Genomic DNA, 57671 nt, shown 5'->3' on the forward strand with positions numbered 1-57671 from the left:
TGAAAAAAACGACAAAAACATGGAAACTTCAAGATACAACAATACGATATGTGAATCAATGACCGATTTCTTACGCGTTGACATACTCAACGTACGCATCGAACTGCTCAACGACATCAAGCGGTGGTTCATCCTCGAGCAGGCAGGTCTCGACAACGACGACAAGGAAGCCAAGCAAATACTCGACTACGTCGTGTCCCTCCAGCTCCTCATCGACGACCTCGGCGACATCCGCCACGCGGTCATCAACAGCAAGAACATCGTTCGTAACAATGAAAAAGGAAAGGAGTAACATCATGTTTACAAAACAAGAGTATGAAATCTGGACAAAGTGGTGCTCACGCCCAGGGCTCAGCGAAGAGGAACGCATGCGCCTCGCTACAGTCGACACCATCCTCACAGCCTATGCCAAGGAGCATCCAAACTATATTGGCGCCGATGCCGACATCAACGAGTGGATATTCATGCCCAAGTCCACCTCAGAAATCATCACCGAGCTGCAACCTGTCATGCAGCTCAATCAGCTCGATGTCGTCGTTTGGCTGCGTGCCAACAATTACGGTCTTGTGCCGGGATCCAGCGCGCAACTGCAATGGGAGATGTGGGAGCGTCGCATCATTGACGACTGACAAACAATATAAAAGCATTTTTTAAGGTAATATTTTTTATCAGGTATGCCGTCCGTGAGGATAGCATGCCTTTTTAGTATGACACGCCAGTCATACTAAAAAAGCGGAGCCGTTAAGCTCCGCCCCCATTGCAAATTAGCTGTCAAACAATAACTATACAATGGCAATCAATTTTCTACCTATTTCGTGAAGTCCATCCACGATTCGCTCGCGCTGTTGTGGTCGTGGTTTCTTCACACCATTGGCGTAATGGCTCAGTTGACGCTGGTTGACACCAGATGCCCGAGAGATGGCGGCAAGGCTTGCGTATCGTTCACAAGAACGTATGAGTGCGGCAGTGTCGAGATGATAGTCAAACTCGTACTCACCATTACGCAACCACTCTGGCACAGCGTCACCGTCGTTTATCATACCCTCGACGTGAAAGCGCAGCGTTTCCGGAATTTCAATCATCAACTCGTCGTATGTCTTTGCGGTAATAGCCACTGCACCAGGTACGTTTTCTCCAAATGTAGCCCCAAAATTTTGCTCACACCATGCTATGTCTACTCTTATTTTCTCCATTGTCGTAAAATTTTTATGTTCTTTTTTTATATTCTAAATGCAGGGAGTGGTTATTTCCACCCTGCCTGCTTCCAGATGCTGTTTAATAAAAATTGATTTAATACTTCATTCTTTTGTCCTCTTACGGTAACTTTACCTTTTTTGTTTGGATGCTTAAATTGTCTGTGGTCACCTTTGGTTGCTATAAGTTCCCAACCGTCTGCTTCTAACATCTTGATGACTTCTTTTACTTTATATCTTTTCATTGATTGTATGTTGTTATTGTTTGACGATACAAAGGTAGTAAAAATAATACTATTAGGCAAAAAATTCAAGCAGCTATTAGTATTATTTTTAATACTTTTAACGGATTGTCGAAAGAATGCGATAAAGGGTATGCCGTCCGTGAGGATAGCATGCCTTTTTTCATAGCAGCATCCTCACAGCTCACCCTTGAAGCGTTTCGCTTCCTCGTGCGCGACGTTGGCATTCTTCAGGTACTTGTTCGTCACGCTGATGTCCGCGTGCCGCGCTTGGTCCCGGGCAATCACGATGCCCTCGGCGTTCGCGAGGTCACGGATGCCGGAGTCCTTCAAGCTGTAAAACTGGTAACTGTCGGGAAAGCGCAGCGCCTGCCGCACCTTGCGCCACTCATGCCTGAACTGGTTGATGTACACCTGTTCCTCACCGGGCACCAACTTCCGCCCGAACAGGTACTCATGTGACGGATGCTCAAACACCTTTTGCTCGATCATCATCCTCAACACCTGATCGTTCAAGGCGACAGACTGCCCCTTGCGGTTCTTCGCCACGTCAGGACGCACGTACACTGTCTGTTTCTCTATACTGATGTCCCCCACCTTGATGTGCCTGAGCTCACCGGGGCGGATAAAGCAATAGTACACCATGAGACAAGCGAGATAGAACGGAGGGTTGTACTTCCCGAGATAATCTTTCAGCCGCACCAGAGCGTCAGCAGGCAGCGCGTCGCGCATCTTCTCCTCCTCACGCAGCATGTGAATCTCCTCCACAGGGTTCTCTTCGATATACTGCCGCTCCTTCATCCACGAGGCGAACGCCGAGAGCCACGCCCGGTAATTGTTGCGAGTGCGCGCGGAGTTGTCCTTGTCCAAGATAAGGTAGTCAAGAAAATCCACGGCAAAAATCTTGTTGAACTGGTAAGCGTAGCGCATGTTCACGTTCGTCTCTTCGAGGTACGCTTCCAACTGTCGCAGCCTACTGACGTAGTCAACGTGCGTCTTCTCCTTCAGCACGCCCTTCCGTGCCGCGTGGTCTATGTACGAGCGGTATCTTTCCAACACAACGGCGAACTCCGTGAAGTGTCTCGTCCGAGTTGCGTCCGTCCACGGGTTCCACCCATGCTTCAGCCTTTCAAAAATATTATGAATCAATATCGCCGCGTAATTTTCTTTCTCGTTCACCCTTTTATACGAATCAAGCATGTACTTTTTCCGCCGCAGATCCCCCACGGCAGGGTCATAGGCGTAAAAGTCCACATACCATTGCTTGCCCTTGTGCAGCCTTGGCAACGTGTAATCAACTAAACATTTCGCGGAAAAAAAAGATTTTTCTAAGATAGACATTTTTTTACATTGTTCGCTCACGCAACCAATGTGACCCGAAACATCGTCCGAATTTCGTCCGAGTTAAAAACCGGAAACGCCCAAAACCCCTTTGTTTACAGGACTTTTAGGCGTAAAAGTTGCGGAGGCAAGACTCGAACATGCGACCTCCAGGTTATGAGCCTGGCGAGCTACCAACTGCTCCACTCCGCGATAATAAGAGAATTGAATGTTTGTTATCCCTTTCTCGTTTGCGATGCAAAGGTACAACATTTATACGATACATCCAAACATATTTAAAAGTTTTTATAAATTAAGTCTATAATGGCCCCATTATTTTGAGAAACAAGCGCGCTGCCCCTTGCCGTTTTTGTCAAAATACTTCCGAGTTTTTTTAACACTTCCAATTTTTTATTCCGGAGGAGAAAATGGCATTGTTCCAACGAGAAAAAGGTGGAGGCAACGCCATTTCATGGCGGCTGCATTGTGACAAGACAGTGATGACGCCACGAACACTGTCCTTTCACAAGCTCTCCACGGCGCAACCGCGTCGCGATTAGGCAGCGGTGGCGAGGCCTTCGCTATCCAATCGCGACCACAATTTTCTCTCTGTTTTGCACCGAGCTGATTGTCAGGCGTTTGCAAAGAGCCCATTTCTCGCTTATTTCCAACCAATATATCTTGTGGCCTAAAATATCGCAACCACACGAGGGTGGTTGTAAAAGAAAATGCTTAGACTGATACTATCATAGACAATGCCTACAGCTATGATGCCATTAGCAACGCACTTGGCGTGAAAGAACAAAGCACCGTTCCCAAAGCACACAGTAAGGCAGCCGGACAGACGAGCCACAGCTACACCCACAACCCACTGTACTGTTTGGCACAGCGCAACAGGAGCCTACGCAACTGCCGACAAGCAAGACAGTATTCTAAATCCTCTTTCTGCGAAAAAAAGTTTATCGCATGCAAAAATTATCGCATGTATAGATAGCGTTTAATAGATCTTTTAGGCGTTTTGGCAAACTCTTCGTCATGCAATTCTATTTCTGCTATACGGCAATAAGCTGGAAGCTGCTCGTTAACTTGTTTTCTGTTCTCCTCCATAATATCCATAATGTTTGCCTTGTCGTACCCAAGTTTCCGCGCTTCCTCAAAATCCGGATAGACCAAACCAACGAGTTTGTTGCCATCTTGAATCACGACGCTCTCGCACACGAGGTTCATCGAGTTGAGCTTGTCCTCTATCTCCTCCGGATATATGTTCTGGCCATTCGACCCAAGCAACATGTTTTTGGAGCGACCTTTTATGAAGACGTTGCCCTCGGCGTCCATAAGTCCGAGATCTCCCGTATGAAACCACCCGTCAGAATCCAAGCACGCATTTGTGGCCTCCTCGTTCTTGTAATATCCGAGCATAACATTAAGCCCCCTTGCCATGATCTCTCCCGGTATATTTTGTGGGTCAGGACTATCTATTTTCACTTGCATGTGAATGACTGCCTTGCCACACGATCCCGGCACAAAATCTTTATAATCAGCGTAGCAGATTATAGGCGCGCACTCCGTGGAGCCATAGCCCACCGTGTACCTGAAGCCTATTTGTTGGAGAAAGTCCTCAATTTCATGGTTGAAAGCGGCGCCACCAATAATGACTTGGTAAAATTTGCCCCCAAAAGCTTTGCTCACTTCTTCGTTTATACGCTCGAATATCTTTTTGTTTAATCCCGGCACCTTTAGCAACAAGCGCATCTTTGGGTCTTGTATCTTCGGGAACACTTTCTTGCGAATGATCTTTTCGATAACCAAGGGTACGGAGATGATGATCTTGGGCTTGACATCCGCAAAAGCCTGCGCAATGACAATGGGGGATGGCACACGAGAGAGGAAGAAGATGTGGCAACCAAATATAAATTCGAAGATAAACTCAAAAGCCAAGCCATACATGTGGGCCATTGGCAGTATGCTAATCACGTTATCGCCCGGCTTAATTACATTGCCAAGCACGTGTTCCGCAAAGTCAAAATTACTCCAAATCGCGCGATAAGGCAACATGACGCCCTTGGAAAACCCCGTGGTCCCGCTGGTATAATTGATAAGCGCCAACTCCTCAGGATTGTCGTCGTGGTAATAGCTCACATGTTCCTTACGGAAATACTTGGGATATTTCTTGCCAAAAAGTTCGTTTAGATGCTCTCGCGCGTATGTGAGTTTGTCCGTGCGAGAAAGCACAAGCGAATAATCCGGCATGTATATGATACCTTCAAGGCGCGGCATCTTGGTGCCATCGATTTCCGTGGCCACGACGTCTCCCACGAAGAGCAATTTAGAATCGGAATGATTTACGATGTGGTGTATCTGATCTGCCGTAAACTCATGAAGTATCGGCACCGCAACCGCGCCATAAGTCAACACAGCCAAAAACGCCGCGGCCCAAGCCGCGCTGTTCCTGCCCGCAAGCGCTATTTTGTCTCCGCGTTTAACGCCGGAGTTCTCAAACATAATGTGTAACTTCTCTATTTTTCGCGCCACGTCATGATATTGAAGAGTGGCTCCTTTATAATCGGTCAAGGCGTCACGCTTCCAATTTTCTATGACGCTGCGTTCAATCAGGGCGTTGAAACTTGGCACTTTGTTCATTGCACAATCATCTTAATTTTGCGCAAAGATACGACGTTAGGTGCACATTGCCAAAAAAAATGTGCGATAAATCGCGTGTTTATCGCACATTTTTATCGCGTATAATTCAAGGCGACGAATATAAAAAGATAGTTTTTACACCATCAATCAATTCTCGTTTGGCATTTAAAGGCTAATTAGCTAAAAGAAGAGGCCAGCGTGTATACGAATGTAAACAACTTCAGTTTTGGGCAAACCTTTATGCCTTAATGAAAACTAACTCCTTCATTTTTTTTGAAAAAAAATGAAGACACCATTGATTTAGAACATGGTTAGACTGGCCGAAACAGCTTCGTCAATCAGCCATAAGCTTGCAATAACGACCTTTCTTTATTTCCACGTTGCCCAAACGTCGTGCCTTGTTTATTTCATACTCAGAATAGCCTCCCTCAAAATAAACCACCTCGCCATCACCTTCGAACGCCAAAATATGTGTGCAGACACGGTCAAGAAACCATCGGTCGTGACTAATGACAACCGCGCAGCCAGCAAACGACTCCAAACCTTCCTCGAGCGCACGCAGCGTGTTCACGTCAATGTCATTGGTAGGCTCGTCGAGCAATAGCACGTTGCCCCCTTGTTTCAATGCCAACGCCAACTGCAACCGATTGCGCTCGCCACCCGAAAGCACGCCACAGAGCTTGTTTTGGTCAGTACCAGAGAAATTGAAGCGGGACAGATAGGCGCGCGAATTGATGTCGCGCGCGCCCATTCCAAGCAACTCGTTGCCCTGGGATATAACATCGTAGACCGACTTGTTGGGATCAATATCTTTGTGTTGTTGGTCCACATAGGCCAATTTCACGGTTTCGCCTATTTCGAAAGTGCCATCGTCCGGTTTCTCGAGTCTCATAATCAGCCGAAAAAGAGTAGTCTTGCCCGCTCCGTTAGGGCCAATCACGCCAACGATGCCATTAGGCGGCAACGCAAAATTAAGGTCGCGGAACAGCACCTTGTCTCCGAAAGCCTTCTTCACGTGTTGAGCCTCTATCACTTTGTTGCCCAACCGGGGGCCGTTAGGTATATATATTTCGAGTTTCTCCTCACGTTCTTTTTGCTCCTCATTGAGCATTTGATCGTACGACTTGAGACGTGCCTTGCCCTTGGCTTGGCGCGCTTTGGGTGCCATTCGCACCCATTCAAGCTCTCGCTCCAATGTTTTACGCCGTTTTGAGGCTGTTTTCTCTTCTTGCTCCAAGCGTTTAGTTTTTTGTTCAAGCCATGTAGAGTAGTTGCCCTTCCAAGGAATGCCCTCACCCCGATCCAGCTCCAAAATCCACTCGCTCACGTCGTCAAGGAAATATCGGTCGTGGGTAACGGCGATGACCGTACCCTCGTATTGTTGCAGATGTTGCTCAAGCCAATCTATACTTTCAGCGTCGAGGTGGTTAGTAGGCTCGTCGAGCAACAGCACGTCTGGTTTTTGCAGCAATAGTCGGCAAAGCGCAACGCGTCGGCGCTCACCACCAGAGAGATGCGTGACAGGCTCGTCCCCCGCCGGGCAACGCAGCGCGGCCATAGCGCGTTCCAATTTCGAATCCATGTTCCACGCGTCTGTAGCGTCTATTATATCTTGCACCTCGGCCTGCCGTTTCATCAGCGCCTCCATCTTGTCCGGGTCGCTGTAATATTGCTCCTCACCAAATTTTCGGTTTATTTCATCATATTCGGCAAGAGCGTCATAAACTTTTTGCATGCCCTCCATAATATTCTCCTTTACGGTTTTGGTTTCGTTGAGTGGTGGATCTTGCGGCAGGTAACCTACACTGTAGCCGGGACTCCACACCACTTCACCCATTGTGGGCCGTTCTATGCCCGCGATAATCTTCATCAACGTAGACTTACCAGACCCATTGAGACCTATGATGCCTATCTTAGCGCCATAAAAGAACGATAGATAAATATCTTTTAAAACTTGTTTTTGGTTTTGGGGAATAATCTTTGAAACCCCAACCATTGAGAAAATTACTTTTTTTTCGTCTGTTGCTGCCATTTTATTTTACATTTCTTTTATACTGCCATCCAAACAATAAAATAATACTTAACGTAAGTTCGGCGAATTATAAGTGTCTGTTAATTTAGTGGTTAGCGATATTTATTATAACTTTTAGGTATTGAAATACAAATGATTAAAAACAAAAATCACTATGATCACCGAGGACAAAGTTACTGAAATATTTTGTATGGCTGACGATTTCCTGAAGTTTTTTGACGTGATGATTGAAAATATATGAACAAACCTACTGACATAAGAGAATATTGACGAAGTTCCACTGTCTCAAATGGCACAAGTCATGCTAATCATACTTTTTCTATGTTGATACCCAAATAATGGGATAATTTATTAGCTCTTCCGGAATTAAAAAGCAATGTCTTACTTTTGGAGCCTAAGGTGACAACGTCATTCCTTGTCTAAAAATCTAACAAGCTTGAAGGGTCTATACTCTCAAAGATGGAAGTGCCGTAGCCAATTCTTTATACCATATAAATAAGGGCTTGCGAACTTCTGTTTTATAAATTGGCTGCGCAAAAGTTCTTTCTTTGGGATCTTTCCCTGTAACTATCTGTTATATAAAAAGAAGTACCTATCACGCCAAATATCGGGCAGGCCAACTTCTTAACGCTCGCCATTTTTGCCATAAAGAAAAGTATTGTCGGAGGCCTTCACGCAGCACGGAAATATTTGGACCCTACTTACATTTCGCTATGTTTTCTTGGCATTGTGGAGTTATCTTTGTACATTTGCAGTATAACTAAGTTCAAGGGAAATACATTTCTCTATCTTTTTTAGAGTGATAACTATGGAAGGAATATTTAGAGAAGAAATAGAAATACAACGAGTCGACAAGTTTTTTTGCGCAGAGATGGGGCGTCAAATACATCGCTACATCAAAGCGATGCATGGTTCTCTTTCCATGTTGGAGAAGTTTGAGAACCGTATAAGCCAACTTGACATTCCGGCTCGCGAAGACGCCATGGCAAAATATATCGATCTCAATCGTAAAGTTGTCAAAGATTTGGATTGGCGTATGCTCTTGGCAAGGGCTTTCGCGAATTTTTGCGATTCGTACCCATATTTTTGCGACATGTTACGCCACGAAGAAACAATGCGATTTTACGAGGATAGAATGAAAGGTAAATACCTGCAATTTCATAAAGTCTTTGAGCAAAACGGCAAATATGGCATCAAAGACCATCAAGGCAAAATATTGATTTCTCCACAATACGATTTTCTACGCACGCCATATGTCTACGTGGACGACTTGCGAACCATGCCCATTATCGCGGAAAAGGATGGCAAGATGGGATTGGTGCTCTCGGATTACAACGACACGGTTGTCGCGCCATTTGAATATGATGACATTTCTTTGAGAGACGAGGAACCATGGTTTGAATTGCATCGAGATGGTAAAATAACATTTTGGCCCTTTGAATAAAAAAGATGTTGAAATCCTTTTCGATTTTAAGAAAGAAATTGCTTTTCTTACTATGCTTTTTCTTGCTGTGGCTATTGGTGTTCATCTCGCAAAAAATTGTATTTCTACTTGTCTACGATAGAGGATTTTCGAATGTGTTGCCGGTGACATGGCATGGGTTGCCACTTGACATTTCCGTGGCGGCCTATCTCTCCACCGTACCCGCTTTGTTGTTGCTGCTGAGTGGGCTTCCGTTGCGTATCTTCCATACGGAACGTGGCGCTCGACGTTTCTTGCAAATCCACCGATGCTGGGTTGTAATCTGCGCCATCATCGTCTCGTTGGCTTTCACGGCAAACTGCGCGCTCTATAAATATTGGGGCTTCCCATTGGACGCGACACCTGTTTTTTTTGTCACCTCCTCTCCCACAGACGCAATTGCCAGCGTGGAGTGGTGGCAAGCGCTGTTAGGATTGTTTAGCGCGCTATGCGTGTTTCTTTTGACATGCTGGCTGTTCAGGTTTTTGCGAAAATCATTCGGACTTGCGATTTTCAAGCATGTGGGCATGTGGGCATCGACAATCATGTTGTTGTTTGTAGCGGCTTTGTTCTTGCCCATTCGTGGAGGCATCTCCGTTTCGTCCATGAACACTGGCAGAGTGTATTTCTCGGATAACCAAACGCTAAACCATGCAGCGGTCAACCCACTTTTCTCCCTGATGGAAAGTTTGGCGCATCAAAAAGATTTTGCCAACATGTACCGTTTCATGGACAATGGCACGGCTCGCAAATTGGCGTCAACGCTGACACGACCGTCAAGCCGCGCGCCCAAAAACATGCTTGCCACGAAACGGCCTGACATTTATTTGGTCATTCTCGAGAGTTTCTCTGATACAATAATGAAAATAAAAGGTGTTACGCCAAACCTAAATAAGCTGAAAGAAGAAGGGGTGTATTTCTCTCGTTTCTATGCCAATAGCTTTAGAACAGATCGCGGATTAGTCTCTATTCTCTTAGGCTACCCATCGCCATCCACGGTAAGTTTGATGAAGTTCCCCAACAAAACCGCGGCTATCCCTTCCTTGTCTGCGCATTTAAAGAAAGCTGGCTGGTCTTTGAGATACTATTATGGCGGAGACGCGGATTTTACCAACATGCGGTCTTTCTTGGTAAACCAAGGCTTCAATGACATTGTGGAAGACGTAAATTTCCCGGTTACTGACCGAATGAGCAAATGGGGAGTTCCTGACCACTTGCTTTTCAGGCGAGCGCAAGCGGACATGCGCGAAGAGCGATCTGCCAAGCCAACATTCCGCGTCATACAGACATCCAGTTCCCACGAGCCATTTGACGTGCCCGGTCATCGACTCAAAGACAAGGCTTTGAATGCTTTCCACTACACAGATAGTTGTTTGGGCGCATTTGTCAAGCACCTTAAATCAACAAGCAGATGGAACAACTCCTTGGTAATATTGGTACCCGACCACTTGGGGGCTTGGCCATACGACATAGACAATTTTGCCTCATGGCGATACCACATACCCATGATCTGGACAGGTGGCGCCATTTCGAGCCGTACGACAGTAAACACCTACGCGTCCCAACAGGACATAGCCGCCACATTGCTGTCCCAACTTGGCTTGTCACATCGCGACTTGAGGTTCAGCAAGGATATATTCAACGAATCGACACCCCATTTCGCTTACTTTATGATTAACGATGGATTTGGGTTTATCAATGATGACAACGAGCTTATTTACGACCACCATCGCGACAAGGCCGTTGTTGACATTGGAAAAAGAAGAGGCCGAAACCTATCCTTAGGCAAAGCCTATACGCAGATACTTTTTGACGATATTGCATCAAGATAATGACAGTTCAAGCACTTTCCATATTTCAAACGCTCATAGATTGGGATACATCCATCACATTGCTAATCAATGGCATACACTCGCATTACTGGGACAACTTCATGATGTTGTACTCCGGTAAATTTGTGTGGATACCCTTTTATTTGTCGCTTATGATCGCCATGTTTCGGAATTTTCGTTGGAAACCTTGCGCAATATGCTTGGCCGCGATGGTCTTGCTTCTGTTCATGAACGACCAAACGAGCTCCTCCGTATTACGCCATGCCATAGGGCGCATGCGCCCCGCCAACTTGGACAACCCCATATCGTCCATGATACATATCGTCGGTGGATACAGAGGGGGCTACTATGGCTTTCCCTCCGCCCACGCGGCCAATTGCTGGGGATTAGTCTTTTTTCTCGCATTTATTTTTCGAAATCGATTGCTCAATGTGACAATGATAGTTTGGGCCATTCTCATGTGCTACTCACGCATTTACCTTGGTGTACATTATTTGGGCGACACATTGGCTGGTATGTCCCTGGGATTTATCAATGCCACCATTATTTTCGCAATTCTAAGAAAATATAATAAAGACACGACACAGACTTTCGTAAACCATCAACGCAAAAATCTTTTCATGCGGTTGCCATCAATCGTATATTTGTTTACGCTGACAATATTCGCGTTGGTGTCTACATTTATTAATATCGCTTCTTTATAACAAACCTCATGGCAAACAATGATCTAATCGCGATCAGCCCTCTCTAACTCTATGCGCATCAAATACATTGGAGCATAGAGGAGCTCCTCTCTGATAGCGAACGATCTCTGGCGCTTTTGGACTGTTCCTCGCATGGCTTTTCCGGTCACATCTGGTATTTTCAGTATCTTTTTTGTCTCGACGACAAACAGTGACACCCCACAAAAAAGATTATCCCACGATCGTGAAGCGAGCGAATTTAAGCAGGAGTTGCTTTCTGCCAACGCTCTCAAAGTCTACAGTCGCCTTGGTATTTTCTCCATTGCCCTCCACATTGACAATAACGCCACGGCCGAAACGTTGGTGCTCTATCACTTGCCCCTCCTTGAGACTGTCCAAATTGGCATGGTGCGGCATTGCGATGTTTTCTGGCGTGGTGGCGCCAGCATGCGCCTTAACTCCATTGGCCATAGCCTTGGACACACGATTCCAACTGCCCGTCTGCTTTAATTTCTCTTGGAAAGATGGTGAGAATGGGTTAACGGCTCGCTCGGGGCGACGAGGAGACGTTAGCTTAGGCATGGGGTCGGCCATGAACTGATTGGCCACAGGGTGAGAGTTTTGCATCCTGGCGTTGCGCTGGTAACATGTCGTGGACCGCCCATAAGAATGTCGACCGAACAAGTTGGATTTGCTATCGTCATTCCATAACGGCCGAGCGCTATCTTGAAAGTCACCCGTCAATCGGCCGCCTTCCGTCCTGCTCGCCGTGAATTTGGTGTCTATGTCTTCCAGAAAACGACTTGGGTTGACAAAACTGTTCATCTTGCCATATTGCCATCGCGTGTGCGCCCATGTGAGATAGCAACGCTTCTTGGCGCGAGTAATGGCCACATATAGCAAGCGGCGCTCCTCCTCCAGTTCCTTGAGATTGCCCGTAGACATCACGCTGGGAAAAATGTTTTCCTCCATCCCAACGACAAACACGGTTTGAAACTCCAGTCCCTTGGCAGCGTGTACGGTCATCATGGTGAGCTTGTCTTCGGAATTGTCATCATTGTCCATATCGGTCATCAACGAGACGGTGGAGAGATAGTCCGCCAATCCCACTTGGTCAGCATGGTCATCCTCCTGTTGTGACGCCACGAACTCTGCCATCCCGGACAGCAACGCGTCAAGGTTTTGACGCCGGCTGTCGCCCTCCGCGGTGGGATCGGTGGCCAGGTCGGCCTTGATGCCCGATCGCTCCACTATCTCGTTTCCCAACGAGAGAGCGTCCATCGTCTTGTTTTTTTCTATGAATTCATTGATAAGGGATTGGAAATGAAATAGTTTTCCCAAAGTTCCCTTATTGACACTTAGGCCATTTGGCTCTGGATGGCAAATTACTTCCCATAGACTTACGCCATTTTTTTGTGCCGCGGCAACAATTTTTTGCAACGTAGTGTCACCTATCCCGCGTGTAGGATAATTGATTATCCTACGAAAAGCCTCCTCGTCACTCGGATTGACAACAAGCCGAAAATAAGCCAATAAGTCTTTCACCTCTTTGCGTTGGTAAAAGCTTAGCCCTCCATAAATGCGGTAATGGTTGCCCATGCCCACTTCGGGCTTGCGCATTTCCTCCTCGAATAGCCGACTTTGAGCGTTGGTGCGATACAAAATGGCAAAATCTCGCCACGCGCATCGCTCCTCGGCCTTAATGCGTTTGATCTCTTGGCATACGATAGCAGCCTCGCGTTTGTCGGATATAGTCTCCCAAACGGTTATCTTATTGCCCTCCTCGTTTTTGCTATAAACATCTTTGGGAATTTGCCGCTCATTGTGCTTCATCAGCGAGTTAGCAGCCGACACAATCATCTGCGTGGAACGATAGTTGCGCTCCAGCTTAAAAATTTTAGCTCCTTGATATATGGTTTTAAAATTCAATATATTGTCTATCTTGGCCCCACGAAAAGCATAGATGCTCTGGTAGTCATCGCCCACCACACATACGCGCCCGTTGTCCTTGGTCAACAAGGTCACAATTTGTTGTTGTACGAAATTAGTATCTTGGTATTCATCCACCAAAACATATTGGAACCTCTCTGCGTATTTTTTTTGTAGAGTTGGATTTCCTTTGAGCATTTGGTGGGTCAGGGTTAGCAAATCGTCAAAATCCATGGCGTTGGCCTGTCGCAAACGTTGCTGATAGGTGGCATAGATCTTGAATGTTTCCGGTATATTGCGCTGCCTGTCACGCATTAGCAGATCTCCATCGTCTGCGTATTGTGTGGGCAGGCACAGCCGGTTCTTGGCCATTGATATGGCAGAATGGACAGCCACGGGTTTGTATGTCTTGTCGTCAAGACCCATGGTCTTGACAATGTTTTTGATCAGTGAGCGCGAGTCTTGCTCATCGTATATGGTAAAATCAGAAGTGTAGCCTATGGATTGAGCTTCCGCGCGTAGTATGCGAGCGAATATGGAATGAAATGTTCCCATCTGCAAATAGCGCGCTCGCTCGTCGCCTACCAATTGGCCTATGCGCGATTTCATCTCCTTGGCGGCTTTGTTGGTAAAGGTAAGCGCCAACAAATTCCATGGCTTGATGTCGTAATGAGCCAAGAGCCATGCTATCTTATAAGTGAGAACGCGGGTTTTCCCAGAACCAGCCCCCGCTATGACCAATTGTGGTCCATCGCAATAGGTGACAGCCTCGCGCTGGCTTTCATTGAGCTGGGTGAGAAGTTCTTGTTCTGTAAGCATCGTATATTATATTTCAAATTATGGTGTGGCATGCGCTTGGAGGCACAATAATTATATGGATGCCATGTTTAATCCAAAGGCCGGTCTGCTTAAACATGGAGTGTTATATCCTTTTTACAAACTTTTTATGTTGTGACCCTATCGGTATGTGCCCCCAACGGCAGTGTGAGGATCATAGTCTTCTCCCTCCTTTGGAAAAGAAGGTATGTATCTCATGTTGGCCTTGATTTGGCGTTGTCGAAGGCGCATGTATCCACTGGGGTTCTTAGACGAGAAACGACGCGGATTGGGCAGCGTGGCCGCAATAAGCGCACAGTCGTCGCGAGATAGGTCGCGGGCGGATTTTCCAAAATTGTATCGCGCGCAGGCCGACAGGCCGTAGATGCCATCGCCCATCTCGATGGAGTTGAGATAAACCTCCATGATACGTTGCTTGCTCCAAAAAAGTTCTATCAGCGCAGTGAAATAGACCTCGAAGCCCTTTCTCACCCACGACCTTCCAGGCCATAAAAAAACATTCTTGGCTGTTTGTTGAGAGATGGTGCTGGCACCGTATTTGTGGGTCGTTGAGCTCGAAAGATTGCGCTTGGCGGCTTTGCCTATGGCATCAAGATCAAAGCCATGATGCAGCAAGAACCGCGAATCCTCACTCGCCATTACGGCCACTGGCATATGGGGCGACATCTCATCCAAGGGAATCCAGCGGTGACGCATGGTGAGATTGCCGTTTTGGAAACAACGTATCACCATCAGTGGTGTGACATACACGGGTATGAAACGTATGGCCACCACCGCAAATATCGTAGAAGCGAAAAACAAGCTCAGTGCCCAACGTATGGTTTTCGTCAATATTCTCATGCCAAAGGGGGAGGCGAGCCATGGCGCACGCATCCCCAACAAACAGTATTATTATGAAAAGATTTAGTTAAGCCTACCAGATTTGGCGGCGTCGACCATCTCCTTGGAGGCATATAGATAGACCTCCACCCGACGGTTAACATGCGAAACGCGTTTGTTCTCTATCTCGTCTTGGCTTCCTCGGCCCTCAACGTTTTTAAATTGCGAGCGGCTTACTCCACACGCGTTGAGATAATCGGCCACGCCCTGCGCGCGTTTTTGGCTCAATGGCACATTGATGGCATCGTTGCCAGAACGGTCTGTATATCCATAGATAGCAACATGGCAATATGTGTTTTTCTTCAACACCTTGGAGAATTTAGCCAACTGGTTCTTGCTGGCGTTGTTTAACGAAGCCCGATTTAGATCAAAAAGAATGTCAGAGTCGAACGTCACCTTAACGGCTTTCAGACCATTGGCGTCGGTCACTTTCTCCACTTTGGCGTTTTCCACCTGCGACGCCGTCTCGGCGGCCACCTTGTCCATGTGTCTTCCGATAATAGCGCCTGTGCCCGCTCCCACGGCTCCACCTATAGCGGCTCCCACGGCGGTATTGCCTGCTATCTTGCCTATAATACCACCGAGCAGCGCTCCGCCTCCAGCTCCGATAAGAGAGCCCGTCCCCTGTTTGGTTGAGCAGCTGAAAATGGTGAGCATACATAAACCCATTGTTGCGATTTTAATTTTTTTCATAATCAATTTTATTTAAAATGTCTTTATGCAAAGTTAGTCCTTTTTTTAATAGGAAACCTTATAATAAGTTTTTTTTTAGTAACTTTGCGACAAATTTAGATCTTAAAAAGATTATTATTATGGGAATTAGCCTACTTTATGACAGGGAAATCCCCAAAAAAGAATTTTACAAATAAGACAAAACACAATAATGGCAAAAGAATTAAAAGACTTAACCAAGCGGGCTGACAATTATAGTCAGTGGTATAACGACTTGGTGATGAAGGCGGATCTCGCCGAGACATCGCCTGTTCGTGGATGTATGATTATCAAGCCATACGGCTATGCGATATGGGAAAAGATGCAAGCAGCTCTTGACGCGATGTTCAAGGCCACAGGTGTGCAAAATGCTTATTTCCCCTTGCTCATCCCCAAAAGCTTCTTCGCCAAAGAAGCCGAGCATGTGGCAGGCTTCGCCAAGGAGAGCGCGGTGGTTACTCACTATCGCCTCAAGGCCACTGAGGATGGAAAAGGCATCACCGTGGATCCGGAGGCGAAGCTCGAGGAGGAGCTGATTATCCGCCCTACGTCGGAAACGATGATATGGAACACATACAAAAATTGGATAAAATCATATCGCGACCTTCCTATCCTCTGCAATCAATGGTGCAACGTTATGCGTTGGGAAATGCGGACAAGGCCTTTTTTGCGCACGTCAGAATTTTTGTGGCAAGAAGGGCATACAGCTCACGCCACGTCTGAAGAGGCGCAAGAAGAAGCACAAAAGATGCTGGGCGTTTACGCCGATTTCGCGGAAAATTGGATGGCAGTGCCTGTGGTACAAGGAGTCAAGAGCGAAACGGAACGATTTGCGGGAGCATTGGACACCTATACCATCGAAGCCATGATGCAGGATGGAAAGGCTTTGCAAAGTGGTACGAGTCATTTCCTCGGACAAAATTTCGCCAAGAGTTTTGACGTCACTTTCTTGAACAAAGAAAACAAGCCCGAGTATGTATGGGCCACAAGTTGGGGAGTTTCAACCCGTTTGATGGGTGCGCTGATTATGGTTCACTCTGATGACAACGGCCTGGTGCTGCCACCAAAGTTGGCTCCAATACAAGTTGTCATTATCCCGATCAGCAAAAACGCGGAGCAACTTGAGGCTATTTCGGCAAAGATTAACCCATTGGTGGAGGAACTGACAAGAATGGGCGTTAGCGTTAAATACGACGATTCCGCCAACAAGCGTCCTGGCTTTAAATTTGCCGACTATGAGCTGAAGGGTGTGCCCGTAAGGCTTGTAATTGGCGCCCGAGACCTCGAGAATGGCACAGTCGAGGTAATGCGACGCGACACCTTGGAAAAAGAAGTCTTGCCTTTTGACGGTGTCGCAAAACATGTACAGGACTTACTTGTTGATATTCAAAAGTCAATATTTGATAAAGCTCGTAAATATCGCGACAGCCACATCTATGAATGTGATAACTACGAGGAATTCAAAGAGCGCATCAAAGACGGAGGCTTCTTCTTGTGCCATTGGGATGGAACACCCGAGACGGAGGCAAAAATCAAGGAAGACACGCAAGCCACCATCCGGTGCGTGCCCTTTGGCTACGAGCAGACAGAAGGCGTGGACATGGTTAGCGGGAAACCCGCTAAATGTCGTGTCATCATCGCGCGCTCATATTGAGAACACGGATGGCCTAACTCTTTGAGATCTCGGCGTATGTCACATGACAAACAGTCCACAATAACATTTCGATTATTGTGGACTGTTTGCAAATACCACAACAGCCAACACGATAACACGCCACATATACGGCATACGCTCGCCTGCTGTTGCACAACCTTTCCCATATTAACCGAAAAGAAAAAAGACTATCAGACGCAAGAGATATGGCAAGATTACGTTTAACTTTAATCTTAATCATATCATGCCGCATGCCAGCAATGCCCGCGGAACATTCGATAAGCGACATCATGCGTCATGTCTTTCAGTACGCTTCTTCCATCGACAGCGCCGCCATCAGGCAAGACACAACGTATGCCTATACCCGCTTCAAACTGAATGTAGAGCGAAAAAATCCCACTCTCATGCTGGTACCAAGCGTGTATGCCATTGCATATAGTGGCGAAAGGGAATACATTGGCGAGACATACAGTCGTGTTGTGTTGCAAGAAAACGGAGATTACAGCTCCAAACCGCTTCTTCGAACAACGACGATACCCCATCGGCGAAGCGCCATGACGATCCTTGCCAAGTATCTAACACCTGCCATTTACAACGAAACGATCATCGATGGCAACATCATATCACCATTCAACTGGAAGAATAGACATTTCTACCATTACGCCATCGAGCAAATCAATGGCTGCGAAGCGCGTGTCATTTTCAAACCAAAACGCAAGAACACACAACTCGTCGCTGGCGAAGCCTCTGTCGATATCACGTCAGGGCGGGTCATGGAATGTGACATCCGCGGCGAATTTGACATGATATCTTTTAAGCTCAACATGCAAATGGGCAAATCGGGGTATCACTCCCTGGCACCTCAAAAATGCGCCTTGAGTACGCGTTTCTGCTTTATAGGCAACAAAGTGACAGCCAATTTCCTCGCTTATTACAACCTTCCTCGAATGATACAAGATAACGTTGGCAATGAAAACGATTTCCAAAAGATGTGCCTTGTACGCCCAGACACGCTGACAAAAGACGACATTGCGCTGTACGAACGCATGTTTACACAACAGCGTCAACGCGACTCCATAGCAGCTGTAAAAAACGCACAGCCCAAGAAAAAAGATTGGGCAAAAATCATTTTGTGGGACATGATTGGCGACAATGTGCTCAACCAAATAAAGACAAACTTCGGAATCAACAACCAAGGGCACATTCGTCTGGACCCCGTGCTCAATCCTTTGTATATGGGTTACGACCATCGACGCGGCTTTACCTATAAAACAGACATACGCATAAGCTATCAATTCACGCCCAACAGTGAGTTTTCAGCACGTATGATGGCTGGATACGCATTTAAGATGCAACAGTTTTATTATCGGTTACCTGTTTATTATTTTTTTAACAAACGAAGAAACGGCTTCCTCAAGTTAGAGATTGGCAATGGAAATCACATTAGCCATCAGTCTGTCAAACGAAGTGTCGAGCGACAATACCCTGATACCACGGGGCTAAACCTGCCCAACTTTGATTTGCTGAACGAATTTAAGCAGACCGACGTTCGGCTTGTATACAATAACGAAATATCTGAAAAATTTGGCCTACAAATAGGTGTTCTCTATCAAAAACGAGTAGCTGTTAACCGAAAGGCTTTCGAGTTGTTGGGCAGACAATGGCGTTATCGGTCTTTGGCACCGCTCATACAGCTGCAATATCGTCCGTGGGGATGGAGGGGGCCCATATTCACGGCCGATTATGACAGGAGCATTAAGCGTTTGTTCAAGTCGAACACCGCTTACGAGCGTTATGAGTTCAACGCCGAATACATCTATCGAATTCATAAATTAAAGTCGATACAAATGCGGTTTGGCACTGGCTTTTACACTTGGAAAAATGATGACGCTTACTTCCTGAACTATGAGAATTTTCAAGAGAACAACATTCCGGGGGGATGGAACGATGACTGGAGCGGACATTTTGAGTTGCTTCGGAGTGAGACTTACAACACTTCTGAATATTATATCCGATCCAACGTGACCTACGAAAGCCCCATGCTGCTCTTGAGTTGGCTACCTTGGATAGGGCGGTTTATGGAGATGGAGCGCGTTTATACGTCCGTGTTGGACGTAAAAAACATACATCCGTACATGGAGTTTGGATATGGATTTACCACCCGTTTGTTCTCGTGCGGCGTATTTGTAAGCAATGGTAAAGGCAACACGACGTTTGGGTGCAAGTTCGGCTTTGAACTTTTCAGGCATTGGTGAATACGCCTTGGAAATAATTCCGCGACGCCTTGACGCGTTTATTTTGTGATATAGATCATTTAAAGTTTTACACTTTTCTTTTTTACCTTGCTCTCATTCGACATCCTGTCAAGCGAGGTCACCACATAGGTGTATTTGGTTTTCCCATTGTCATAAGGCAATTTAATAAATGTCTGGCTTGTTATTGCCACTATCTTAGACACATCTTCTATATTAATCTTTTCACCTGCGTCATATTTATAAACCACATATTTTGTAGCGACATCATTCCATTTTTTTCCCCTTGGCACTTGCCAGAACAAAAAATAACCATCACTGGTCCACAATGCCTTTAGCTTGCGCGGCTTCTTGGGAGCTTTGTCATCTATAAACTCCATACGAGGTTGCAGGGCAGGATATTTCCAATAATAATTGCGCAAGACCGATCCGTAATTGCCAATATTGTCCACCACGGCTTTGGCGTACCACAAAACCACTCCGTTCACATGGTGCGTTTGTTGGTGCAATCTATATTTCGCGGGCAGTTGGTGACTGGTGGGCATTAAAGGGTCAGCGTATTTGGTCGTGCGCTCAACATCTTCCCCAATAAAAAGCGGCCGGTTGGACGCATGCTTATCCCACCATTTTATCAACGTGGCATAGTCTGCCGCAGGATGTCCGATTTGCCAATATATCTGTGGCGCGCAGTAATCCACCCACCCGTTGTTCACCCATAGCAGCACATCTGCGTACAAGTCGTCATAGTCTTGCAGGCCATTGGTCTCGGAGCCATTCACCGGGTCTGTTTTTTTATTGCGGTAAATACCAAAGGGAGACACGCCAAACTTAACCCACGGCTTACGTTTATGGATTGTTTCGGACAGTTGTTTCACAAACAGGTTGACATTGTTTCTTCGCCAATCGCCAATGGTGGCAAAACCTCCACGGTCGGCCATGTAATATTGTTGGTCTGGTATGGACTGCCCCGGAGCTGGGTAGGGATAAAAATAATCATCAATATGGAGCCCGTCAATGTCATAACGGCTCACAATGTCGTCAACCACCATGCAGATATAATCACGATTCTCTTTGAGCGCGGGGTTTAAAATGTATTGATTATCGTATGTGAAATAGCAGTTTGGGCGCAACTTTGTGACATGGTTCACAGCCAATTGGTTAGTGCCCTTAGTCTTGGCGCGATAAGGATTTATCCATGCGTGCAGCTCCATTCCACGCTTGTGGCACTCGTTTACCATCCATTCCAATGGGTCCCAATACGGTTGTGGGGCACGGCCTTGCACTCCCGTTAGAAACCGACTCCATGGTTCTATCTTGCTGGCATAAAGCGCGTCACACTCCGGTCGCACTTGGAAGATGATGGCGTTCACGCCGTCTTTTTGCAACTCGTCAAGTTGATAAGCCAGCGTTTGTTGCATCGCTGCCGTTGACATACCTTGAAATTGCCCGTTCACGGCTTGTATCCAAGCTCCCCTGAACTGGCGTTTCTGCGCATGGCACACCAATAATGTCATCATCAGGATGATGAGAACGAATTGTCGTTTCGTCATTTGTATATCGGTTAATAAAAATAATTATAGACAAAGTTACAAAAAAATAGGACACGTCTCACGACTTATCCTATTAAAAAAATATTTTATTTTAATCCAAAATATATAAATATGGATTTCGGAGCATATGTTTATCACCCAGTATCACATACTGATAGCTTGGTCTAAAACTTATATCCTAACGTTAGCAACAGTTGATGGCGCTTGTTGTTTACGCTCACACCGTCAACGATATTGCTTTGGCTCTCTTTGGATTTCTCCGCGTAATAACTCATGAATGGGTAGAAAGTGCCATCTGTTTGTGAGTATTGGTAGGCCAAATCAACGTAAAATTTCTTCACGGCATACCCCATTCCACACGTGAATCGGTTGGTGCTGCCCCAGTTAGTGTAGTCTGTCGATGTGGCATAAGCACTTCCCGGCGAAGATATACTGCCGTCACGAAAGCCATTTTTGTCAAACATGGGGCTCAAATAGTTATAACCCAATCTGATTGCCACATTAACTGTTGGCTTATATTCGGCACCCAATTTTATGGTACTAACACCCTTTAGCGTTGCTTTCGTGTGGTCATTCATGCCATTGTCACTAATCGTACTCTCGTAATACCTGCCATCCCAATAGTCATAGTAGCCACCATCATTCACACGGTTGTCCATGGTGCCATAATCAGCGTATTCGTATGTAGCGCCAAGGGCCACTTGCTGGCCAATGGTATGTCCAAAGCTCACGCCAAATTTCCACGGTGTGTACACTTTAAAATCATATTCAGCCTGCTGGCCTTTATCCACGCTTCGCTTATCCTGCCTCATCGTAATATCGTTGGCGCCTCTCAATTTCAGGTCATACCACGTAGGGGTGTGGATATAAGCGCCTATTCGGAAAGGTGAGGTTTCCACCGGACGGAATATGGCGCCAGCCTTGATGTCAAAGCCATTACCATCTATTTGTAAATCCTCCCATGTGCCAACACCAGCATTATGTTCTAAATTCTCCCTATAAAAACTATTGCTTCGATAGTTCACGTCTCGCAAACCGAACGTCACACCAAGATACAATTGGTTGCTGACATTGCCACTAAGGCAGAAACTGTATTCGCCAATGTATCCCTTTTGATACTGTCCAAACAGGTAAGCCGTGCCGTTGAGGTAATCCATCCCCACCTGTTTGCCTTTATCATCAAGTACCGGTGACATCAAACTTTTATAGTTAGCGTCCACCCCATTCCAGTTATAGTTATCCGCGAAAGGGTATTTTACAGCCGACAGTTTGTTCTGCGACGCATTCCTCAAGGCACCCCCGGCAGTAAGTATTTGGTCGAAATTGCAACTCTTGTGGTAGTTGAAAGCCACATTCAAGTATTTATATCGTCCAGATCTCATCGAATAAACCAATCCCACTTGGTCAAAGCTCGCATTGGTTTTATTACCTTTGATATCTATTCCAAGCCTACCGTATGCTGGAGACGTCGTGGCATCTTGTTGGGCAACCATGCCACCAGATATTGCGAATTGGCTTGACCGAAACAGTCCCAAGCCCGCAGGATTGGTACTAATGGTTGAAATGTCCGCGCCCAAAGCTTCCATGGCTCCACCCATACCAACATAACGAGCGGTTCCGTTAAGGTCTTTGTCCACCAATTTCGTGTCTTGATAGGTTTCTTGGGCAGCCAAGGGGATTGATAACAAGGCCAAAGCTGCTAACCCAATATATTTCGTTTTCATCGTTTTCAGTATATATTTTAATGTATTGTTATTATCATCTTCCCCTGCCAAAGTGTCCGCCGCCAGTACTTGGGGCATGTCCGCCGCCAAAACCGCCGCCGCCAAAGCTACCGCCGCCAAAGCTACCGCCTGACGTACCACCAAAACCACGCGAACCACTGCCGTATGATGGTGTTACACTCCTGCTTTGATCGAATGACCGATTGTTTCTACTGTCCATAGTATTGGGCCACGTCGAGTTTGTACTTCTACCAAAAGAGCGATTTCGCGCACTCCGATTGGTATAGGTGCTTGTGCTTGCGCCATTTTTATAACTATATCCTCTACCAAATCTTCCGTAGCCAGTGGCAGGGCCTCTATTTTCAAAACTCCATGTACGGTCGCCCGTCAAGCCACTCGGATTACCCTCTCTCACACGAGCGTAACCACCTCCATACCATCCCCAGGGCCGTCCATACCAATTCGTGTAATACGGGCTATACCATCCAGCATATCCATAATGCCAAGGATCGTACCAACCACCGTAATAGCCCATGTACCAAGGATCGTACCAACCACCATATCCATAGTACCACGGGTCGTACCATCGGTTGTGCCATCCGTAACGCCACGCCCCGTAACCATACAGCCAAGGGTCATAAAAATCGTCCCAGCGGCTCATCCTCCGAGTGTAAAAATAATCGTCGTCGAACTGTGGCTCGGCAGAACGGACATACATTGTATCCGCGTATGACATGTCAGGGCAGATACCCTTGCCATTTCGCGTCACGACAATGTCATTGCCCAACGAGTCGACTCCTATCTTCTGATAGTAACTACGAAACTTGCCCGCGCGATTATACTCGTCAACACCGCAGTCGGCGCCGCGGTAATAAGCCGGTTTGTCGTTAGAGGAGGTTGTCTCAACAGATTTAGGCATACGTTCAGGCACGAAGTATAGATCGTCACTTTGAGCCATGCCTTGTGAGGAAAACACTCCTGCAAAGACTAAAAGCATCATCAACTTTTTCATATTCTCACTCCTTGCATTATATATATTACATTGTTTTCACTGATGGGTCTTCCTTGCCAACCCATTTTAACGCTACAAACATACCGTTTATTTATCTACAAATATACGGAAAAACCCTAAACCGTGGTAGGTTTTTCCCTATTTTGTTTAATTTTGCAATATAATTTAAGATTTAGCATGGAGTATATAGTCGCGGAGTTTACCATCAATTGCGAGCCAGCTCTTTTAGAAGTGGCGCGCGACCTTTTAGCCGACATCTCGGCCGAAGCAGGCTTCGAAGCCTTTGAGAGCACGGACCGGGGACTGAATGGTTACGTTCAAAAAACGGCGTTAAAACAGTCATTGTTAGATGCTAACATTGCCGATTTCCCACTCGAGCACACAACAGTCACCTACCAATTACATAGTGTCGAGAGCAAAAATTGGAACGAGCAATGGGAAAAAGCGGGCTTTGAGCCTATTAACATTGACGACAAGGTTGTGATATACGACACGCGGCGAGAGTCGCCCCGCGTTCCCAACGGCGCGGTTCCCATATCCATCTTGCCCCACCAAACGTTTGGCACGGGCACCCACCAAACCACGCGCATGATGATACGCTCGCTTCTTGGCATCCCCGTCCAAGGCAAACGAGTGGTCGACTGTGGCTGTGGCACAGGCATTCTTGGTATCACGGCCTCAAAACTTGGCGCGGCAGAAGTGGTCGGTTATGATGTTGACGAGTGGTGCGTGAGCAACGCGACGCACAACGCCAAAGAGAACAGCGTAGGCAATATGACCGTGCTTCATGGCGACAGCAAAGTGCTTGACGGCATCGACAAGCCGTTTCATGTGGTCATGGCTAACATCAACCGCAACATATTGTTGCAGGATATGCCTACGTTTAACAAGATAATGACCCCCGACGCCCAACTCATTCTCAGCGGCTTTTATCAAGAAGACGCCAAAATCATCTTGGAAAAAGCGGCGCGACTAAAATTGCGCGAAGCGCGCAGGCTGACTGAGGACGATTGGTGCTGCCTCACGTTAACACACTGACCGGCGTCCCACAATGCTTGTCGCGCCTGCGAACACTGACGCGCAAATACCAAGGCCACCATCCTGGGCACATCATGGAAAAGTGGCTGTCGCCCCGCGCGTTTAGCGTTTCTTCAGTTGCAACTTGGGTATTTTTATTTTCTCACCCTCTTTAAATTCCGTGCGGCCATTATTTACCGCCTCCACGTAACATTCCATTCCCGGGCCAAGGTTCGCGGTGCTGATGCCGCGCAAGGTTTGTCCCTTACGCACAGTCAGCGTTCGGTCAACGCCCACGATTTTGTATGCGCCCGTTCTCACGCGCGCGTCCTTGTCATAGTTAGAGACGTTGGAGACTTGCACTTGACGCTTTGGCTTTTCGTCTGGCTGGGCAGGCGATTTCTTTTTTTCGGCTTGAGCCACGTTCGCGTCATTTGATAACTGTTTTTTTTTATTAGCGTTTGAGGACGTTTTTTCCAAGTTGTCTTTTTGCTTCGTTGTCGCGACAGGGGTTGCCAACTCTTTTTGAGACTCCGACAGCACCGCCGCCGTTTTCATGCTGTCAGCCGTTTCCTGCTTTTTTAAACGCTCAAGAGCCACGGCTCGTGAAGCCGTGTCGCCATAATAGGTATCAACCGGAATATTCTCCTCTGCTTCAAGATGTTGTATTCGATTTTCACGCTTGGCCAATTGTGAACTCAAATAAGCAATGGCGCCTACGCAAACAGCCAACAAAACGACTCCCGCGACAACCAACAATTTTACGAACTTGCGCTGACGCCCCATCGCCTCTTGCAGCTCTGTCGCTCGCTTTTTTACCAACTCAAGCTCTACGCTATCTGTTTTTACCGCCTCTTCTACCTCTACGGGTGCATCCGTCTTTACCGATGGGCTCATTTTGTCAGGTTCTGTTGGCCGCGCTCCATCCTGCATGTCCGCACTCTCCATCTCGCCTTTCGCTGTTGTCACGGCCTGCCTCCGGCCGTCTTCCCACACGACGTCTTGGTTCAAAAAAGTTGGTCGCTCGCCCGACTGTTCGACAATTTCATCGTCATGCCCGTTTTCCGACGGCAAGTTTTCTTCTTCGGCAAAAGAGTTTCCAGCATCGTCTTTCGTAGGTTCAAGCGCGGAAAGGTCGCTCGCCGGGTATCGCGCGGTTTCGCTCTCCGTCACGTCGGGGCTTGTCTCGTCAAGCGTGGCTCCCCGATCTTCGTCGACAACCTCCTCGCCCTCATACGCGCTCGCGCTCTCTGTCTTGCCATCCTCCTCTTTGTCAGGGGCGTTTCCGGCGGTCATCGCCGTGTTTGGCGTCTCGTCTCCAGATGGCTCCTCCGTTTGTTTGGCAACTCCAGTTTTCGCCACGTCTTTTTCATCGCTTTCTTCGCTGTCATCCTGTTCTGTCATGCTTTCGGCAAATTTCTCGTCTATCTCGTCAAAATTCACCCCATCATTCACCATCACCGTCTCAAATTGAGCGAATGGGCGGTTCACCTGATCGCGCATGGAAGTGTCCGCGGTGAAGTTTATTTTGTCACGCCCCTCTATGACGATGGGTTCTCCCGTGTTCACGTCCACGCTCTTGCGAGCGGCCACAGCCGTAACTTTAAACGTGCCAAGCCCTCTCACTTTCACCTGTCTATCGTATTTAAGCCCATCGTTTATGGAATCAAAAAAACAGTTGACAAACGTTTCCGCGGCGCCTCTGTCAAGCTTAAACTTCGCGGCGAGCGTCTTGGCCAGGTCTCTATTGTATAACTTGCTCATGCTCTACACGTTTATTATGAGTTTTTTAAAGTTTCCTTTAGCAATGCGGCCGGTTTGAAATTGAGCACCAACTTGGGTGGCACAAGCATGCGTTGCTGCGTCGCCGGGTTGGTGACGATACGTTCCAAGCGTTTTTTTACCTCGAAGGTTCCAAAGTTGGTGACCTGCACGCTGTCTCCATTTTCAAAGTGCTCTCCCATCTCCTCCACCAAGGCCGTTACCATTTTTTGCGTGTCGGCCTGCGTATATCCAGCCCGTTGAGCCAAGTCCGCAACAAATTCCTTGTTATTCATACCTCTCCGTATAAGTCAAATTCCTCACTGTCGGTTATTCTCACATCATAAAAACATCCGGTTCGCAGCCTTCGACGCCCCACCGGGATAAGCACCTCGGGGTCCACGTCGGGCGAGCAAGTCTCCGTTCGCCCGATGTAATAATTGCCCTCTCGCCGGTCTATAATCACTTTCAGCGTCTTGCCTACTTTCGCGGCTTCTATCTCTTTGCTGATATTCTGCTGCACGCTCATCAACTCATCCACGCGTCGACGCTTTACCTCTTCTGGCACGTCGTCAGCGTAATGGAGAGCCGAGTAGGTACCTTCTTCTTCCGAATAGGCAAAGGCTCCCATGCGCTCAAAGCGCGTGTCGCGAACAAAATCGACCAGCTCTCTAAAATCGGCCTCTGTCTCGCCGGGAAACCCCACCAACAATGTGGTGCGGAGCGTAATGCCGGGTACGGCCTCGCGTATCTTCTTGACCAAGGCCACCGTCTCCGCCTTGGTGACATGCCTGCGCATGCGCGTGAGCATGTTGTCCGAGATGTGCTGCAACGCTATGTCCAAATATTTGCATACATTGGGTTTCTCGCGCATCACGTCCAACAACTCCAGCGGGAACTGGTTTGGGTAGGCGTAGTGCAGTCTAATCCATTTTACGCCCTTGATATCAGCCATGCGGCTCACAAGCTCCGCTATACGGGGCTTGCCGTAAAGGTCCACGCCATAATAGGTAAGCTCTTGCTCGATAATCTGAAACTCCTTGACGCCGTCGGCGACAAGACCCTCCACCTCTCGCAAAATGTCCTCGATGCTTCGCGACACGTGCTTGCCCGTGATCAGCGGTATGGCGCAATAGGCACAGTGGCGGTCGCATCCCTCGGCTATTTTGACGTAAGCGTAATGCTTGGGCGTGGTAATTTTTCGGCTCAGCGCACTCGTTTGACGCCGCTCCATGAACGTGGTGGACTCACTGGCTTGCGCGGTCGACGGCCCAAGGTCTGCCAAAAGGTTTTTGTAATCAAACTTTCCATAAAACTTGTCGACCTCCGGTATGGACGCCTCCAAATCCGATTTGTAACGCTGCGACAGGCATCCCATAACGTACAGTTGCCCCAAGCGGCCCTCTTTTTTGGCCTCCACAAACTCAAGGATGGTGTTCACGCTTTCCTCTTTGGCCGCTTCTATAAAGCCGCAAGTGTTGACAACGGCTATCTCTCCCTGCACACGCTTGGGATCGTGGACGCACTCATAGCCCAAGTTCTCAAACTTGCGCATGAGCGTCTCCGAGTCTACAAGGTTTTTGGAGCAACCCAAAGTAATGAAATCTATTCTGTTTTTCTTCATCCTGTCAGAATAGCGAGTCCACGAATTCCCTGCGATTGAAGAGTTGCAGATCTTCCATTTTCTCTCCCAAGCCTATATATTTCACGGGCACTTTCAATTGGTCTGAAATGCCTATCACCACCCCACCCTTGGCGGTGCCGTCGAGCTTGGTGATAGCCAATGACGTGATTTGCGTCACGGCGGCAAACTGTTTGGCCTGCTCGAAAGCGTTTTGGCCGGTGCTGCCGTCCAAGACGAGCAGCACTTCGTCGGGCGCCGAGGGCTCAACTTTTTTCATCACGTCCTTTATTTTCTTAAGCTCGTTCATCAGCCCCACCTTGTTATGCAGCCTGCCCGCGGTGTCTATGAGCACCACGTCGGCGCCGTTGGCCTTGGCGCTCTGCAGCGTGTCAAACGCCACGCTGGCCGGGTCTGACCCCATCTGCTGCCTCACGACCGGCACCCCCACGCGCTCTCCCCAAATGGATATTTGCTCCACGGCGGCCGCCCTGAAGGTGTCCGCGGCGCCAAGGTACACTTTCTTGCCCGCCGCCTTGAACTGATAGGCCAGCTTTCCTATTGTCGTGGTTTTGCCCACGCCGTTCACGCCCACCACCAACACGACGTATGGGCGATGGTCTGCGGGCAAATCCCAATTGTCATTATCCTCAGACCTGTTCTCGGTGAGTAGCGAGGCTATCTCGTCTTTCAATATGTTGTGAAGCTCTGACGTAGAAACGTATTTGTCTCGAGCCACTCTCGCCTCAATGCGCCCGATAATTTTCAAGGTTGTGTCCACACCAACGTCAGAGGAAATGAGCACCTCCTCGAGATTGTCGAGCACGTCATCGTCCACTTGCGACTTTCCTGCCACGGCCCTCGCCAACTTGTTAAACACGTTCTGTTTGGTCTTTTCCAACCCTTGGTCGAGCGTTTCCTTTTTTTTCTTGTTGAATAATCCGAATAATCCCATGTGACAATTCTATCAGTTTAATATGCAAACTTACGAAAAATTATCGAGTTATCCGATGGTTCTGACAAAAAGTTAACGAGCGCACCAGAATATCCAGCTTTTGGATGAAGCCCTTGTTGGTAAACGGTAACAAACCCACCCCACATCAAAGGGGGTTTTGGAGGCGCGCGCCAAGGCCAGGCCTTTGGCAAGCGACAGCATTCTGACATAGCCTTTGCGCGTAAATGTGGCACAAGGCATACATGTGCAAAAAATTATGACAAAGACCTCTTCGTGCTTCGCTTGTTTGAAAATAACAAATCAAATTCTCAAAACAAAGCCAGCAATTAGAGTTTTTATTAAATGGCTATATATAAGCGTGTTATGCGGATATCTACTCAAAACATATCAAATAGTTTTCTGATGTCGCCGCGTTTGGTATCTTATCGAGCCAGAATTAGCGATTAAACGACACGCCAAAAATGCTTAAACACAATGCGAATAGGTACGAAAGACAATACGAATAGCATTCCATGGGAAAATGAACGATGAAAAAAGAGAAGCGGTCTGACTTATTATTTACAAACTGATGCTAATTTTTCTCTATTTCATCTTTTTTCCATGACAAGTTTTTAGTGAAGTTTTCATGACAATTTCCACGCGGAAACGTCGCGCCACGGATTGCGCCATACTCTCCGTGGGCGCAAGGGCTAAATAGCGAGCTGGCATTTTTGGCCATTCCAACTAAAAAAGCTACCTTTGTCATCATAATATCGCAGCCGCGCAAATCAGCCTCATGACAGATTCAACCAAACCTATCACCATTTACAAAGCCAGTGCCGGCAGTGGCAAAACCTTCACGCTGGCCGTGGAATACATCAAGTTGCTTGTGCTAAACCCACAAAACTACCGCAACATTCTGGCAGTGACCTTTACCAACAAAGCAACCGAGGAAATGAAGACCCGCATATTGGGGCAACTTTACGGCATAGGCAACGCGCTGCCAGACTCCGAGGATTACATGGACTGCATGCGGCAGGCGTTTCCAAAGATGGGAGACACCATGATACGCCAAAGGGCCAAGGAAGCTTTGGATCTTGTGCTGCACAACTACCATTATTTCAAGGTGGAGACCATAGACAGCTTCTTCCAGCGCATATTGCGCAATCTCGCGCGCGAGCTTGGGCTGACGGCTAACCTGACGGTGGCCCTGAACGACAGCGAGGTGGAAGAGCGGGCCGTGGACAATATCATTGAGAACATAAGCGGCGACGACGACCCACTGCTCACGTGGGTCATGGATTTTGTCACGGAAAAAATAGACGACGAAAAAAATTGGAATGTCATTGGACAAATAAAAAACTTCGGCAAGAATATCTTCAAGGATTTTTACAAAGAGCACCAGCGAGAGCTAAGGCGCATCATGGACGACCCGGAGTTTTTCAAGCGATACACCAACAAGCTCAGGGCCATGAGAGCCGAGGCCAACAAAACAATGGGAGCCTTAGCCGCGGAGTATCGGAAAATAGTGGACGAGCGCCTCATCACGGACAAAGACTTCTTCCAAGGCGGCAAAGGCGTGCCCGGTTATTACGCCAAGATAGCCGCAGGCAATTTCACGGACGACAAAATGCCCAACTCGTATGTGGCCAAAGCCATCGAGGACCCCATTTGCTTGGTCAGGAAAGGCACCGAGAACAATCCAACCAGCCAAGTGATAATCAGCGAGATAGGACCGCTCTTGCGCCGAACGGAAGAGGAGCGAGAGCGACAAAGCGTGGTGGTAAGGTCGGTCGATCTTACATTGGGCAACATCAATGAGCTGAGATTGCTCGGAAGGATAGAGAGAGAGGTGAGACGCATCAACGCTGACAATAACAACTATCCGCTTTCCAACACCCAAAAATTGCTCAACGATCTTATAGACAAACAAGACTCTCCGTTCATCTACGAGAAGATAGGCGCGCGGCTACGCTATATCATGATAGACGAGTTTCAAGACACCAGCACCGTGCAATGGAGCAATTTCAAGGTGCTGCTGGACGATTGTCTCGCGCACAACAACGGCTCACTGATAGTTGGCGACGTGAAACAGAGCATTTACAGGTGGCGCAATGGCGACTGGCACCTGCTGCAAAACCTCACGCCGGAAAACGACAGCAGGATAGAGATAAAAACCTTGAGCACCAACTATCGCTCCAAACGAAACATCATACGGTTTAACAATGTCTTTTTTAAAATAGCGTCACGGCTGTCTACCGACGACGCCATAGCCACCCTCGAGCTTGGCGACGCTCCATCGCCCTTGCTGCTCGAGGCCCAAGACATAGCGCGCGCGTATGGCGACGTGGTGCAGCGTGTGTCGGCCAAAGAAGCCCAAATGGACGAGAGCGCCGCCGGGTCTGTGACCATTCGGTTGATACCTGCCAAGGAATACGAGACACAAATGATCATGGAGGTTGGCCACACGCTGGAAGAGTTGCTGTCGGCCGGAATTCGCCCGGGGAAAATAGCCATCCTCGCCAGAAACCGAAAGCATATCAGGATGCTTGCCAATTATTTCCAACAAAACGCCATTGAGCTGAACGGTGGGCCCACGATGGTGCCCATGGTGTCTGACGAGGCGTTCCGACTCAGAGCCTCGCTTGCCGTAAACACCATCGTAAGGGCCATGCGCCTGCTGGCAAACCCAAACGACAAGCTCACCGCCGCCGCGCTCGTGAAAGCCTACCGCAAAATAAAAGGCAATGCCGAGTGCGTGCCAGACAGTGAGATGTTTGCCGGGAAAAACGAGCTTTACGAGCAGCTTCCACAAGAAATGACACGCCGCTGGAACGAGCTCCTGTCCACGCCACTTGTGGATTTGGCTGAGAAACTGTATCATATTTTCAATTTGGAAGAGCTGGAAGGGCAGAGCGCATACGTTTGCGCCTTTTTCGACAAGCTCTCCGACTTCGCGCAAGAATACGTGGCAGGCATAGACGACTTCTTGAAAGAATGGGATGAAAACATAGCAGACAAATCCATTCAGAGCGACGAGGTGGATGGCGTGAGGCTGTTGACCATACACAAAAGCAAGGGATTGGAGTTTGAGAACGTGATTATACCTTTCTGCGACTGGAAGACAGAGATGAGCACCGACGTGCTATGGGTGGCTCCCAAACATGCCCCTTACAACGAGCTGCCGTTGGTGCCCGTGAATTTTTACACCAACAAGCTGATGGGCTCCATATACCGCGAGCAATATCAAAGCGAGCACCTGAAAAACCTTGTGGACAACCTGAACCTGCTCTACGTGGCTTTCACGCGCGCCGGTTGCAATCTCTTCGTGTTTGGGAAAAAAGGCCGAGCGGAATACCCCTCTACCTTGATAGGCAAGGTACTCGAGTTCGAGGGGCCCAACCCACTTGAAAAAAATGACGCCGACAAAGATGGGCCAAGGGTCAAATTGGCCGACATACTTCCGGGGCACACCTTGGAAAACGGCGAGGATGATGTCACTACGTTTCAGTTTGGAACGCTATGCCCCGCGCGAGAGGAAAAGACAAAAGCCACGAGCAACGTTTTTGAGCAGGCCGAGCAAGGGGTTAGAATACCTGTCAGGAACTATGACACCAAGGCCATTTTCAGGCAAAGCAATGACAGCGTTAACTTCGTGACGCCCCAAGACGATTTGGATGAAAACGAGAGAAGACAGTCATATATCCAGACGGGAAACATATTGCACGCGCTACTGGCCTCGATCGTGACTGCCGACGACGTGAGCGAGGCTATAGACAAGTTGGAGTTTGATGGCGTGTTGTACGGCAAGCCCATGACGCGCCAGAAGCTAAAGGCAATGGTTGACGACCGACTGTCCAAGCCGGAAGTGGCTCGATGGTTCACCCCCGAATGGCAAGTTTTAAACGAGCGCGATATCTTGTCATACGACAAAAGCAACGGGAATGTCAAGAAAAACCGTCCAGACCGCGTGATATATAATAAGGAGGAGGTGATCGTGATAGACTTTAAGACAGGCAAGGAGATGAGCATGCACCACGCGCAGGTAAGGGGCTACATGGCCTTGTTGCGCGAGATGGGCTACGACAATGTGTCCGGATATTTGTGGTACATAGAACCCAACCGCACCGTAAGGGTGGAACCGGGCCAAGGTAACGAGGTATAGCGCGACAAGATAACCGCATTGGCCCGGTTGACAAGTTTTTATTTGGGTACGGGCAACATTGAAATGGCATAAGAACTGGATGATGAAATCTTTTTTACAATACGTGGCCAAGGACATACTGGCCAAGCACCCGGAGGGACTGAGCGACATAGCGATCGTGTTTCCCAACAAGCGGGCCTCGCTGTTCATGAACCAAGCGTTATACGATGAGCTGGGAAAACCTCTTTGGAGCCCCGCTTACATCACCATAAGCGACCTTTTTCGTCGTCACTCTGAATGGCAGGTGCCCGACCAAATATCGTTGGTTTTCAAATTGTACAACACATTTTGCGAGGTGATGGGGTCCGACGAGCCATTGGACCATTTCTACTCGTGGGGGCAATTGCTGCTGTCTGATTTTGACGACGTGGACAAAAACATGGCTGACGCCGAGAAAATGTTTATCAATCTTGAGGCGTGGCAAGAATTGAAAGACTTCTCGTTCTTGAGCGAGAAACAGCGGGAGAGCTTGGAAAAATTCTTTGGCAAGGTGCTCGACGAAACGGAAATGCAACGTCGTTTTAATGATATTTGGCGACATTTGGCCGACATTTACCGCGCCTATCGAGAAAAATTGATGGAGGAGGGCTACGCGTACGAAGGCATGCTATACAGGCAAGTCGTGGAGAAAGAGACCATTGATTTTCAGCACAAGCATTATATTTTCGTGGGGTTCAACTTGCTTCAAAAGGTGGAGCAACGTCTCTTCAGCCGGTTAAGGGACGAGGGGCGAGCGGAGTTTTATTGGGATTACGACAGCTACTACGCGGAAAAAAACAACGAGGCAGGAAAATTCGTGACCCAATACATGGAGAAATTCCCCAACGAGCTGTCGCGACAGCGCATTTCTCGCGGGCTGGTCCACGAGGATATATACCACAACATGGACGCCCCGAAAGACATATCATATATCTCGGCGCCCACAGAGAATATCCAAGCGCGCTATGTGGCCGAATGGCTGAGGCAGGGCGACCGCGTCAAGGACGGCGCACGCACGGCAATAGTGCTGGGAGACGAGCGCTTGTTGAAAACCGTCATACACTGCCTGCCAGACGAGGTGGAGAACGTAAACATCACTACCGGCTACCCACTGTCGGTCTCGCCGGTGAGCACGTTGGTGCAGACGCTGATAAACCTACAGCTGAAAGGGACCGTCAAAAACACGGACAAATACCTGTTGAGACATGTCGTCAAAACGCTGAGACACCCCTATGCCAAATACATATCCGCCGACTGCCCCATTCTTGCCACCAAATTGGCAAGCGCGCATACCTACTACCCGAGCAGGAAAGAATTGACAAATGGCTATGACGAGGCAATGGCGGAACTGTTCGCGGAGATGAAGCCAGACGATGGCAGGCTGCCATTGCTGCCATGGATTGCCAACATTCTCAAGCGCGTGGGCATGGGGGCCAAAGACGAAGCCGACCCCTTGACGCAGGAATCGGTTTTCAGAATGTACACGATTGTCAATCGGCTGAACGAGATCATGGTGCCTTGCACCCCGGAAATGGGCATGACCTGTGGGAACATAGACGAAAAAAGCGGCAAGCAAATAGTTTCCACGCTCATACTCCAACGGCTCATCACGCAGGTGATACAAAGCGCCACGATACCATTTCACGGCGAGCCGCTACTTGGAATACAGGTGATGGGCGTGCTCGAGACACGCAACTTGGACTTTGACCATGTGCTGCTGCTGTCGTGCAACGAGGGCAACTTACCCAAAAACGTGAACGACACGTCTTTCATCCCACACTCCATCCGGGCGGGCTACGAGCTCACGACCGTGGAAAACAAGGTGGCTATCTACGCCTACTACTTCTACTCGCTGCTGCAAAGAGCGCGCGACGTGACCTTCACTTACAACAACTCCACGGAAGACGGGCGCCAAAGTGAGATGAGCAGGTTCATGCTCCAGCTCATGGTGGAGGACAAAGGGCGCCACGACATTCACCGCAAGACTCTGAAATCTGGCCAAAGCGCGACACTCGTTCAGCGCAAGGCCATAGACAAAGACGGCGCGACCGGTGCCATCCTCGATGCCATGGAGCGCCTCTCCCCATCAGACCTCAACCGGTATTTGAGATGCCAACTGCAATTTTTCTACTACAATATATGCCAGCTAAGGGAAGAGAGAGAGGATAACGCGGACCAAATCGACAACGTGATGTTTGGCAACCTTTTCCACAGGACAGCCGAATTGATTTACAAAGACTTGTCTGACAACGGCAAAAAAACCTTGACCAAGGATGGCATTTCAAGCCTATTGGCAAACAAACCACGCATGGAACGACACTTGAACCAAGCGTTCAGGGACGAGCTCTTCAAGGTGGACAAGCCAAGTTTCGATCCTGAATACAATGGGCTGCAACGCATAAACAAAAAGGTTGTGAGCTTTTACATAGAGCGACTTTTAACGCTTGACAAGGAGCTATCGCCATTTAACATACTGTCATTGGAGGGCGATTTCTATGACAAAATGACATTTCGCGCGCAAGGATCGGACAGGTGCATAAGACTTGGCGGCAGAATTGACCGCATAGATCAGTTAGAAAAAAACGGCCAAGCCGTCATTCGCGTGGTGGATTACAAAACAGGAACGCCGCTGGGAGCGTTGCCATCATGCGTGGAAGACATCTTCAACCCGGCATACGTAGACTCTAAGCACACGGCCTACTATCTGCAAGCCTTCTTGTACGCGTGCGTCGCGCGCCATGGCAATGAAAGTCAAAAGATTATCAACAAGGGACGACATCCGGTGGCGCCAGCGCTCTTCTTCATACGACAGGCAAGCTCAAGCAACTACGACCCAACCCTGAAATTCAACGTCGGAAACAAAAAATACGAAGTGATAGACGACATTGACGCCAAATACGAAGAGTTCATGGAGAGGCTGAAATTGCTCCTTGGAGAGATTTTTAACACGGATATTCCGTTCACCCCGACCGAGGACGGCAATCGATGCGCCTGCTGCCCATACCGGGATATATGTGGACTGTAAATGCCAACGAACCTAAATCACAACATCATAACATATATACGAGTGGGAAGAAAAATATATTTTTGGCACGGTACTTGCACGTTCATAGGAAAAACAGTACTCATTAAGTAAGAATTAGAGAAAGGACAAACCAAATATGACCAGTCAATTTTCGCCCAAAATATCAGAGATACTTGCTTTTAGCAGAGAAGAGGCAGCGCGCCTGACCAGCGGTTTTGTTGGGCCGGAACACCTTTTGCTGGGTATGCTCAGAGAAAAGGAAGGCCCAGTGACTGATCTTTTCGAAAGGTTGGCTATCAGCGTTCCCAACATCAAATACCAATTGGAAGAACGCCTACGCGACAGCCAGCGACCCATGACCGTTCAAACAAGAGACATTTTGCTAAACGACCACGCCAGCAACATATTGAAATTAGCCGTGATCGAAGCGAGAATCTTGCATACCCAAACGGTAGACGTTCAGCATTTGCTACTTGCCATATTGCACGACAACTTGGATAATGGAGCCAAAGAGGTGCTGGAGGAAAACAACTTGACTTACGAGAAGATGTTCCAATTGTTACAAAAGAAACCCATGACAGACGGATTGGACCTGCCTGACGAGGAAGAGGAAGATTTCGAAGACTCCAACATGGAGAGCCAACAAAGTGGATACAAACGGCACGCTACCGCCACCGCTCAGTCCCAAGGCAAGAGCAGCACACCTGTTTTGGATAATTTTTCCACCGACTTGACGCTCGCCGCTACCCAAGGCAAGCTCGACCCCGTGGTCGGACGCGAAAAGGAGATACAGCGAGTGATAGAGATTTTGTGTCGCCGCAAGAAGAACAACCCAATATTAATAGGTGAGCCCGGCGTAGGAAAAAGCGCTATCGTAGAGGGGTTGGCCCAACTGATATCCAAGCGCCGCACTTCCCCGATGCTGTTTAACCGCCGTGTCGTGAGCCTTGACATGACCGCGATAGTGGCCGGAACCAAGTACAGGGGGCAGTTTGAAGAGCGAATTCGCGCTCTCCTGAAAGAATTGGAGCAGAACAAGGATGTCATAGTCTTCATCGATGAGATACACACACTTGTCGGCGCCGGGTCCACCCCGGGGAGCATGGATGCCGCCAACATTATGAAACCAGCGTTGGCGCGCGGCGCCATTCAATGCATAGGAGCCACCACGCTCGACGAGTTTAGAAACTCCATTGAGAAAGATGGCGCGTTGGAGCGACGTTTCCAAAAAGTGCTTGTGGAGCCCACCACAAAAGAAGAGACTCTCCAAATCCTCACGAACGTCAAAAGCAGGTACGAGGAACACCACCATGTCACCTATACAGAGGATGCCATCAACGCATGCGTCAAGCTCACGGAACGCTACGTCACCGACAGATTTTTCCCGGACAAGGCCATCGACGCGATGGACGAGGTGGGGGCGAGAGTGCATTTGCAGCACGCAGAGGTGCCAAAGGAGATTATCGAAATTGAAAAAGAGATAGAGAGTGTCAAAGCCAAGAAGCACCAAGCGGTAAACAGTCAGAATTTTGAGTTGGCCGCCAGTTTTCGTGACAAGCAGACTCAAATGGAACAGAAGTTGCAAGACATGCAACAGCAATGGAGACAAGACGACGCTGACACACGACAGGTGGTGACAGACAAGGAGGTGGCAGACGTGGTTTCAATGATGACAGGCGTACCCCTTCAGCGCATGGCGCAAACCGAGAGCGAACGCTTGGTGAAAATGGGTGACACCCTCAAGAAAGATGTCATAGGGCAGGACAGAGCCATCGAAAAAATGGTAAAAGCCATTCAGCGCAACCGTGTCGGGCTTCGCTCGCCCAACCATCCCATCGGCGCGTTCATGTTTCTTGGCCCGACAGGAGTTGGCAAGACATATTTAGCAAAGAAATTGGCAGAAAACATGTTTGGCTCTGAAGACGCGCTTATTCGCATTGACATGAGCGAGTACACAGAGAGTTTCAACGTGTCGAGGCTGGTAGGAGCGCCTCCCGGCTACGTGGGGTACGAAGAAGGCGGACAGCTCACGGAGCAAGTGCGTCGGCGCCCCTACTCCATCGTGCTGCTCGATGAGATAGAAAAAGCGCACGGCAATGTCTTCAACTTGTTGCTGCAAGCGCTGGACGAGGGAAGGCTGACAGACGGAAACGGACGCACCGTGGACTTTCGCAACACTGTCATCATCATGACCTCCAACGCTGGCACTCGCCAGCTGAAAGAGTTCGGCCGTGGCGTTGGGTTTAACGCAGGCGGTATAGACAATGCCACGGACATGAGCGAGGCCAATAAAGAATACGCACGCTCGGTCATTCAAAAAAGTTTGAACAAGCAGTTCTCGCCCGAGTTCCTCAACCGGCTGGATGAAATTATCACGTTCGACCAACTTGATTTGGGCGCCATCAAGCAGATTATCAACATCGAGCTGCGCGGCCTCATCAAGCGTATCAACGATTTAGGCTATAACGTTCAGATATCGGAGAAAGCCAAAGATTTTGTGGCCACCAAGGGATATGATATTCAATTTGGCGCCCGTCCGCTCAAGAGAGCCATTCAAACGTATATAGAGGACGGCCTTTGCGAGCGTATACTCTCGGGAGATATTAAACCGGGCCACACCATTTCCATTGGCAAAGCTCCCGGCAAAAGCGAATTAACATTTAAATAAGGGTTTCCTGATAATATCAACTATCCGTCAGCGTCTTCGCGTTGAGCGCGACACGACTGGCGGATATTCTTTTTTCCGCTCGCCACCATCCAAGACAAGTCGGCTCGCCCCTGACGATGGCGATGGCGAAACGAAACGCCACAAAAAAAGCGAGTGCCGTTCGCGGCGCTCGCTTTATTATTTTTTTGCGTGGCAGACTATTTCACCTTGTCCACGATTGCCTTGAAAGCCTCGGGATTGTTCATGGCGAGGTCGGCGAGAACCTTACGGTTAATTTCAATTCCCGCCTTGTGCAGGGCACCCATCAACTGGCTGTAGCTCATGTCATGAATGCGCGCGGCGGCATTGATACGTTGTATCCAAAGCGCGCGGAAATTGCGTTTCTTATTCTTACGGTCGCGGTAAGCATAGGTCAAACCCTTCTCCCAGGTGTTCTTGGCTACCGTCCAGACATTCTTGCGAGCTCCGTAATAACCTTTAGTGAGCTTCAGAATTCTTTTTCTTTTTGCTCTTGAAGCAACATGATTAACTGATCTTGGCATAATTTTCCTTCTTTAAACGTTCGACTAAAAAGTTAATAATTAACGGAGACAGAGCAAGTCGCGCACCTGCTTCAAGTTTGTGCTGTCAACCAATGTTGATTTCACAAGGTTCCTTTTTTGTTTCTTAGTCTTCTTAGTCAGAATGTGACTGTGGTAAGCGTGCTTGCGTTTAATCTTACCCGTACCGGTGAAACGAAATCTCTTCTTTGAACCGGAATTAGTCTTTACCTTTGGCATTTTTTGTTAATTTAAATTGTTATCAATAAAAGGTGGCTACGCATATACCTGGCGCTTCCACTCAGTTTTTGCTTCATTGTCACTCCTCGCTATCGGAGTTTTGACCCTTGTTTATGAGATTTTTCAAGCTCTCGCCCCCCTTGGCATTGTCTAACAAGCCGTTTGCCGAGGCGCTCTCGGCAACCTCTGCCTTCATTTTTTCCTTGGCGGCCTGCTCAGCGGCCAACCTGTCTCTTTTTTGTTGGCTCTGCTTCACGACGCTAACCTTTTTCGGCGCGAGGTAGAGGAACATCTTCTTGCCCTCGAGTTTGGGCAACTGCTCCACTTTGGCATACTCCTCCAAGTCGTTGGCGAAACGCAGCAACAGCACCTCTCCCTGTTCTTTGAACAAGATGGAACGGCCTCTAAAAAAAACATAGGCTCGCACTTTGTTGCCCTCTTCCAAGAACCCTTTGGCGTGCTTCAACTTGAAATTGTAATCATGGTCGTCGGTCTGGGGCCCGAACCTAATCTCCTTGACCTCAACCTTGGTCTGTTTTTGCTTCATTTCCTTTTGTCGCTTTTTCTGCTGATAAAGGAATTTGCTATAGTCGATGATCCTGCAAACAGGCGGCTGGGCGTTAGGAGAAATCTCCACAAGGTCCACGCCTTGCTGCCGAGCCAAGTCCAACGCTTGGCGAGTTGGCATCACTTCCGCGCCATTGTCACTGACCACGCGAACCTCGCGGACACGTATCTGTCCATTCACGCGATACTGATTCTTAATATTGCCTTTCTTCATTCAACTATTTTAAAAGCTTAACATATTTATGACCAGACGCATAACGTCCTGATTCAGCGCGCAAAATTACCAAAAATATAGCAACCACGCAAATGTTTCGACAAAAAAAATCAAATATTTTTATATTGACCACTCCCACCAAGCGCGGCATCCGCACAAACGAAAAACACTATCACAATTATGTTGAAAAAACAAGACAAACGGGATGTCTTGCCGAAATGTTATTTTGAGCGCGTGGCCATTGGATATTATTCGCGCGGCGATTAGTGCCCAATGGCCATGCGATTAGTATCGAAACACGCCACGTTTGAGGCCTAAACGCAATGCGAATGGATACTAAAAATGCCGCGCGAACGCTATGGCAAAGACAGCGAGCCTGGCGCGCGTCCACGTCAAGCGTCTTATTGGTTTATTATATCCAATTGTTGCCTTACGCTTTCTTGATGGATAATTTCAAAAATTTTGGCCACGTTTTCAGCGTCAAGCCCACTCGACATGGCCCACGCGCCTCGCTTTTCCAATATCTCGCCATAGCGATGGGGTTGGAAGACCGTCATGTTTTGTTCTTTCTTATATTTTCCTATCTCTCTGCATACACGCATCCGCTCGGCCAACAGCTCCAAAATCCGGTTGTCACACTCATCTATTTGGCGCCTAAGCAGCTTGATGTCCTCAGAGCCGTCAGTCTCTCCGCGCACCACGAGAAGGTCCAAGATGCAACTGAGCACATCAGGCGTCACTTGCTGGCCCGCGTCGGTCCATGCCTCATCCGGGTTGTAATGGCTCTCTATGATAAGCCCATCAAAGCCCATGTCCATGGCTTGTTGGCACAGCGGCGCTATCAGCTCGCGCCGCCCCCCGATATGGCTGGGGTCGCAGATAAGTGGCAAGTTGGGTATGCGGCGATGCAATTCCATTGGTATTTGCCACATGGGCAGGTTGCGATAAATTTTCTTTTCGTAACAGGAAAATCCCCGATGTATGGCCGCCATGCGCTTCACTCCTACCTGATAGAGACGTTCCAAAGCCCCAATCCACAACTCCAAGTCAGGGTTGACTGGGTTTTTCACCAACACCGGCACGTCTACCCCTCGCAGGCTGTCGGCCACATCTTGCATGCCAAAAGGATTGGCGGCCGTGCGAGCGCCTATCCAAAGAATGTCAATGCCATATTTCAGGCAAAGCTCCACATGCTCCGGTTTGGCCACCTCGGTAGCCACAAGCATGCCAGTCTCCTCTTTCACGCGCTTGAGCCAAGGCAAAGCCAGCTCGCCATTGCCCTCAAAACCTCCGGGCTTGGTACGTGGTTTCCACACGCCCGCGCGAAACATGTGGCAACCTTTGTCTCTCAATTGCTTGGCCGTGGCCATCACCCGCTCCTCCGTCTCGGCGCTGCACGGCCCCGCCAAAACAAAGGGACGCACCCTGTCACAGGGCAAATTCAAAGATGTTAATTCCATATTCCATATTTATTTTAAGGCAGGCAGTCGAAGATCGAACGGCCTGAAACGTCGCGCAAAATCGTCACGTCGCGCAAATTGGCCCTCATGCCATCATCCCTGCTTGTTTTCGTCCGGCCTGTCATGGGCGGCCAGCTCCGCCAAGGCGGCCCTGTCAGCTTGCGCCCCAGTGTCATCACCCGTCATTTCTCTTAGGATAGCTCTCTTCTCGTAAGCCTCGGCGCAAAATGGGTTCGCATCTATAACTCTGCCATAATAGCTCATAGCCGCCGTCTTGTCATCCTCCGCGGTCACGCAACGCGCCTTGAGCAGCAGCGCGTCCTCGTTGTCACCAAGCTGCCGGAGCATGTTGTCGGCGTCTTTAGAGGCTTGCTCGATATTACCCATCTTCAGATAGGTTTGCCCCCGAAGCAGGCAAGCCTCCCAAAAGGGGTTGTCCTCAGACACGCTGATAGCCTTGGTGAGATAGCCGATGGCATCGGCGCTCCTGTCCTTTCCTATATACGCGCGCGCGAAAGAATAGTTGGCCATGGCGTTTTCGCTATCTATCCCGATAGCTTTCTCGCATGCGTCTGTCATGGCATCATAGTTTTCCATCATGTAAGCCACGTCTGCCATGCGCAGCCAGATACGCACATTGTCAGGCTCAAGAGAGGCCAAACGGCTTAGCTGCTCATACGCGGCCTCCATATTGTCGCATCTAATCAACGCTTGCGCAAGATAGTCGCGCGTCTCAGCGTCATCTTTTATTTCGAGCGCGTGGGTGAGACACTTGACGGCATAAGGCAGCGCGTTTTGGCGCAACGCGGCCACGCCATCATATTTCAGCGCGTCAAATTCTTTGGCTTGGCGTTCTCGCTCAGCCTCCTCGGCAGTCATGTTGTCGTTGCCAAAAAGTTTTCTCAAGAAGCTCATGAGTTTTTATTGTTTTTTCAATTTTTTGTAATGAGCGTTAGGAATGGCGTCCGCGCGCTCAAACTTAGGCCAATAGCCCTCGGGGGCGAGCCATTTCTGTCCGGGCTTCCGCAGTTGCACGAACGCGTACCGGGCGTTTATGTAGCCATCCTCGCCATCCTTGGCCAACACATAGCACCACGCGCGGCGCCTGTACATCACAACCTTTTTGTTGTCCTTCATGACCGTCTCGTCCCATGTCTCCTGTGGAATGACGGTCGAGATGACGGTCGCATGGCTGTATCGACGCGCGAAATCGGCCCGGCACGCCACATACATTCCCGTGGAGTCTGCCGTGAAACGGTTGGTGGTGTACACCGGCATGTACGACACGCCATCCACCTCCACCAGCGTTTTGTCGCTATCGCTGTCGCCGCCCAACAACTCATTGAGGCTGTCTCCGGTTTTTCGTATGCCACGCTTTATGTCTCTAAACAGCGTGTTCAAACGCTCCTTGGGCGTCTGCTTAATGTCCTTGTACACTTGGGCGTTGGCAGGAATGGCGAGAATGAGTGCCAACAACAACACCGTTAATTGTCTTTTCATACACGTATATGTTTTTAGAACCGTTACAAAGTTAACCAATGTGACGCGAGCCGCGGTATCGTTTTAGCGATTTTTATACAAAAGTATAATAAAAAAGCTAAACCGACACATCGCTATCAACAACTTTACGTATATTTGCGACAACATATCGCTCTCGCGAGCCGCTATCAAAAATTAAGGACATGAACCTCAAAAGATATTTTGTCATGGCGTGGTGCCTCATCGCGGTCACATTGGGGCATGCCCAGCAAGACAAGCTTTCTGCCCTCAACGCCATGAGGCCCGGCATGGCCGGGACCACCGCGGCAGACTCTCTCCATCGCAAGCGCGAGCCTTGCCCAAGCCTTTCTCGCGCCCCACGCGCCTATCCCATATCATGGCCCTGCCATTATATTTATGGTGGCATGCACCAAGGACTCAACGTGAGCCTGAACTTGAGCGCTTTTGCCATGTTCGGCAAGCGCGCGCCAAGCGGCGCCGGCCTCGCGCAAAACATCAATGCCACTTGGCTACAGCCTTTGGGCAAACGGGCGTGGATGGCCGCGGGCGGCTATCTCGACCATGTCAACTGGAATGGAAACAGCTACACCACTGGCGGACTGTATGGCCAATTGGGCTATCAGTTTGACGAACATTGGGCTGGATACATCTATGGCCAAAAATCTATCGTGAACGATGGTCTTGCGGGCTGCGGTCATTATTGGGGGCGTGGACTATACGGCATGCTGCCATCAATGCGCGATGGGTTGAGCGACAAATTGGGCGCGACAGTGAGATGGACTCCAAACCCCACGCTCTCCATAGAGGTTTCGGTGGAGAAAAACTGGTATCCCAACACTCGGACGGTATATCCCGACCGCTACAAATACTGCTACCCATCACCTAAGTAGGACGCTTGACGCCATCTTTCTCACGCAAACCAAAGGTGACATTGGCAAACGCGCGGCGAATTTGAGATTGGTTTTGTCCTGAAACATAGCCGAATATCCATTCGCTAAAAAAAATAAAACAAGATTTGCCAACAGCGAACCTCGCGAAAAAAGACAGTCGTCCCACTGACGTTTCGCTCTTTTCAATCGCGACTGACGACCAATCGCCGGAATCGCGACAGCTCGCGCCGACCAACTGTCTAATAGAGACAAAACAATTTTTGTGACACGTGATAAATTTTTATTATTGTAAATTTTGGTGTTTCTAAAATAATTCTTAAATTTGCGCGTCACATTCAAAATTCAACGGCCAAGTCGTCTCCCTCTATCGGAAACAACAAGAAACGACAAGGCATGGATAACAAAACACAACAAAGGTTTATGCACAAATACGCGACACATGACCTCGACCGACAACACAAGGCCAAATCCATCATCCTCGCGATGGAGGGGAAAGGCGTGCGCTTATCCAAACCGTTAACGTTTGTTATTGCCCCCCCCCGATTATTTAACACTTTTTACAACATCGTTTTTTATCAGAAACCTCTTGACGGCCTTTTTACAAGGCTGTCCGGGGACTTGTTGGCTGTCCGAGCGCGCCACGCGTGTCAAAAAAGTCAACCACCTTTCACAAGGTAAAGAGGGGTTGACAACGGGGGTGGCCAACAAGGACGCGCCCGGCATATCCATGGCAATCCGAGCCGAGGGTTACGACGTTACGCGTACTGGCGCCAATGCCCCCCATGCGCCGAAAGTCAAGCCAACCAAACATCATTGGGCCGTGGCGATGACGACACTTGCGTTTCAACGATATAATCGCTTATTCACAAAAAACAACATTCACAAAACATAAAGTATTTTTAAAACATGCGACATCATAAACAAACAAACAAAAGAAAATACATCGCCCCCACATGCGAGACGTACCAAATGAGGACATGCCATTTGATGGACATCTCTGCCGGAGCGAAAGGATTTGAATATGGCGGAGAACTAAGTAAGAAACACGAGTTTGACAACGAACACACATCTGACTCTTATGACTTCACCTGGGAGACAGACAACTCTCAAATTGGAAAGGAAATAAAACCATGACACCACTAATGAAAAAAACCAAACAAAAGACACTCGCGCTACTTGCGCCGCTCGTCTTGGCATGCGCCGGTCTTGCCTCATGCGCAGACGAAAACTTAGTGAACAAAAATGGCGGCGAGAGCGTCAATCCGGCCGATTTCAAGCTCGCCACCACCACCGTAACATTCTCTGCCGACGCGGGCATGCAGCTACCCAACGTAACTCGCGCCTTAGACCCGGACGCGCCTGCCACGCGAGCGGTTTCGCTCAACGAGCGCTACATGCCGATGGACAACAAAGACCACAGCCTCAACGCGAGGGTCTTTGTGGTAAAGGTGGACAAGAATTCCAAGAAGATGATTAACGGCGAGGAAGCCATGGACCCCAAAAAGGTCGTCATGGGTGCGGGCGAAATCAAATGGAACAACGTGCGTGAGCTTACGGGCGGAGGCGTGCATCTCTATTCCAAGGAAAGCGTGCTCACACTCACATGGCTTGATAACAGCGCGGTAATCAGACCCAACGAGGAGTGGTACATCTGTGGCATCATCGGGGGAGAATATGATATGGACATCAAGAAAGCGGCTGATCAGGCGGCAGACCCAGCAAAAAAGAAGCTCTATACTCAATTCTACAATTTCTATGTCAAGATGAACCCCTCCAGTGAACACAACACCCGCGACGAGAAGGGTCGACTTCGCGTGACGGCAGCTTTCAGCACGGGATGGACAAAACTGAAGGTAGAGAAAGCAAACGTGATAAACCTGCGGAAATGGGCGTTCAATGCGATGGGTACACTTCTTCGTTTCAAGGTGAAGCGCGACACGAAGCTGGTCAAGCCCGAGGCGCACAAATACACCTTCGCCAGTTCACAGCTTACAGCCAACGGAGGGTTCATGATGATGCCGATGAGCCTGTTCGCCTCAGAGGATGTTCTTAACATGGAACACAAGAAAGGACTTGACTGCGAGATACGTCCATGGGAGGCGAATATAGACCGTAACTTCTATTGGCAATACGATGATGAAAGACGCTTGCAGTTTAACAACGTCACGGACACGAAGCCCAGCGAAAACGGTGGCTTCTTCTACGAGTACCGATACACCTACGACGCCGCAAAGATGCGCGGACCTAAAGCGAACAAAGACTATGATGAGTTTTACGTTTGGGGCATGCCTGTCCCACTGCCCAACTACAACGGAACCACGCAGATTACAGCCGAGCGAGGCAGCTTCATGCTCGGGCGCAAGCAGCCCAAAAACTCAAAATATCCCTACGCCGACGAGTGGCTCTACGCCAAGGCGGTGAAGCCGGAAACCAACTCGAATGAGTACAAGCTGAGAGACTTCACCAACAAGAAGTTCCGTGGCAAAGCCTTCTCCATAGAACTGGGCGTGTGCCGTCCCCGATTCAGCGCAATGGATGAAAATAAACAGCCAAAATATGCATGGCCCAATCCGCTGGAGCGACTCGCCGTCACCAACAGCATGACCAACCAGAAGGGATGGCACGACTCTAACAAGCCGAATGGTAATGATAAAGGCTATGGAGAAATTGATAACTGGACTCTCAAGCAAGGCATTTTCAAGACAAAATTCGTTACATGGGGTCGACGCATGTTGCCAGAAAACTATCATGTTCCCAACTCGGAAGAATGGGGATGCGCCATTCCGAACATCTATAATTCAATATACGACCGTTATCTTGTAAGTGACTTGCTGGGCTGGGACTACATTAAGTCGGGAGCCAGACCATGGTTTGAGATGTATAATCCCGGTAAAGACGACACGCGCGCTAACATTGCTGCGGGAGAGACGCACAACAAGAATAAGCTATCTTTACAGGAGGAATTGCACTGGGGCGAATACCCTGCTCTCTACTCCTACTTCATGCAGGATAGGAAAAAAGGAGAGATGTATGCCATCCGTTTTGACGGCACGAACAAGGATGCAAAGTTTCAAGGATACACTCTGGGACAGAGATACCGCTGTGCCTACCGCTGGCGACTGATCAACATGGGTGGCGAGGGCGATGCCAACGACAGCCACGGCATGCGCCTCGTGGTGCAGAGCCGCTGGATAGGCAGCGCCAATGTGGGCCTCAAGGATATCATGGATGACGCATGGTGGGGGAAAAGCTCTCCCGACAATCCGTTGTTCGAGACCGACTGCTACCGCGTGCTGCCACTAGTAGGCTACCCATACACGGGGTCAGGATGGACGTGGTACGTCAGCTATTGGTCAAGAGCAAGGTGGAAGTCAATTTCAGTTACGAAAGATGACGAAAGTACCAATAGGACAATGTGTTTCCGCCGTATCGGCGGTGACGGCTTCGAACGTGGACACAACGATGGTCTTAAATACTTCCTCCCCGTCCGCCTGTTCGTCAACAGAGGCGTGGACGAGTTCGGAGGTGAAGCACCGCGACAGAAGCAGCACGACAAGGACCAGACGACGCTCATCAGCCGAAAGGCCGACGGCAATGTGACAAATTGGACTTGGACACCGAAGCTTTATTGACCGTAACCATTTGCGTCCGGAAAAATAACGCGTGGGGATACAATGACATTTGTATCCCCACTTTTTTTTGATGGTCGGCTGCCTCCGCGGCATAGGAAAAGCGCGGCATTGCCCTGCCTTTACCAGCAAAGGGCGGCGACGAGGCGCAAGTTGAGCCTTGACATAGCGAGCGCGCGTCAAACACGCCATCTGTTGCCACGCTTGGATCTCTCAGGCGTGGTTTGGGGGAAAGAGAACCCTCCGCCCCTGGCCACGCCTCGATATTGAGCCCAGCGCGCATGAATCTTGGAAACATAATCCACGGTTTCCGAGCCACGCAAGTAGCCATACTTGACAACATTGTCCTTATAGAAAGTGGGCGAGCTGAGTTTAAGGACAAACTCTTGCACATCGGCCCATCGGTTGGGGTTCTTGCCATACTTTCGGGCCAAGTTCATGGCGTCGCGCACATGATAGTGCCCACCGTTGTAGCTGGCCAAGACGTATGATACCCTCTCGGACGCGGGCACGTCGCGGAACAGGCCGTTTAGCTCCCTGATGTATCTGGCGGCGGCGGCGATATTGTCCTCGGGGTCCATGAGGCGACTTTGCCCCAAGCCCAAGTGGGCGGCCGTGCCCGGCATAATCTGCATGAGCCCGCATGCGCCAGCCCATGAGCGGGCGTCAGGGTCGAAAGTGGACTCCTGATAGCACTGGGCGGCCATGAGCCGCCAATCCCACCGGGCCAAAGAAGCGTAACGCTTGAAATAATGATCAAAACGCGATATTACACCGCCCGCGCGATCGAGCATGGGCGAATAGACTCGGCGTTTGATAGCCTTGGTGGACAGAAGGAAACGCTCTCGCCGGGCGACCTCGGCTATCATTTGCGGTTTGAACCATTGGTTTAGAGCGTCCGCCAATCCCTCATTGCCCTTTTGGACAGCCCAAGCGGTTTTCAAAGTGTCGACACGCACACCGGCAAAACTCAGCCCCTTGACGGATTGCGGCAACTGGATGGCCGCGACATCGCCGTCGCCAGCCTTGAGACGGGATATTACCTCGGCGGTGTCTTTGCACAGCTCGACACGCAAGGAGACCCCGATGGCCTGGGCGAACTTCTCGCACAGCATATATTGCAGGCCCATTCCGCGACCATGGTAATCAAAGTAGGTATCAGGCCCGGACATCGTGAGCACGATCATCTCGCCATTGCTGACAATGTCATCAAACCCGAACGAGTCTCCTTGCGGTATGGAGTCGACGCCGATTTTGGCTCCCCAAGGCGTAACTTCAGGCCGTTGCTGACTATCACAAGACGCTAACGCAAAGGATAGCAACAGAAAAAACGTTGGCATTAAATGTCGCATACAAATTTATTTGGTCACAAAAGTACGACATTTATTGCATAATAGCTTAAAAAACAGTACATTTGCATAGTATTTTAAGATAATTAATACAATGTCATTCCGCCCCAACTCCCACACGCCACACCAAGCGAAGCCAAACGGGCAAAGGGCAGAGCACCGTGCCAACGCGTTTAAAGGAACACACGTACCAAGGGCAGCGACGATACATTGGCAACCCCCAAAAACGAGAGATATGAAAGCATTGCAAGAATTGGCGCGTAAAAACATCTGGCAGATATCACCTGACGAAACATCATTGGACAACCCTGGCAAAGATGACGCACGCATATTTTTGGACGCAAACGAAATTCCTTACAACAAGCCTCACAACCGATACCCAGACCCATGGCAGACAAAACTCAAGGCCACGCTATCTCAAGTAAAAGGCGTGGCTCCAGAAAATATCTTCTTGGGGAATGGATCTGACGAAGTGATAGACATGGTGTATCGTGTGTTTTGCGAGCCTCGACGTGACAACGTGGTGGCCATCGCGCCCACATACGGCACGTACAAAGCGCGCGCGGATGTCAACGACGTGGAATACAGAGCCGTGCCGCTAAGCGAGGGATTTCGGCTCGACGCACAAAAAACGCTCGCCGCGCGCGACGCCAACACGAAAGTGATCTGGCTTTGCAGCCCAAACGATCCTACCGGGAACAGCCTGCAACAAACGGAAATCGAGAAAATAATAATGGGCTTTGACGGTATCGTCGTGATAGACGAGGCTTATAGCGACTTCTCGCCAGCGAAACTCTTTCGCAGTGAGATCGGGAAACATCCCAACATTATAGCGCTCAACACCATGAGCAAAGCTTGGGGACGCGCCGACATACGTTTGGGCATGGCCTTTGCCAATGAGCAAATTGTCAAATTGCTCAACAAGGTTAAACTCCCTTATAACATAAACACGTTGACGCAACGCCACGCGCTCGACGCCCTTGAGCACAGGCAAGATGTTGAGAAATGGGTGAGAATGCTACTCCAAGAACGCGGCCAATTGATGAAAGCGTTCGAATATTTGCCTATATGCGAGCGCGTCTATCCGTCAGACTCCAATTTTTTCTTGGCCAAAATGACCGACGCGCAATCCATATACAAATATTTGACGGAAAAAGGGATTGCCGTGAAAAACGAAAGCGACGTGGAGCTATGCGAAAACTGTTTGCGCGTCACCGTTGGAACAAAGAGTGAAAATTCTGAGCTCTTGGGCGCCCTGAGGCAATTTTAAGCCATAGCTTGGTTTGGCGGCGGAAACAACAATGATGGACATTCGCGCCAGTGAGTGTGTCAAAAATGAAAAAAGAACTTTTATGGCACATAAATTTAAAATATAACAAAAATCCATCAAAGTTTACTGAATTATTGACAAGATAAACGAATAAAATATTTATATTTGCAATATAGATTAATTTCAATAGGTTAAGGTTAGTTTTTAAAAGGTTAAAAAGTCCCCAATCCGAGTAGTGATACTGTGGATTGGGGTGTTTTTTTAGTCGGTTTTAAAACTTACGATGCCCGTCATGGCATCATCCAAATAAAATGTTTGCTTAACAGTGTCTTTGTGAGTGACATACATGACATGGATAAATTTTAAGTCGTCCGTTCTTTGATGGTATTTCGTGGACGGTTTTACCTGCTTGCATTCCACGGCCCTCTGGCGCATAACCCGTACAATGGAGTCTGAGACAAAACGCGCGGACTGTATGCCAGACCATCGCAAAACATCAAAATCCTCGATTGACATATCAGACTTCACGAACTCCTCGACCAAGGAGCGAGCTTGCCTGTCTTGCCCACAACCCACGGACAGGGCGGCGAGCAAGACCATGCCAATGATATGTTTCTTATGTTTCAACTCGATCACGCTTTGGCCTGAGGGATATTTTTCAATATTTCAAGCAGATGATCCCATACCATCCGCACGGTTGGGATGCGCAAACGCTCGTCGGGAGTATGGACAAAACGCAAGGTCGGACCGAAACTCACCATGTCGAGGTCGGGATATTTCTCGGAGAAAAGGCCACACTCAAGACCGGCGTGGATGCCTTTTACCGTGGGTTCCTTGCCAAAGAGCTTTTTGTAAGCGTCCACCGTAATCTTGACAAGTTTGGAGTCAGGATTCATTTTCCATGCCGGATAACCGTCATTTTGCACAACCTCCGCTCCGGCGAGCTGGAACGTGGCCTTGACGGTATTGGCCATATTGCGCAAATTGCTCATCACGTTTGAACGTTGGCTCGACACTACGACCACCTTGGACCGTTCGCTCTGAACGCTCGCCACGTTGCTTGAGGTCTCTACCATCCACTCGAGAGCCTTGTCTTGACACATGGCGAAGACGCCATTGTCGAGTGCTTGCAAAGCCAATATAAGATTTTTGCTGACACTTTTTGGCATCACGGCTTGAGCGTCGGCGCTCTCCAAAGACCAAACCATGTTGGTGTCTGTTACGTGATACTCGTCTTCCACCTCCTTGGTGAAAACGTTCCAATCCACCTTCACGTCGTCTTTCTTATCAAACGGAACGGCAAAAACGACCTTGCCATCACGTGTTATGGCATTGTGCATCTTACCAGAATTCCACTGCGCAAGGCGCAAATCCATCTTCTCTTGCTGCATATAAAGGAACCGAGCGAGTATCTTGATGGCGTTGGCGCGCTTCTTCTCAATATCGTCACCGGAATGGCCGCCTATCAATCCCTTGACAGAAGCCTCTAAAAAGAAATGGCCTTCGGGTGCCATCTCACGCTCAAAATTGAACGTAGCGGTGGTGTTGATGCCGCCAGCGCACGACACAAATATTTGACCTTCGTCCTCAGAGTCCAGGTTGATAAGATACTCTCCAGACATAAAGCCAGCTTCGAGGCCAAACGCGCCCGTGAGACCGGTCTCCTCGTCACGCGTGAAAAGACATTCCAATGGTCCATGCTCAATGTCATTAGAGTCGAGGATGGCCAGTTCGATGGCACAACCAATGCCGTCGTCGGCCCCAAGAGTGGTGCCCTTGGCACGCAGCCATTCTCCCTCGACATAAGTTTGAATGGCATCCTTGTGAAAGTCGAAGTCTACATCAACCAGCTTGTCACAAACCATGTCCATATGGCTTTGCAACACCGTAACGGCCAAATTCTCAAGACCTTTGCTGGCAGGTTTCCTGATAATCACATTGCCAGTCTTATCCACCTCACAACTCAAATTGCGCTCTTTGGCAAATTGTTGCAGATAGGAAATAATTTGCTCTTCATGTTTTGAGGGACGAGGGATTTGGTTAATCTTAGCGAACTGCTCGAACACGCGAGCGGGATTTAATTCTGCCATAATCTTATTTTTATAAGGTTTATCTATTTTTCTTTTGCGATATGGTCTTTTTGCACTAACTTTGCAACCATTAATACACTTAATATAGTGCAAAGATAATAAAAATGATAGTATCCATACTCTTGGGCATGTTAATAATTGCTATTTCCGTCGCTTTGCTATCCATCAAGATAATCGTCAGGAAAGATGGCAAGTTTGATTCCCAACACATACACGACAACGCCGCAATGAGGAAACGCGGCATACATTGTGTGTTGGCGCAAGACAAGGAGGCTATCCAAAAAGATCAAGCATTTTAAGTATCATACCTATATATATGGTAATCGAACATAAAAAAGACAAAATATGAAAACAAAAAATCTTTTCGCCGTCCTGTCCATGGTCACAGTGTCAACAATCATAGTATCGTCTTGTGACAAGAGCCAATCCAAAATGGACGACAAATCGACTTCCGTCGCGACTGGCAAAGTGGCGCCAAGCAACAGGCTGGCGTATGTGGAGGTAGACTCCATAATGTCACAATACAAATTCTGCAAGGAATATAGCAAAATACTCGAGCAAAAAGGCAACAATATCCAAAAGACCTTGGCCTCAAAACAACAACAACTGCAAGCCGCCGCCGCAAACTTCCAGCAAAAAATACAACAAAACGCTTATACGCAAGAGCAAGCCGAAAGGGTTCAAATAGGACTGCAAAAACAAAACAACGACTTGCAAGCGCTAAACCAACGGCTTGGCAGCGAATTTCAAGCCGAGACGGAAAAATATAACAAAGCATTGCACGACTCATTGCAACACTATCTTGCCGCATACAACAAAGATAAGAAATATGGCATGATTTTCGCCAAGCAAGGAGACAACCTGTTATATGCGGACAAGGCTTATGACATTACGAACGAAGTAATTGCCGGCTTGAACAAATCATATAAAGGCAAAGCCCTGTCAAGTAGCGAAAAAAATAAGAAATAAACAATAATACGATAAAAAGCATACCAAACATTTGGATGTGTTATTTTTTTATCGTACCTTTGCAACCGCTTATTAAGAAAGGCTCCGTAGCTCAACTGAATAGAGCATCTGACTACGGATCAGAAGGTTGTGGGTTTGAATCCCGCTGGAGTCACTTCTTATATAAGTTTACATGCATACATTGGCTCCGTAGCTCAACTGAATAGAGCATCTGACTACGGATCAGAAGGTTGTGGGTTTGAATCCCGCCGGAGTCACAAAAAGCAGGGTTGCCAATTATAGCGCAACTCTTTTTTATTTTCGTTACTTTACAAGCCAACTCCATCCACCCACTGCCGCAATTCAGTAACAAATTGAAAACAAGCAACTTCTAAAACACAAAAACAAACCTTATAAATAGAAAAAAAACAAAATAAATTTCCAAATAAAAAGAAAATCTTGTATCTTTGCAATTCAATTACAAAGGAATGTCAACAACATCAAAATAAAAACATATCAGAAATGACAAAAGCAGATATTATCAGTGAAATCACGGAGCAAACTGGATTGCAAAAAAAAGAGGTTGCTGTTGTAATCGAAAGTTTTATGGAGACTGTCAAAAGGTGCATGCTTGACAAAAAAGAGAATGTGTATTTGCGCGGTTTTGGCAGTTTCATCATTAAGCGTCGCGCCACCAAGACAGCGCGGGACATCGGCAAAAACACCACCATCACCATTCCGGCGCACAATTTACCCAGCTTCAAGCCCGCGAAAGCATTTGTTGATGAAATGAAAGGTGAATAAGGAATACCCTAAATAATATTATCAAAATAACATTAAAATTTACAGTTATGCCAAACGGTAAAAAAAAGAAGGGCCGCAAGATGGCCAACCACAAGCGCAAAAAAAGATTGCGTAAAAATCGTCATAAGAGCAAATAATCATTGATTTGCTATGAGAAGGGGGAAGCCTCGGTGGCAAGCCCCCTTACTTTTTATAGTTTAATGTCCAAGAAATGACAAGTGAAGTAATTATCGACGCAAAACCTAAAGAGATTTCCATAGCTCTCTTGGAAGACAAGCGACTGGTGGAATATCAGAACGAGCCTCGTTCGATAAATTTCTCGGTAGGAAACATCTACATTGCGAAAGTAAAAAAACTCATGCCGGGTTTGAACGCATGCTTTGTCGATGTTGGTTACGAACGCGACGCTTTCTTGCATTATCTTGACTTAGGAAGTCAATTCAACTCTTACGCTAAATATCTAAAGCAGGTACAGAGCGACAGAAAAAAACTCTTATCTTTTAGCAAGGCCTCTCACCTACCCGACCTTAAAAAAGACGGCAGCGTGCAACAAACCTTGCAGGTAGGACAAGAAGTTTTAGTACAAATCGTCAAAGAACCGATATCCACCAAGGGACCCCGGCTTACCGGCGAACTAAGTTTTGCCGGCCGTTTTCTTGTTCTTATACCCTTTGGCGACAAGGTTTCCGTATCTTCAAAGATAAAAAAAAGCGAAGAAAGAGCACGGCTTAAACAACTCATCCACAGTATCAAACCAAAAGGTTGCAGTGTAATTGTACGTACCGTAGCACAAGGCAAACGAGTAGCGGAGCTTGATTCGGAACTTAAGATTTTAACAAAACATTGGACAGATGCCATTGTTAAAGTTCAAAAGACACAAAACCGACCACAACTCGTATATGAGGAAGAGGGCAGGGCCATTGCCTTGCTTAGAGATCTCTTCAACCCAAGCTACGAAAGCATTTTTGTTAACGACAAGGAAATTTTCAAAGAAGTAAAGGATTACGTTTCCATGATAGCCCCCGAAAAGGCAGCCATCGTCAAGATGTATAATGGGAAAACACCTATCTTTGATAATTTCAACATTACAAAGCAGATCAAATCAAGCTTTGGCAAGACGGTGAATTACGCTCACGGAGCATACCTAATCATCGAACACACCGAAGCAATGCACGTTGTGGATGTGAACAGTGGTAACCGTTCAAAAAACGAAAAGGGACAAGAAGGCACGGCGCTGGATACCAATCTTGGCGCCGCCGATGAATTGGCAAGGCAGCTCAGGCTACGTGACATGGGAGGAATCATTGTAGTGGACTTTATCGACATGAATTTGGCGGAGGATCGACAAATGCTCTACGAACGCATGTGCAAAGCCATGCAAAAAGACAGGGCTCGCCACAACATTCTGCCTCTGAGCAAATTCGGCCTTATGCAAATAACTCGTCAACGCGTGCGTCCTGCCATGGATGTCAATGTTGAGGAGACATGCCCCACTTGCAACGGCACCGGTAAAATCAGGGCGAGCATCTTGTTCACTGACCAGCTTGAAGGAAAAATTGACCAATTAGTCAACAAGATTGGCGTCAAGAAATTCTACTTGCACGTTCATCCGTATGTAGCGGCTTACATAAATCAAGGCATACTCAGCCTCAAGCGTAAGTGGCAATTAAAATACGGGATTGGAGTGCGCGTCATCTCTTCAGAGAAACTTGCGTTTTTGCAATATGAGTTCTACGACTCAAGAGGAGAATTCATTGACATGAAAGAAGAGATAGAGACAAAGTAAGAAATCCAACTATCGAGCAGGAGACAAATGCCAACAGCGGTCATTTATCTCCTGCTTTCGCGTTTACAGCCCGCCCGCGCCACCTTGCGCTCGCGTTCGCGCGCGTCCATGCCTGTCGCCGCAACCACGGCGCGTCCACTCGCAAACTCCTCACCGGAGGCAGCGCGTTCCCACTCGCCATTATGGTTTCGTTTGCCGACGCCCCCGCGCGCGGTTGGCGGCATTCTGTCGCGAACAGCCTGCGATCAAACTATTTTCCGATGCAAAAGTGATTGAATATGTTATGTATCACCTCCGTGGAAGTTATGGACCCACCCGTGATTCCCGCCAACTCATCAAGGCATTGGCGCAAGTCCTCGGCAAGCAGGTCTCCACTCAGGTTCATGTCCATGCTCCCGATGAGACGCTCAACGCTCGCTTTCGCTTTCGTGAGGGCTTCATAATGACGTGTATTGGTTACTATCACCGAGTTTTCGTCTATTTCAGGAATACCCGCCACTTCATAGACCTTTTGTTCCAAGGTGTCGAGCCCTATCGCGCGCTTGGCGCTGACGCGAACATGTGTCACATTGGACGGCCAGGTGGAACAATCTGTCTCTATAAGGCCCTCAAGATTATCCTTGCGAGAAGACAAGTCTATCTTGTTGTGCACGACAATGACTTTTTTATCCTTGGCGTGTCCCATCAGTTGTTCCAACTCCGAAGCGGTCGGGTCTGCGTCGACAACCCATAGGATGATGGCGGCTTCGCTCATTTTATGATATGTGCGCTCTATGCCCATACGCTCAACCCTGTCTTGTGTCTTTCGCAATCCTGCCGTATCGATAAACCTGAAAGTCACGCCATGTATGTCTATCGTATCCTCTATAACATCGCGGGTGGTGCCATGCACGTCACTAACAATGGCTTTGTCTTCGTGTAAAAGTTTGTTGAGCAGGGTGCTCTTGCCAACATTGGTCTTGCCAATAATGGCAACGGGAATGCCTTTTTTTATCGCGGCGCCCGTTTCAAAAGAGCGCGCCAAGGTGGAGAGACGGCTATGTATGGCCGCGGCAAGTTTTTTCAAGTCGCCGCGATCAGCAAATTCAAGTTCCTCGTGGTCGCTGAAATCCAACTCAAGTTCTATCAAGCTGGTCAATTTCAGCAATTGCGCGCGCAGTTTTTCCAATTCGCCGCTAAAATGACCTTTTAGTTGGCTTAGGGCGAGTTTGTGCGTAGCCTTGT

General features: G+C 48.4%; 45 protein-coding genes and 3 tRNA genes (1 of these 48 running past the window's edge). 21 read left to right on the forward strand and 27 right to left on the reverse strand.

What is annotated here, in order from left to right; genetic code table 11:
* Together HMPREF1640_RS02490 and HMPREF1640_RS02495 are read left to right on the forward strand one after the other, a co-directional pair.
* On the forward strand, positions 1–292 hold a 292-nt coding region (locus HMPREF1640_RS02490; RefSeq protein WP_036892086.1), incomplete at its 5' end, for a hypothetical protein.
* 4 nt (positions 293–296) lie between these two features.
* On the forward strand, positions 297–629 hold the full coding sequence (locus tag HMPREF1640_RS02495) for a hypothetical protein (RefSeq protein ID WP_156098687.1): 333 nt from the start codon (positions 297–299) through the stop codon (positions 627–629).
* Positions 630–782: 153 nt separating this feature from the next.
* On the opposite strand, the gene HMPREF1640_RS02500 is transcribed toward HMPREF1640_RS02495, so the two are convergent.
* The 6 genes from HMPREF1640_RS02500 to ettA form a co-directional block, all read right to left on the reverse strand.
* Entirely contained in the window at positions 783–1193 is a 411-nt protein-coding gene (locus HMPREF1640_RS02500; RefSeq protein WP_036892090.1) for a type II toxin-antitoxin system HicB family antitoxin, read from the reverse strand.
* Between the two features lie 50 nt (positions 1194–1243).
* Positions 1244–1438, reverse strand: a complete 195-nt coding sequence (locus HMPREF1640_RS02505) for a type II toxin-antitoxin system HicA family toxin (RefSeq protein WP_036892092.1) — start codon at positions 1436–1438, stop codon at positions 1244–1246.
* Between the two features lie 174 nt (positions 1439–1612).
* Positions 1613–2776: a tyrosine-type recombinase/integrase gene (locus HMPREF1640_RS02510; protein WP_036892094.1), complete on the reverse strand. Its 1164-nt coding sequence runs from the start codon at positions 2774–2776 to the stop codon at positions 1613–1615.
* Positions 2777–2895: 119 nt separating this feature from the next.
* Positions 2896–2968, reverse strand: a tRNA-Met gene (locus HMPREF1640_RS02515).
* Positions 2969–3730: 762 nt separating this feature from the next.
* Positions 3731–5395, reverse strand: coding sequence for an AMP-binding protein (locus tag HMPREF1640_RS02520; RefSeq protein WP_036892096.1), 1665 nt, complete (start codon positions 5393–5395; stop codon positions 3731–3733).
* 334 nt (positions 5396–5729) lie between these two features.
* Entirely contained in the window at positions 5730–7427 is a 1698-nt protein-coding gene (ettA, locus tag HMPREF1640_RS02525) for an energy-dependent translational throttle protein EttA (RefSeq protein ID WP_036892098.1), read from the reverse strand.
* Positions 7428–8235: 808 nt separating this feature from the next.
* Here ettA and HMPREF1640_RS02535 point away from each other — a divergent pair.
* Genes HMPREF1640_RS02535 through HMPREF1640_RS02545 form a run of 3 tightly spaced genes read left to right on the forward strand, consistent with a single transcriptional unit; the run spans position 8236 to position 11425 of the window.
* On the forward strand, positions 8236–8871 hold the full coding sequence (locus HMPREF1640_RS02535) for a WG repeat-containing protein (RefSeq protein WP_036892099.1): 636 nt from the start codon (positions 8236–8238) through the stop codon (positions 8869–8871).
* A 38-nt stretch (positions 8872–8909) separates the two neighbouring features.
* Positions 8910–10721, forward strand: coding sequence for an LTA synthase family protein (locus tag HMPREF1640_RS02540; protein WP_369699818.1), 1812 nt, complete (start codon positions 8910–8912; stop codon positions 10719–10721).
* Positions 10721–11425: a phosphatase PAP2 family protein gene (locus HMPREF1640_RS02545; protein ID WP_036892102.1), complete on the forward strand. Its 705-nt coding sequence runs from the start codon at positions 10721–10723 to the stop codon at positions 11423–11425. The genes HMPREF1640_RS02540 and HMPREF1640_RS02545 overlap by 1 nt, the downstream gene beginning before the upstream one ends.
* A 210-nt stretch (positions 11426–11635) precedes the next feature.
* Here HMPREF1640_RS02545 and HMPREF1640_RS02550 read toward each other — a convergent pair whose 3' ends face one another.
* From HMPREF1640_RS02550 to HMPREF1640_RS02560, 3 genes are all read right to left on the reverse strand, one after another.
* Positions 11636–14152 carry an ATP-dependent helicase gene (locus HMPREF1640_RS02550; RefSeq protein ID WP_036892104.1) on the reverse strand — a complete coding sequence of 839 codons (2517 nt, stop codon included), beginning with the start codon at positions 14150–14152 and terminating at the stop codon, positions 11636–11638.
* Between the two features lie 138 nt (positions 14153–14290).
* Positions 14291–15010, reverse strand: coding sequence for a monofunctional biosynthetic peptidoglycan transglycosylase (gene mtgA / locus HMPREF1640_RS02555; RefSeq protein ID WP_036892201.1), 720 nt, complete (start codon positions 15008–15010; stop codon positions 14291–14293).
* Between the two features lie 63 nt (positions 15011–15073).
* Positions 15074–15742, reverse strand: a complete 669-nt coding sequence (locus tag HMPREF1640_RS02560) for an OmpA family protein (RefSeq protein ID WP_036892106.1) — start codon at positions 15740–15742, stop codon at positions 15074–15076.
* A gap of 190 nt (positions 15743–15932) precedes the next feature.
* On the opposite strand from HMPREF1640_RS02560, the gene proS reads away from it, so the two are divergent.
* Both proS and HMPREF1640_RS02570 read left to right on the forward strand, forming a co-directional pair.
* Positions 15933–17414: a proline--tRNA ligase gene (gene proS / locus HMPREF1640_RS02565; RefSeq protein ID WP_036892107.1), complete on the forward strand. Its 1482-nt coding sequence runs from the start codon at positions 15933–15935 to the stop codon at positions 17412–17414.
* Positions 17415–17665: 251 nt separating this feature from the next.
* Entirely contained in the window at positions 17666–19669 is a 2004-nt protein-coding gene (locus HMPREF1640_RS02570) for a DUF5686 family protein (RefSeq protein ID WP_231565821.1), read from the forward strand.
* A 59-nt stretch (positions 19670–19728) separates the two neighbouring features.
* Here the strand turns inward: HMPREF1640_RS02570 and HMPREF1640_RS02575 are convergent, their stop codons facing one another.
* From HMPREF1640_RS02575 to HMPREF1640_RS12720, 3 genes are all read right to left on the reverse strand, one after another.
* Complete coding sequence (locus HMPREF1640_RS02575; RefSeq protein ID WP_036892109.1) at positions 19729–21216, reverse strand: glycoside hydrolase family 10 protein; 1488 nt, start codon at positions 21214–21216, stop codon at positions 19729–19731.
* Positions 21217–21380: 164 nt separating this feature from the next.
* Positions 21381–22940, reverse strand: a complete 1560-nt coding sequence (locus tag HMPREF1640_RS02580; RefSeq protein ID WP_036892110.1) for an OmpP1/FadL family transporter — start codon at positions 22938–22940, stop codon at positions 21381–21383.
* Positions 22941–22974: 34 nt separating this feature from the next.
* On the reverse strand, positions 22975–23952 hold the full coding sequence (locus HMPREF1640_RS12720) for a hypothetical protein (protein WP_081935245.1): 978 nt from the start codon (positions 23950–23952) through the stop codon (positions 22975–22977).
* 177 nt (positions 23953–24129) lie between these two features.
* Between HMPREF1640_RS12720 and prmA the strand changes: the two genes are divergently transcribed.
* Positions 24130–24990 (forward strand): 50S ribosomal protein L11 methyltransferase, encoded by an 861-nt coding sequence (gene prmA, locus HMPREF1640_RS02590; RefSeq protein WP_036892113.1) that lies wholly within the window; start codon positions 24130–24132, stop codon positions 24988–24990.
* Positions 24991–25092: 102 nt separating this feature from the next.
* Here prmA and HMPREF1640_RS13610 read toward each other — a convergent pair whose 3' ends face one another.
* The 5 genes from HMPREF1640_RS13610 to HMPREF1640_RS13140 all read right to left on the reverse strand — a co-directional run bounded on the left by HMPREF1640_RS13610 (position 25093) and on the right by HMPREF1640_RS13140 (position 30054).
* Positions 25093–26733 carry an HU family DNA-binding protein gene (locus HMPREF1640_RS13610; protein ID WP_036892115.1) on the reverse strand — a complete coding sequence of 547 codons (1641 nt, stop codon included), beginning with the start codon at positions 26731–26733 and terminating at the stop codon, positions 25093–25095.
* Positions 26734–26747: 14 nt separating this feature from the next.
* Complete coding sequence (locus HMPREF1640_RS02600; protein ID WP_036892116.1) at positions 26748–27026, reverse strand: HU family DNA-binding protein; 279 nt, start codon at positions 27024–27026, stop codon at positions 26748–26750.
* The gene (rimO, locus tag HMPREF1640_RS02605) at positions 27023–28354 is read right to left on the reverse strand and encodes a 30S ribosomal protein S12 methylthiotransferase RimO (RefSeq protein ID WP_036892117.1); all 1332 of its coding nucleotides are present in this window, start codon (positions 28352–28354) and stop codon (positions 27023–27025) included. Before rimO ends, HMPREF1640_RS02600 begins: the two co-directional genes overlap by 4 nt.
* 4 nt (positions 28355–28358) lie before the next feature.
* Complete coding sequence (ftsY, locus tag HMPREF1640_RS02610) at positions 28359–29306, reverse strand: signal recognition particle-docking protein FtsY (protein WP_036892119.1); 948 nt, start codon at positions 29304–29306, stop codon at positions 28359–28361.
* Positions 29307–29877: 571 nt separating this feature from the next.
* The gene (locus HMPREF1640_RS13140; RefSeq protein WP_156098688.1) at positions 29878–30054 is read right to left on the reverse strand and encodes a hypothetical protein; all 177 of its coding nucleotides are present in this window, start codon (positions 30052–30054) and stop codon (positions 29878–29880) included.
* A 27-nt stretch (positions 30055–30081) separates the two neighbouring features.
* Here HMPREF1640_RS13140 and HMPREF1640_RS02615 point away from each other — a divergent pair, with 27 nt between their 5' ends.
* The 3 genes from HMPREF1640_RS02615 to HMPREF1640_RS02625 all read left to right on the forward strand — a co-directional run bounded on the left by HMPREF1640_RS02615 (position 30082) and on the right by HMPREF1640_RS02625 (position 39161).
* Positions 30082–33450 (forward strand): exodeoxyribonuclease V subunit beta, encoded by a 3369-nt coding sequence (locus HMPREF1640_RS02615; RefSeq protein WP_036892121.1) that lies wholly within the window; start codon positions 30082–30084, stop codon positions 33448–33450.
* 82 nt (positions 33451–33532) lie between these two features.
* Positions 33533–36493: a PD-(D/E)XK nuclease family protein gene (locus HMPREF1640_RS02620; RefSeq protein WP_036892202.1), complete on the forward strand. Its 2961-nt coding sequence runs from the start codon at positions 33533–33535 to the stop codon at positions 36491–36493.
* A gap of 136 nt (positions 36494–36629) precedes the next feature.
* Positions 36630–39161 (forward strand): ATP-dependent Clp protease ATP-binding subunit, encoded by a 2532-nt coding sequence (locus HMPREF1640_RS02625; protein WP_036892122.1) that lies wholly within the window; start codon positions 36630–36632, stop codon positions 39159–39161.
* Positions 39162–39358: 197 nt separating this feature from the next.
* Here HMPREF1640_RS02625 and rplT read toward each other — a convergent pair whose 3' ends face one another.
* From rplT to HMPREF1640_RS02655, 6 genes are all read right to left on the reverse strand, one after another.
* The gene (gene rplT / locus HMPREF1640_RS02630) at positions 39359–39703 is read right to left on the reverse strand and encodes a 50S ribosomal protein L20 (protein ID WP_036892124.1); all 345 of its coding nucleotides are present in this window, start codon (positions 39701–39703) and stop codon (positions 39359–39361) included.
* A gap of 39 nt (positions 39704–39742) precedes the next feature.
* Positions 39743–39940 (reverse strand): 50S ribosomal protein L35, encoded by a 198-nt coding sequence (rpmI, locus tag HMPREF1640_RS02635; protein ID WP_036892126.1) that lies wholly within the window; start codon positions 39938–39940, stop codon positions 39743–39745.
* Positions 39941–40019: 79 nt separating this feature from the next.
* Positions 40020–40721, reverse strand: a complete 702-nt coding sequence (infC, locus tag HMPREF1640_RS02640; protein ID WP_036892128.1) for a translation initiation factor IF-3 — start codon at positions 40719–40721, stop codon at positions 40020–40022.
* Positions 40722–41122: 401 nt separating this feature from the next.
* A complete protein-coding gene (locus HMPREF1640_RS02645) occupies positions 41123–42181 on the reverse strand; it encodes a bifunctional 3-deoxy-7-phosphoheptulonate synthase/chorismate mutase type II (RefSeq protein ID WP_036892130.1) in 1059 nt (352 codons plus the stop codon).
* 93 nt (positions 42182–42274) lie between these two features.
* On the reverse strand, positions 42275–43096 hold the full coding sequence (locus HMPREF1640_RS02650) for a lipopolysaccharide assembly protein LapB (protein ID WP_036892131.1): 822 nt from the start codon (positions 43094–43096) through the stop codon (positions 42275–42277).
* A gap of 6 nt (positions 43097–43102) precedes the next feature.
* Positions 43103–43681: a hypothetical protein gene (locus tag HMPREF1640_RS02655; RefSeq protein WP_036892133.1), complete on the reverse strand. Its 579-nt coding sequence runs from the start codon at positions 43679–43681 to the stop codon at positions 43103–43105.
* A 182-nt stretch (positions 43682–43863) separates the two neighbouring features.
* Between HMPREF1640_RS02655 and HMPREF1640_RS02660 the strand changes: the two genes are divergently transcribed.
* The 3 genes from HMPREF1640_RS02660 to HMPREF1640_RS02680 all read left to right on the forward strand — a co-directional run bounded on the left by HMPREF1640_RS02660 (position 43864) and on the right by HMPREF1640_RS02680 (position 48203).
* The gene (locus HMPREF1640_RS02660) at positions 43864–44571 is read left to right on the forward strand and encodes a hypothetical protein (protein WP_156098689.1); all 708 of its coding nucleotides are present in this window, start codon (positions 43864–43866) and stop codon (positions 44569–44571) included.
* 906 nt (positions 44572–45477) lie between these two features.
* Positions 45478–45705 (forward strand): hypothetical protein, encoded by a 228-nt coding sequence (locus HMPREF1640_RS02675; RefSeq protein WP_036892136.1) that lies wholly within the window; start codon positions 45478–45480, stop codon positions 45703–45705.
* A gap of 8 nt (positions 45706–45713) precedes the next feature.
* Entirely contained in the window at positions 45714–48203 is a 2490-nt protein-coding gene (locus HMPREF1640_RS02680; protein WP_052051670.1) for a hypothetical protein, read from the forward strand.
* Between the two features lie 176 nt (positions 48204–48379).
* On the opposite strand, the gene HMPREF1640_RS02685 is transcribed toward HMPREF1640_RS02680, so the two are convergent.
* Positions 48380–49540 carry a transglycosylase SLT domain-containing protein gene (locus tag HMPREF1640_RS02685; RefSeq protein WP_036892137.1) on the reverse strand — a complete coding sequence of 387 codons (1161 nt, stop codon included), beginning with the start codon at positions 49538–49540 and terminating at the stop codon, positions 48380–48382.
* A 244-nt stretch (positions 49541–49784) separates the two neighbouring features.
* Here HMPREF1640_RS02685 and hisC point away from each other — a divergent pair, with 244 nt between their 5' ends.
* Positions 49785–50819, forward strand: a complete 1035-nt coding sequence (gene hisC / locus HMPREF1640_RS02690) for a histidinol-phosphate transaminase (protein ID WP_036892138.1) — start codon at positions 49785–49787, stop codon at positions 50817–50819.
* A gap of 261 nt (positions 50820–51080) precedes the next feature.
* Here hisC and HMPREF1640_RS02695 read toward each other — a convergent pair whose 3' ends face one another.
* Complete coding sequence (locus HMPREF1640_RS02695) at positions 51081–51446, reverse strand: hypothetical protein (RefSeq protein WP_231565823.1); 366 nt, start codon at positions 51444–51446, stop codon at positions 51081–51083.
* Between the two features lie 5 nt (positions 51447–51451).
* Positions 51452–52909 (reverse strand): aminoacyl-histidine dipeptidase, encoded by a 1458-nt coding sequence (locus HMPREF1640_RS02700; RefSeq protein WP_036892139.1) that lies wholly within the window; start codon positions 52907–52909, stop codon positions 51452–51454.
* Between the two features lie 104 nt (positions 52910–53013).
* On the opposite strand from HMPREF1640_RS02700, the gene HMPREF1640_RS02705 reads away from it, so the two are divergent.
* The 6 genes from HMPREF1640_RS02705 to HMPREF1640_RS02730 all read left to right on the forward strand — a co-directional run bounded on the left by HMPREF1640_RS02705 (position 53014) and on the right by HMPREF1640_RS02730 (position 56447).
* Positions 53014–53208, forward strand: coding sequence for a hypothetical protein (locus tag HMPREF1640_RS02705; protein WP_036892141.1), 195 nt, complete (start codon positions 53014–53016; stop codon positions 53206–53208).
* Between the two features lie 46 nt (positions 53209–53254).
* A complete protein-coding gene (locus HMPREF1640_RS02710; protein WP_036892143.1) occupies positions 53255–53878 on the forward strand; it encodes an OmpH family outer membrane protein in 624 nt (207 codons plus the stop codon).
* A gap of 80 nt (positions 53879–53958) precedes the next feature.
* Positions 53959–54032 (forward strand) — tRNA-Arg (locus tag HMPREF1640_RS02715).
* Between the two features lie 29 nt (positions 54033–54061).
* A tRNA-Arg gene (locus tag HMPREF1640_RS02720) sits at positions 54062–54135 on the forward strand.
* A 244-nt stretch (positions 54136–54379) separates the two neighbouring features.
* The gene (locus HMPREF1640_RS02725; RefSeq protein ID WP_036892145.1) at positions 54380–54661 is read left to right on the forward strand and encodes an HU family DNA-binding protein; all 282 of its coding nucleotides are present in this window, start codon (positions 54380–54382) and stop codon (positions 54659–54661) included.
* A 211-nt stretch (positions 54662–54872) separates the two neighbouring features.
* Complete coding sequence (locus HMPREF1640_RS02730) at positions 54873–56447, forward strand: Rne/Rng family ribonuclease (RefSeq protein WP_036892146.1); 1575 nt, start codon at positions 54873–54875, stop codon at positions 56445–56447.
* 250 nt (positions 56448–56697) lie between these two features.
* Here HMPREF1640_RS02730 and mnmE read toward each other — a convergent pair whose 3' ends face one another.
* Positions 56698–57671 carry the 3' portion of a tRNA uridine-5-carboxymethylaminomethyl(34) synthesis GTPase MnmE gene (mnmE, locus tag HMPREF1640_RS02740; protein WP_036892150.1) on the reverse strand. It continues 433 nt past the right edge of the window, so only the last 974 of its 1407 coding nucleotides appear in the window; its start codon lies beyond the right edge, outside the window — the gene reads right to left on this strand; it ends in the stop codon at positions 56698–56700.

Origin of the sequence: Prevotella sp. S7-1-8, from assembly GCF_000758925.1 — a bacterium.
Classification (GTDB): domain Bacteria; phylum Bacteroidota; class Bacteroidia; order Bacteroidales; family Bacteroidaceae; genus Prevotella.

What these genes read in the sequence shown, in the direction of transcription:
- HMPREF1640_RS02495 (WP_156098687.1), top strand. Translation starts at nt 297, where the DNA reads ATGTTTACAAAACAAGAGTATGAAATCTGGACAAAGTGGTGCTCACGC.
- HMPREF1640_RS02500 (WP_036892090.1), bottom strand. Translation starts at nt 1,193, where the DNA reads ATGGAGAAAATAAGAGTAGACATAGCATGGTGTGAGCAAAATTTTGGG.
- HMPREF1640_RS02505 (WP_036892092.1), bottom strand. Translation starts at nt 1,438, where the DNA reads ATGAAAAGATATAAAGTAAAAGAAGTCATCAAGATGTTAGAAGCAGAC.
- HMPREF1640_RS02510 (WP_036892094.1), bottom strand. Translation starts at nt 2,776, where the DNA reads ATGTCTATCTTAGAAAAATCTTTTTTTTCCGCGAAATGTTTAGTTGAT.
- HMPREF1640_RS02520 (WP_036892096.1), bottom strand. Translation starts at nt 5,395, where the DNA reads ATGAACAAAGTGCCAAGTTTCAACGCCCTGATTGAACGCAGCGTCATA.
- ettA (WP_036892098.1), bottom strand. Translation starts at nt 7,427, where the DNA reads ATGGCAGCAACAGACGAAAAAAAAGTAATTTTCTCAATGGTTGGGGTT.
- HMPREF1640_RS02535 (WP_036892099.1), top strand. Translation starts at nt 8,236, where the DNA reads ATGGAAGGAATATTTAGAGAAGAAATAGAAATACAACGAGTCGACAAG.
- HMPREF1640_RS02545 (WP_036892102.1), top strand. Translation starts at nt 10,721, where the DNA reads ATGACAGTTCAAGCACTTTCCATATTTCAAACGCTCATAGATTGGGAT.
- HMPREF1640_RS02550 (WP_036892104.1), bottom strand. Translation starts at nt 14,152, where the DNA reads ATGCTTACAGAACAAGAACTTCTCACCCAGCTCAATGAAAGCCAGCGC.
- mtgA (WP_036892201.1), bottom strand. Translation starts at nt 15,010, where the DNA reads ATGAGAATATTGACGAAAACCATACGTTGGGCACTGAGCTTGTTTTTC.
- HMPREF1640_RS02560 (WP_036892106.1), bottom strand. Translation starts at nt 15,742, where the DNA reads ATGAAAAAAATTAAAATCGCAACAATGGGTTTATGTATGCTCACCATT.
- proS (WP_036892107.1), top strand. Translation starts at nt 15,933, where the DNA reads ATGGCAAAAGAATTAAAAGACTTAACCAAGCGGGCTGACAATTATAGT.
- HMPREF1640_RS02570 (WP_231565821.1), top strand. Translation starts at nt 17,666, where the DNA reads ATGCCAGCAATGCCCGCGGAACATTCGATAAGCGACATCATGCGTCAT.
- HMPREF1640_RS02575 (WP_036892109.1), bottom strand. Translation starts at nt 21,216, where the DNA reads ATGACGAAACGACAATTCGTTCTCATCATCCTGATGATGACATTATTG.
- HMPREF1640_RS02580 (WP_036892110.1), bottom strand. Translation starts at nt 22,940, where the DNA reads ATGAAAACGAAATATATTGGGTTAGCAGCTTTGGCCTTGTTATCAATC.
- HMPREF1640_RS12720 (WP_081935245.1), bottom strand. Translation starts at nt 23,952, where the DNA reads ATGAAAAAGTTGATGATGCTTTTAGTCTTTGCAGGAGTGTTTTCCTCA.
- prmA (WP_036892113.1), top strand. Translation starts at nt 24,130, where the DNA reads ATGGAGTATATAGTCGCGGAGTTTACCATCAATTGCGAGCCAGCTCTT.
- HMPREF1640_RS13610 (WP_036892115.1), bottom strand. Translation starts at nt 26,733, where the DNA reads ATGAGCAAGTTATACAATAGAGACCTGGCCAAGACGCTCGCCGCGAAG.
- HMPREF1640_RS02600 (WP_036892116.1), bottom strand. Translation starts at nt 27,026, where the DNA reads ATGAATAACAAGGAATTTGTTGCGGACTTGGCTCAACGGGCTGGATAT.
- rimO (WP_036892117.1), bottom strand. Translation starts at nt 28,354, where the DNA reads ATGAAGAAAAACAGAATAGATTTCATTACTTTGGGTTGCTCCAAAAAC.
- ftsY (WP_036892119.1), bottom strand. Translation starts at nt 29,306, where the DNA reads ATGGGATTATTCGGATTATTCAACAAGAAAAAAAAGGAAACGCTCGAC.
- HMPREF1640_RS13140 (WP_156098688.1), bottom strand. Translation starts at nt 30,054, where the DNA reads ATGATGACAAAGGTAGCTTTTTTAGTTGGAATGGCCAAAAATGCCAGC.
- HMPREF1640_RS02615 (WP_036892121.1), top strand. Translation starts at nt 30,082, where the DNA reads ATGACAGATTCAACCAAACCTATCACCATTTACAAAGCCAGTGCCGGC.
- HMPREF1640_RS02620 (WP_036892202.1), top strand. Translation starts at nt 33,533, where the DNA reads ATGAAATCTTTTTTACAATACGTGGCCAAGGACATACTGGCCAAGCAC.
- HMPREF1640_RS02625 (WP_036892122.1), top strand. Translation starts at nt 36,630, where the DNA reads ATGACCAGTCAATTTTCGCCCAAAATATCAGAGATACTTGCTTTTAGC.
- rplT (WP_036892124.1), bottom strand. Translation starts at nt 39,703, where the DNA reads ATGCCAAGATCAGTTAATCATGTTGCTTCAAGAGCAAAAAGAAAAAGA.
- rpmI (WP_036892126.1), bottom strand. Translation starts at nt 39,940, where the DNA reads ATGCCAAAGGTAAAGACTAATTCCGGTTCAAAGAAGAGATTTCGTTTC.
- infC (WP_036892128.1), bottom strand. Translation starts at nt 40,721, where the DNA reads ATGAAGAAAGGCAATATTAAGAATCAGTATCGCGTGAATGGACAGATA.
- HMPREF1640_RS02645 (WP_036892130.1), bottom strand. Translation starts at nt 42,181, where the DNA reads ATGGAATTAACATCTTTGAATTTGCCCTGTGACAGGGTGCGTCCCTTT.
- HMPREF1640_RS02650 (WP_036892131.1), bottom strand. Translation starts at nt 43,096, where the DNA reads ATGAGCTTCTTGAGAAAACTTTTTGGCAACGACAACATGACTGCCGAG.
- HMPREF1640_RS02655 (WP_036892133.1), bottom strand. Translation starts at nt 43,681, where the DNA reads ATGAAAAGACAATTAACGGTGTTGTTGTTGGCACTCATTCTCGCCATT.
- HMPREF1640_RS02660 (WP_156098689.1), top strand. Translation starts at nt 43,864, where the DNA reads ATGAACCTCAAAAGATATTTTGTCATGGCGTGGTGCCTCATCGCGGTC.
- HMPREF1640_RS02675 (WP_036892136.1), top strand. Translation starts at nt 45,478, where the DNA reads ATGCGACATCATAAACAAACAAACAAAAGAAAATACATCGCCCCCACA.
- HMPREF1640_RS02680 (WP_052051670.1), top strand. Translation starts at nt 45,714, where the DNA reads ATGAAAAAAACCAAACAAAAGACACTCGCGCTACTTGCGCCGCTCGTC.
- HMPREF1640_RS02685 (WP_036892137.1), bottom strand. Translation starts at nt 49,540, where the DNA reads ATGCCAACGTTTTTTCTGTTGCTATCCTTTGCGTTAGCGTCTTGTGAT.
- hisC (WP_036892138.1), top strand. Translation starts at nt 49,785, where the DNA reads ATGAAAGCATTGCAAGAATTGGCGCGTAAAAACATCTGGCAGATATCA.
- HMPREF1640_RS02700 (WP_036892139.1), bottom strand. Translation starts at nt 52,909, where the DNA reads ATGGCAGAATTAAATCCCGCTCGCGTGTTCGAGCAGTTCGCTAAGATT.
- HMPREF1640_RS02705 (WP_036892141.1), top strand. Translation starts at nt 53,014, where the DNA reads ATGATAGTATCCATACTCTTGGGCATGTTAATAATTGCTATTTCCGTC.
- HMPREF1640_RS02710 (WP_036892143.1), top strand. Translation starts at nt 53,255, where the DNA reads ATGAAAACAAAAAATCTTTTCGCCGTCCTGTCCATGGTCACAGTGTCA.
- HMPREF1640_RS02725 (WP_036892145.1), top strand. Translation starts at nt 54,380, where the DNA reads ATGACAAAAGCAGATATTATCAGTGAAATCACGGAGCAAACTGGATTG.
- HMPREF1640_RS02730 (WP_036892146.1), top strand. Translation starts at nt 54,873, where the DNA reads ATGACAAGTGAAGTAATTATCGACGCAAAACCTAAAGAGATTTCCATA.